At 35.6% G+C, this 57,671-nt stretch carries 50 protein-coding genes (1 of these 50 running past the window's edge); 28 read left to right on the top strand and 22 right to left on the bottom strand.

All coding sequences use genetic code 11. The annotated features are described in order from the left end of the window. The 5 genes in view from GX311_08075 to GX311_08055 are tightly spaced (at most 47 nt apart) and all read right to left on the bottom strand, a layout consistent with a single transcriptional unit that may run on beyond the window. On the bottom strand, nt 1–1,927 hold the 5' portion of the coding sequence (locus GX311_08075) for a PAS domain S-box protein (GenBank protein ID NLK16338.1). It extends 698 nt beyond the left edge of the window; only the first 1,927 of its 2,625 coding nucleotides appear in the window; its start codon is at nt 1,925–1,927; its stop codon lies beyond the left edge, outside the window. A 47-nt stretch (nt 1,928–1,974) separates the two neighbouring features. After that, the gene (locus GX311_08070) at nt 1,975–2,730 is read right to left on the bottom strand and encodes a GAF domain-containing protein (protein ID NLK16337.1); all 756 of its coding nucleotides are present in this window, start codon (nt 2,728–2,730) and stop codon (nt 1,975–1,977) included. Nucleotides 2,731–2,743: 13 nt separating this feature from the next. Next, complete coding sequence (locus GX311_08065) at nt 2,744–3,310, bottom strand: chemotaxis protein CheB (GenBank protein ID NLK16336.1); 567 nt, start codon at nt 3,308–3,310, stop codon at nt 2,744–2,746. Then, the gene (locus tag GX311_08060) at nt 3,307–4,137 is read right to left on the bottom strand and encodes a hypothetical protein (GenBank protein NLK16335.1); all 831 of its coding nucleotides are present in this window, start codon (nt 4,135–4,137) and stop codon (nt 3,307–3,309) included. Before GX311_08060 ends, GX311_08065 begins: the two co-directional genes overlap by 4 nt. A gap of 3 nt (nt 4,138–4,140) precedes the next feature. Then, nucleotides 4,141–4,983: a protein-glutamate O-methyltransferase CheR gene (locus GX311_08055; protein ID NLK16334.1), complete on the bottom strand. Its 843-nt coding sequence runs from the start codon at nt 4,981–4,983 to the stop codon at nt 4,141–4,143. 435 nt (nt 4,984–5,418) lie between these two features. On the opposite strand from GX311_08055, the gene tgt reads away from it, so the two are divergent. From tgt to pyrF, 7 genes are all read left to right on the top strand, one after another. Next, nucleotides 5,419–6,549, top strand: a complete 1,131-nt coding sequence (gene tgt / locus GX311_08050) for a tRNA guanosine(34) transglycosylase Tgt (GenBank protein NLK16333.1) — start codon at nt 5,419–5,421, stop codon at nt 6,547–6,549. Nucleotides 6,550–6,575: 26 nt separating this feature from the next. After that, nucleotides 6,576–7,661: a YjgP/YjgQ family permease gene (locus tag GX311_08045; protein NLK16332.1), complete on the top strand. Its 1,086-nt coding sequence runs from the start codon at nt 6,576–6,578 to the stop codon at nt 7,659–7,661. 155 nt (nt 7,662–7,816) lie between these two features. Further along, nucleotides 7,817–9,361 (top strand): acyl-CoA carboxylase subunit beta, encoded by a 1,545-nt coding sequence (locus GX311_08040; protein ID NLK16331.1) that lies wholly within the window; start codon nt 7,817–7,819, stop codon nt 9,359–9,361. Nucleotides 9,362–9,372: 11 nt separating this feature from the next. After that, the gene (locus GX311_08035; GenBank protein NLK16330.1) at nt 9,373–9,729 is read left to right on the top strand and encodes an acetyl-CoA carboxylase biotin carboxyl carrier protein subunit; all 357 of its coding nucleotides are present in this window, start codon (nt 9,373–9,375) and stop codon (nt 9,727–9,729) included. Nucleotides 9,730–9,917: 188 nt separating this feature from the next. Then, nucleotides 9,918–11,090, top strand: a complete 1,173-nt coding sequence (locus tag GX311_08030) for a phosphoribosylformylglycinamidine cyclo-ligase (protein NLK16329.1) — start codon at nt 9,918–9,920, stop codon at nt 11,088–11,090. 10 nt (nt 11,091–11,100) lie between these two features. Beyond that, nucleotides 11,101–12,177 carry a peptide chain release factor 1 gene (gene prfA, locus GX311_08025; protein NLK16328.1) on the top strand — a complete coding sequence of 359 codons (1,077 nt, stop codon included), beginning with the start codon at nt 11,101–11,103 and terminating at the stop codon, nt 12,175–12,177. Nucleotides 12,178–12,294: 117 nt separating this feature from the next. Further along, nucleotides 12,295–13,113: an orotidine-5'-phosphate decarboxylase gene (gene pyrF, locus GX311_08020; protein NLK16327.1), complete on the top strand. Its 819-nt coding sequence runs from the start codon at nt 12,295–12,297 to the stop codon at nt 13,111–13,113. Between the two features lie 80 nt (nt 13,114–13,193). On the opposite strand, the gene GX311_08015 is transcribed toward pyrF, so the two are convergent. From GX311_08015 to GX311_07995, 5 genes are all read right to left on the bottom strand, one after another. After that, a complete protein-coding gene (locus GX311_08015) occupies nt 13,194–15,710 on the bottom strand; it encodes a T9SS type A sorting domain-containing protein (protein NLK16326.1) in 2,517 nt (838 codons plus the stop codon). A 135-nt stretch (nt 15,711–15,845) separates the two neighbouring features. Then, the gene (locus GX311_08010) at nt 15,846–17,075 is read right to left on the bottom strand and encodes a tetratricopeptide repeat protein (GenBank protein NLK16325.1); all 1,230 of its coding nucleotides are present in this window, start codon (nt 17,073–17,075) and stop codon (nt 15,846–15,848) included. Nucleotides 17,076–17,143: 68 nt separating this feature from the next. Then, nucleotides 17,144–19,828, bottom strand: a complete 2,685-nt coding sequence (locus GX311_08005) for a DUF2225 domain-containing protein (protein NLK16324.1) — start codon at nt 19,826–19,828, stop codon at nt 17,144–17,146. A gap of 3 nt (nt 19,829–19,831) precedes the next feature. After that, nucleotides 19,832–20,587, bottom strand: coding sequence for a hypothetical protein (locus GX311_08000; GenBank protein ID NLK16323.1), 756 nt, complete (start codon nt 20,585–20,587; stop codon nt 19,832–19,834). A gap of 31 nt (nt 20,588–20,618) precedes the next feature. Beyond that, nucleotides 20,619–23,201 carry a tetratricopeptide repeat protein gene (locus GX311_07995; protein NLK16322.1) on the bottom strand — a complete coding sequence of 861 codons (2,583 nt, stop codon included), beginning with the start codon at nt 23,199–23,201 and terminating at the stop codon, nt 20,619–20,621. Between the two features lie 202 nt (nt 23,202–23,403). On the opposite strand from GX311_07995, the gene GX311_07990 reads away from it, so the two are divergent. The 4 genes from GX311_07990 (at nt 23,404) to GX311_07975 (ending at nt 27,854) form a co-directional block, all read left to right on the top strand. Then, nucleotides 23,404–23,940 (top strand): cupin domain-containing protein, encoded by a 537-nt coding sequence (locus tag GX311_07990; protein ID NLK16321.1) that lies wholly within the window; start codon nt 23,404–23,406, stop codon nt 23,938–23,940. A gap of 464 nt (nt 23,941–24,404) precedes the next feature. Then, nucleotides 24,405–25,100: a succinate dehydrogenase cytochrome b subunit gene (locus GX311_07985; protein ID NLK16320.1), complete on the top strand. Its 696-nt coding sequence runs from the start codon at nt 24,405–24,407 to the stop codon at nt 25,098–25,100. A 37-nt stretch (nt 25,101–25,137) separates the two neighbouring features. Then, on the top strand, nt 25,138–27,057 hold the full coding sequence (locus GX311_07980) for a fumarate reductase/succinate dehydrogenase flavoprotein subunit (GenBank protein ID NLK16319.1): 1,920 nt from the start codon (nt 25,138–25,140) through the stop codon (nt 27,055–27,057). Between the two features lie 53 nt (nt 27,058–27,110). Then, nucleotides 27,111–27,854 (top strand): succinate dehydrogenase/fumarate reductase iron-sulfur subunit, encoded by a 744-nt coding sequence (locus GX311_07975; protein NLK16318.1) that lies wholly within the window; start codon nt 27,111–27,113, stop codon nt 27,852–27,854. A gap of 166 nt (nt 27,855–28,020) precedes the next feature. Here GX311_07975 and GX311_07970 read toward each other — a convergent pair whose 3' ends face one another. From GX311_07970 to GX311_07960, 3 genes are all read right to left on the bottom strand, one after another. Then, nucleotides 28,021–28,509, bottom strand: a complete 489-nt coding sequence (locus tag GX311_07970) for a hypothetical protein (protein NLK16317.1) — start codon at nt 28,507–28,509, stop codon at nt 28,021–28,023. A gap of 180 nt (nt 28,510–28,689) precedes the next feature. Beyond that, on the bottom strand, nt 28,690–29,445 hold the full coding sequence (locus GX311_07965; GenBank protein NLK16316.1) for a UDP-2,3-diacylglucosamine diphosphatase: 756 nt from the start codon (nt 29,443–29,445) through the stop codon (nt 28,690–28,692). A gap of 13 nt (nt 29,446–29,458) precedes the next feature. Then, nucleotides 29,459–30,667, bottom strand: coding sequence for an AhpC/TSA family protein (locus GX311_07960; GenBank protein NLK16315.1), 1,209 nt, complete (start codon nt 30,665–30,667; stop codon nt 29,459–29,461). 171 nt (nt 30,668–30,838) lie between these two features. On the opposite strand from GX311_07960, the gene GX311_07955 reads away from it, so the two are divergent. Further along, nucleotides 30,839–31,219, top strand: a complete 381-nt coding sequence (locus tag GX311_07955) for an MmcQ/YjbR family DNA-binding protein (GenBank protein NLK16314.1) — start codon at nt 30,839–30,841, stop codon at nt 31,217–31,219. Here GX311_07955 and GX311_07950 read toward each other — a convergent pair. Then, on the bottom strand, nt 31,211–31,540 hold the full coding sequence (locus GX311_07950) for a DUF454 domain-containing protein (GenBank protein NLK16313.1): 330 nt from the start codon (nt 31,538–31,540) through the stop codon (nt 31,211–31,213). The two genes, GX311_07955 and GX311_07950, sit on opposite strands and share 9 nt — an antisense overlap. Before the next feature lie 101 nt (nt 31,541–31,641). Here GX311_07950 and GX311_07945 point away from each other — a divergent pair, with 101 nt between their 5' ends. The 5 genes from GX311_07945 (at nt 31,642) to GX311_07925 (ending at nt 36,334) form a co-directional block, all read left to right on the top strand. Continuing rightward, nucleotides 31,642–32,859: an L-serine ammonia-lyase gene (locus GX311_07945; GenBank protein NLK16312.1), complete on the top strand. Its 1,218-nt coding sequence runs from the start codon at nt 31,642–31,644 to the stop codon at nt 32,857–32,859. Nucleotides 32,860–32,907: 48 nt separating this feature from the next. Beyond that, the gene (locus GX311_07940; GenBank protein ID NLK16311.1) at nt 32,908–33,366 is read left to right on the top strand and encodes an arsenate reductase ArsC; all 459 of its coding nucleotides are present in this window, start codon (nt 32,908–32,910) and stop codon (nt 33,364–33,366) included. 114 nt (nt 33,367–33,480) lie between these two features. After that, on the top strand, nt 33,481–33,966 hold the full coding sequence (locus GX311_07935; protein NLK16310.1) for an RNA polymerase sigma factor: 486 nt from the start codon (nt 33,481–33,483) through the stop codon (nt 33,964–33,966). A gap of 6 nt (nt 33,967–33,972) precedes the next feature. After that, on the top strand, nt 33,973–35,184 hold the full coding sequence (locus tag GX311_07930; GenBank protein ID NLK16309.1) for a hypothetical protein: 1,212 nt from the start codon (nt 33,973–33,975) through the stop codon (nt 35,182–35,184). Nucleotides 35,185–35,341: 157 nt separating this feature from the next. Next, complete coding sequence (locus GX311_07925) at nt 35,342–36,334, top strand: PorT family protein (protein NLK16308.1); 993 nt, start codon at nt 35,342–35,344, stop codon at nt 36,332–36,334. Between the two features lie 234 nt (nt 36,335–36,568). Here GX311_07925 and GX311_07920 read toward each other — a convergent pair whose 3' ends face one another. From GX311_07920 to GX311_07910, 3 genes are all read right to left on the bottom strand, one after another. Beyond that, nucleotides 36,569–37,006, bottom strand: coding sequence for a hypothetical protein (locus tag GX311_07920; GenBank protein ID NLK16307.1), 438 nt, complete (start codon nt 37,004–37,006; stop codon nt 36,569–36,571). Nucleotides 37,007–37,288: 282 nt separating this feature from the next. Further along, on the bottom strand, nt 37,289–39,394 hold the full coding sequence (locus GX311_07915; GenBank protein ID NLK16306.1) for an HDIG domain-containing protein: 2,106 nt from the start codon (nt 39,392–39,394) through the stop codon (nt 37,289–37,291). A gap of 58 nt (nt 39,395–39,452) precedes the next feature. Next, nucleotides 39,453–40,325 (bottom strand): nucleoside phosphorylase, encoded by an 873-nt coding sequence (locus tag GX311_07910; protein ID NLK16305.1) that lies wholly within the window; start codon nt 40,323–40,325, stop codon nt 39,453–39,455. Between the two features lie 44 nt (nt 40,326–40,369). On the opposite strand from GX311_07910, the gene GX311_07905 reads away from it, so the two are divergent. The 9 genes from GX311_07905 (at nt 40,370) to GX311_07865 (ending at nt 48,311) form a co-directional block, all read left to right on the top strand. After that, nucleotides 40,370–41,245, top strand: coding sequence for a universal stress protein (locus GX311_07905; protein NLK16304.1), 876 nt, complete (start codon nt 40,370–40,372; stop codon nt 41,243–41,245). A 35-nt stretch (nt 41,246–41,280) separates the two neighbouring features. Then, nucleotides 41,281–41,694 carry a hypothetical protein gene (locus GX311_07900; GenBank protein ID NLK16303.1) on the top strand — a complete coding sequence of 138 codons (414 nt, stop codon included), beginning with the start codon at nt 41,281–41,283 and terminating at the stop codon, nt 41,692–41,694. A 96-nt stretch (nt 41,695–41,790) separates the two neighbouring features. Then, complete coding sequence (locus tag GX311_07895) at nt 41,791–42,315, top strand: hypothetical protein (GenBank protein NLK16302.1); 525 nt, start codon at nt 41,791–41,793, stop codon at nt 42,313–42,315. 130 nt (nt 42,316–42,445) lie between these two features. After that, nucleotides 42,446–43,375 (top strand): hypothetical protein, encoded by a 930-nt coding sequence (locus GX311_07890; protein ID NLK16301.1) that lies wholly within the window; start codon nt 42,446–42,448, stop codon nt 43,373–43,375. A 40-nt stretch (nt 43,376–43,415) separates the two neighbouring features. Further along, nucleotides 43,416–44,516 carry a hypothetical protein gene (locus GX311_07885; GenBank protein ID NLK16300.1) on the top strand — a complete coding sequence of 367 codons (1,101 nt, stop codon included), beginning with the start codon at nt 43,416–43,418 and terminating at the stop codon, nt 44,514–44,516. Nucleotides 44,517–45,055: 539 nt separating this feature from the next. Then, nucleotides 45,056–45,328: a hypothetical protein gene (locus GX311_07880; GenBank protein NLK16299.1), complete on the top strand. Its 273-nt coding sequence runs from the start codon at nt 45,056–45,058 to the stop codon at nt 45,326–45,328. 101 nt (nt 45,329–45,429) lie between these two features. Continuing rightward, nucleotides 45,430–46,593: a TPM domain-containing protein gene (locus tag GX311_07875; GenBank protein ID NLK16298.1), complete on the top strand. Its 1,164-nt coding sequence runs from the start codon at nt 45,430–45,432 to the stop codon at nt 46,591–46,593. A gap of 63 nt (nt 46,594–46,656) precedes the next feature. Further along, nucleotides 46,657–46,854 carry a hypothetical protein gene (locus tag GX311_07870; protein ID NLK16297.1) on the top strand — a complete coding sequence of 66 codons (198 nt, stop codon included), beginning with the start codon at nt 46,657–46,659 and terminating at the stop codon, nt 46,852–46,854. A 50-nt stretch (nt 46,855–46,904) separates the two neighbouring features. Next, nucleotides 46,905–48,311 (top strand): bifunctional metallophosphatase/5'-nucleotidase, encoded by a 1,407-nt coding sequence (locus tag GX311_07865; protein ID NLK16296.1) that lies wholly within the window; start codon nt 46,905–46,907, stop codon nt 48,309–48,311. A gap of 88 nt (nt 48,312–48,399) precedes the next feature. Here GX311_07865 and GX311_07860 read toward each other — a convergent pair whose 3' ends face one another. After that, nucleotides 48,400–48,903: a hypothetical protein gene (locus GX311_07860; protein NLK16295.1), complete on the bottom strand. Its 504-nt coding sequence runs from the start codon at nt 48,901–48,903 to the stop codon at nt 48,400–48,402. Nucleotides 48,904–49,462: 559 nt separating this feature from the next. Next, nucleotides 49,463–49,831 carry a thioredoxin gene (gene trxA, locus GX311_07855; protein NLK16294.1) on the bottom strand — a complete coding sequence of 123 codons (369 nt, stop codon included), beginning with the start codon at nt 49,829–49,831 and terminating at the stop codon, nt 49,463–49,465. A 206-nt stretch (nt 49,832–50,037) separates the two neighbouring features. Between trxA and GX311_07850 the strand changes: the two genes are divergently transcribed. Next, nucleotides 50,038–51,447 carry an HD domain-containing protein gene (locus tag GX311_07850; protein ID NLK16293.1) on the top strand — a complete coding sequence of 470 codons (1,410 nt, stop codon included), beginning with the start codon at nt 50,038–50,040 and terminating at the stop codon, nt 51,445–51,447. 162 nt (nt 51,448–51,609) lie between these two features. Here the strand turns inward: GX311_07850 and GX311_07845 are convergent, their stop codons facing one another. Together GX311_07845 and glmM are read right to left on the bottom strand one after the other, a co-directional pair. Continuing rightward, nucleotides 51,610–51,906, bottom strand: coding sequence for a hypothetical protein (locus tag GX311_07845; protein NLK16292.1), 297 nt, complete (start codon nt 51,904–51,906; stop codon nt 51,610–51,612). Nucleotides 51,907–51,931: 25 nt separating this feature from the next. After that, a complete protein-coding gene (gene glmM, locus GX311_07840; GenBank protein NLK16291.1) occupies nt 51,932–53,317 on the bottom strand; it encodes a phosphoglucosamine mutase in 1,386 nt (461 codons plus the stop codon). A gap of 73 nt (nt 53,318–53,390) precedes the next feature. Between glmM and GX311_07835 the strand changes: the two genes are divergently transcribed. Continuing rightward, a complete protein-coding gene (locus GX311_07835; GenBank protein ID NLK16290.1) occupies nt 53,391–54,842 on the top strand; it encodes a pseudouridine synthase in 1,452 nt (483 codons plus the stop codon). A gap of 130 nt (nt 54,843–54,972) precedes the next feature. On the opposite strand, the gene GX311_07830 is transcribed toward GX311_07835, so the two are convergent. Continuing rightward, the coding region (locus GX311_07830) for a hypothetical protein (GenBank protein NLK16289.1) at nt 54,973–57,671 on the bottom strand (2,699 nt) is incomplete at its 5' end.

The raw sequence follows: 57,671 nt of genomic DNA, 5'->3' as shown, positions 1-57,671 counted from the left end.
ATTTAGTATCGGGAAGTAGTGCTTTTTGTATTCGTTCAGCGTAATTTATGCTTTCTGTAATATTTTTATTTTTCTCTTTAATCTCGTTCTCATTTTTCTTTTGCTCGGTAATGTCGTGAGCTACAATGAGAACTGTTTCTAACTCTTTTTCTTCGCTGAACTCTGGTATGGCACTTACTTGCTGAATTCTGTCTCCAAAATTGGTTGGGAAAGTAGTTTCGTAGTTCTGTTTTTGAGATGTTTTTCCAACTTCAGCTAATGCTTTTATAAAAAACTCTTTTATTTGACTATTAAAATCAACTTCCTCTATATTTTTGCCAAGTATTGTTTTATTGTCGACACCAGTAAATATTTTAACTATTGGGTTGGCATAGAAGAACTGACCTGACAGGTTTAATCGCATAATCATATCGGGCGAATTTTCTGATAAAGCCTGCATTTTGCTCTTCATTCGCTCCTCTTTTTCAGCTCGTCTGCGTTCTGTTATATCCTGTGAATTAAGGATAATCCCTTGTATTGCAGGGTCGTGTAAAAGATTTCTTCCAACTGATTCGATATAGACTTTTTTACCGTCTTTGCGCATGTACGTAAATTGTACGACTACTGGTTTTTCTGGCTCTTTAAGTAATGTTTGAAACATGTTTTTTATGTCGGTGTACCCCTTTGATGTGAGCCTGTCAAAGTCCTTGCCTTCTATCATTTCCTCGGGTGTAAAACCATAGATATTTATTACTGACGGCGAAACGTATGTTAATTGTTGAGAATCGTTGTAAATGGATATTACTTCCGAAGCGTTCTCTAATAGTGAATGTATCCTCTTTTGTGAGTTTTCTACTTCTTGTATTTGTTGTTCAAGTTTGGTATTTGTTCGTTCAAGCTCTTCATGTGTAGCTCGCATCTCTTCTGCATTCTGACGAAGTTCTTCTTCATTTTCCTTAAGTTCTTCGGTCATTTGTTGTGAGTCATGAAGCAGCCGTTCTGTTTTAGCATTTACTTTTAAATTAAATAAAGTTCGTGCTATTATCTCACTCAGTTCTTGTAAAAAGCGAATCGAAAGGCGTGTAAAATCGTTAGATAGTGAGGCAAACTCTAATACACCTTGAAGCTTTTCATCGGTTATAAGTGGTACTATAAGGATGCTGTTTGGTTTTTGATCTTTAAGTAGTCCGCTTGTTATTGTTACATAGTTGTTAGGAATCTCTTTCAGGTAAATGGTGTCCATTTCATAAGCAGCCTGACCAATAATACCTTCTCCAATTTTAAACTTCTGATTAATTTGTCTCTTTCTGTTATAAGCGTACGTAGCTATATTTGTAAGGGTTTGGTGCTCTTCGTCATAGATATAAAATGCACCTTGTGTGACTTTTATGTATTCAATTAATGAAACTAATGTTCGATAGGCTAGGTTTTCAATATCATTGTACTTTCTAAGTATTTCAGATACTTGGTCTTTCCCAGCTGCTATCCATCCTTGATCAGCTTCTTTTCTTGCAGTAGAGAGTAAATTGTCTCTCATTCGTATCAAAGAGTGTCCAAGTATGTCTTTTTCATCAATAATTACATCATCTATTTGAAAATTGCCTTCACCTATGTTTTTTGCAATTTGAATATTACGATTTATTGTATTTTCCTTTTGTTGAATGTCGTTTTTGTAGTAGTTTTCACTTGCTTGAAGTACCTTTTCAATACGATATCCTATGAAACCGAGAACTAAAGGTGCTAGATCTATTATTATCAAAGAAGGATTGTAAATATGTATTTGAACCAAACCATAAATTGATATTTCTTGGTCGTGAATAATAAATTCTATAATCCATGCTATGATGGGAAAAGCCATGCCAAGAAGAACAATGCCAATTGGAAATCCTGTTTCAGATCCACTACCAAGAAGCATTTTTCGCACTTGTTTTGACCGCTTGAAATTCATATGATTATGTTACTTAAAAATGTTTTAACGTTTTTTACAAAGCTACTTTATTTTTCGAAATGTTCACAAAGGTTGTTAAGAATTTTCTCTAATATTGTTATTTGTTTAGAGTTTAAATGATTGAATAAAGCTAATTCCACAACAGCAACACTTTTATCATTTGATACTACTGGAATGATAATAATGTATTTTGGTTCGCCTTTGCCTAACCCTGACATGATTTGTCGATAATTATCAGGTAGTTCGCTTAAATATAGTGTTTTACAATCTCTAGCAACCTGACCATTTAGTCCTTCACTAAAACCAAAAGGAGCAGGTTGTTCTTCTCCATAAAAAGCGTAGTCAGCTATTGGTTCAAAAAGTTCTGTGTCGTTATTGTATTGGTAAAACAGCCCTTGAACTATATCAAACTCTTTAGCCATACGTGATAGGAATGTTTTGGCTATTTCAATAGGATCGTTTAGTTTGTTAAACTGTTCGATTAAACTGTCGAAATCGCTTTGTTTCTGTTCAATTTGTTCCTTATTTTTGTATTCTTCAGTGTTTACAACTTGTTTTATTGTTACATTTTCAGGTAAAAGACTGTTTGTATATTTAATATGCTCTGTTTTTATTACTTCGAACATACGTTTGACTTTAAAGTACATTATCGCAATTAAGATTATAAGCAAAACAAGAGATGCTGTTGCGAATTTATAATAATGTTTAAAGTAGTCAAAAACAATGATATTGCACAGTATCAATATTACTGATAATAAAAACAGATATGATAGCTGTCGTTTATATTTTTTTATCTTTTCCATAATGTTTACAAAGTTATCCTATTTTATTTAAAAAACGGATTATTTCCGTTGTTGAGTACTTATAATCAACGCTCATAATTTGCAAACAAGCATTTGGCATAGTTGGAACCTGGCTTTCTACAGGGTCTTGAACAATGGTTAGTCCACCGTTTTCTTTTACTTTTTTTAATCCAACTGCTCCGTCTCGGTTTGCCCCTGATAAAATTATCCCCACAAGCTTTCTTTTATAGTTATATGCTGCCGACATAAAAGACAAATCAATTGAAGGGCGACTATGATTAACAGGCTCCTCAGTTGATAATGAAAACCTGTTTCCTAACTCTATGTGCATATGGTAGTTAGCAGGAGCCAAATATATTATGCCAGGTTTGATAGCATCTTTATCATCTGGTTCTACAACAGGCAGTTTTGACTTTATACTCAGAGCTTCCACAAATCCAGATCTAACATGCTTCAACCTGTGTAAACACAGGAAAACAGGCAAAGAATAGTTCATAGGTAATGATGATAATATTCGTGTTATTACCTGAAAACTTCCAGCACTTCCACCAATTATAACTGCTCTATAATTTGACATCATACGCTACGTTTTTTGTAAATTTTTTCTATTTGATTTAAGCATGTTAACTTTCGAGAAATTGGCGAACTATCAATATTTTCTTTTGATCCTATGCAAAAAATGCCACCTATAACCAAACTATCAAAAAGTGTTTGACAAACTGTATCTTGGGTAGTTGCATTTAAGTATATCATTCTGTTTCTGTACAATATAAGGTGATGTCCTGGAATAGGATCATCTTGAACGAAGTTGTGTTTTTTTGTTTCGACACCTTCAAGTAAAGTTCTGTCCATTATTACCCTATTACCTTCAGTAGTACAATAATTTGAAATTTCATTACTATCTGTAAATCTTTTATAATTGCCCTCAGAATTTTCCATTTTACGTATGTCATATGACACGTTGTTGTTCAGGTCGTCTAATCTTAATTGACTTAAACTGGTTGCAAGTACTTTTACTTTGTCTTGAAGGTTTGATTCTTTTATTAATATCATTAAGCTGTAGACGTCATCTGCAGATGAAATGCCAGGCATTAAAACTTTAATGTTTGAATGTGCTTTTAAAAGTTCAGGCAAATAAACATCTCTTAAATCTCTCCAAAATGAAGGATCTCTGAACATTTCGGTTGTGTCAACTAAGCCTTCAGAGAGATACTTTTCAAACAGTCTGGGGTCGGTCTCCAAACGATTAATAAAGTCAACTACTGATGAGTAATTATTGTCATTCATTACTTTCAATATACGACGCTTAAACGAAGTAAGTGCATAACCACTAAAATCGATATCATATTTATCGTTTATTGCAGCTATAATTTTTTTTGTGTCAACTATGCCAATGTCGTGTATCATAAATTAGAATGACTTTTTCTTATATATGCCTTTTGTTCTTTCAAAATTGTTAGCCATTGAACCTAATATACTTTCGTGTGCACCTAAAATTAAATAACCATCACGGTAAAGATTGTTAGAAAACATCTCAATAACCCTATTTTGCAGCTTGTTGTTAAAGTAAATAATAACATTTCTACAAAATATAATATCGAATTTTGAATAAAAAATATTTTTGTCGTTAACTAAGTCGTGTTTTCTATATATAGCCTTATTTCTTAAAAAAGGCTTCATAGTTATAGAGTCTTTACTGTTATCAATATCAAAGTATTTTTCATACGGAACGTCACGTACATCCTCGTAGTTATATGGGTTTTCTCTAATAACTTTGTCAAAGTTGTCTAAATAATTAAGGTTAAATCTGTATCTGTATTCTCCCTTTTTAGCTTTTTCAAGCATCTCGGTATTTAGGTCAGTGGCAAAAACTTTGGCCCTATCAAACATGTCAAGTTCGTTTAGAAGAATAAGCATGGAGTATATTTCCTGTCCACTCGAACACCCAGCATGCCAAATAAAAATTGATTTGTTTTGTTTAAAATCTGGAAGCACTCTGTATTTCAATGTAGTCCACAATTCAGGGTCACGAAATAGTTCAGTAGTATTTACTGTTATTCCCTGAATGACTTTCTCTAAAAAGTTACTATCTTTTGATACTTTGAGAATAAGTTCGTCAATAGACATCCTGTTATCAATGAGAATTTTATCGATACGGCGACGGAATGACATTTCGGAATAATCCGTAAAGTCATATGTCGAAACGTTCTTGATTGCTGAAATAAATCTATTGCTCTCCTCAATTGAAACCATACAGAACCTTAACTCAAATACAACTTAATCGTTGGATACAATTTAATTTTTATTAATAATAGAGTATTTGTTATTTATAGTTTATATTTCAAACTTTTGACTACATATATAACCTCAAATTACAAATATGGCATAACTACCTTTTATTATAATTTTCTAATCAAATCTCAAAAATATAAAAAAAATCATGAAACATAGCTTTTAATTCAAATTTATGTCAAATCATTGATTTTTGATTTTTTAATATCTAATATAGTACAAATAGGCAATACAATTTGCTATTTTCATTGATATAGTACACTATTTGGTGAGAATTGTAAAGAGAAATCAACATTCGAAAAATTTAGTAAAAAAATATACCTTTGTGGACTTTATCTAAATCAAGCAAAATTAATTGATATTACAAGCAGTTAAAGGTACAATACACTGTAAATCATGTTTTTTGAATTAGTAACAGAAAAGAAAACAGTAGGCGCAAGAGCAGGTATTATACGCACACATCATGGAGAGATCCCAACTCCAATTTTTATGCCTGTTGGCACTTTAGGTACCGTAAAAGCTGTTTTGCAAAAGGATTTAGAGCACGATATTGATGCCAAAATAATATTGGGGAATACATATCATCTCTATTTACGTCCGGGAATGACTGTTCTCAATCAGGCAGGAGGTTTATCCAAATTTATGAATTGGGAAAGACCTATACTTACAGATAGCGGGGGGTTTCAGGTTTTTTCGCTTTCTGATATGAGAAAAATTAGTGAAGAGGGTGTCGAGTTTCGTTCGCATATTGACGGATCTAAGCACTTTTTCACACCTGAGAATGTTGTTGAAAAGCAGCGTATTATCGGCTCTGATATTATGATGGCTTTAGATGAATGTCCTCCAGGAGGTTGCGACAGAGAGTATGCAAAAAAGTCGTTAATGTTGACACAAAGATGGTTGGAAAGAGGCTTTTCTCACTTTAAAAGTACTGAATCTTTATATGGTTATCAGCAACACATTTTCCCAATTGTACAGGGTGCAGCGTTTGCAGATTTGCGCAGAGATGCAGCAAAGTTTGTGTCAGATATGGGTGCAGTTGGTAATGCTATAGGAGGACTTTCTGTTGGAGAACCAACCGAAATAATGTATGAAATGATAGAGGTTGTTAACGATATTCTACCTGCTGAAAAGCCTCGTTACCTAATGGGAGTGGGGACTCCTGCAAATATAATAGAAGGTATCGCACGAGGTGTTGATATGTTTGATTGTGTAATGCCAACTCGAAATGGTAGAAATGGAATGTTGTTTACTTGGGACGGCATCATCAATATTAAAAATAAAAAGTGGGAGAATGATTTTTCTCCTATTGATGCGAGTGGCAAATCTTATGTTGATCAAAACTTTTCTCGTGCATATTTAAGACATCTTTTTCAAGCAAGAGAAATTCTAGGTCTTCAAATAGCAACTATTCATAATCTTAGGTTTTACTTAGATTTAGTAAGAGAGGCTAGAGAACAAATAATTAATGGTACATTTGAGGAGTGGAAAAAAGAGACAATTGTTCGCGTTAGTGCACGTTTGTAATATATTTGTATAATATTGACAAGTAAATGTTCAACAAGTTAGATAGATATATACTAAAAAAATTTATGGCAACCTATTTTTATGCAATAGGTCTCATTGTCATATTAGTTGTTGTATTTGATCTTTCTGAAAAACTTGACGATTTCATAGAAAACAAAGCACCTCTTAACGCCATTATATTCGATTATTACGTTAACTTTATTCCATATTTTGTAAATCTTTTTAGCGGACTTTTCACTTTTATTGCAGTCATATTTTTTACTTCAAAAATGGCTACTCATAGTGAGATTATTGCCATTTTGAGTGGGGGTGTAAGCTATCGGCGATTTCTCAGACCATATTTCGTTGGTGGAATAATTCTTACACTTCTATCCTTTACATTAATTAACTGGGTTATACCGCATGCAAACATAAAAAGAATGGACTTCGATGAGAAGTATTGCAGAAGCAGTCCATATCAGAATAGAGACAACGACATACATCGTCAGATTTCACCCGGGATATTTATTTATATGCAGTCGTACAATACAACGATGGATATTGGATACAGATTTTCGTTAGAGCGATTTGAAGGTAGGAAGCTTAAAGAAAAAATTAATTCCGATTATATTAAATGGGATTCTACCAAAAACAAATGGGCAATACACAATTATAACATACGAGTAATTGATTCAACATCAGAATACGTTGAATGGGGAGATTACCTCGATACAACGTTTGTTAATTTCGACAAAAGCGATTTTTCTTCAAGAGACGAGATTGTTGAGACAATGAATTATCGTGAACTCAATGAATTTATTGAAAAACAAAAACTTAGTGGTACAGCTAATGTGGCTGTTTATGAGATCGAAAAACATAAGCGTTTTGCGCTTCCTTTCTCTACCATTATTTTAGCTATAATGGGGGTATGTATATCTTCAGAAAAGAAACGCGGAGGCATAGGTATCAATATTGGATTGGGTCTTGCGTTAGCATTTTCGTATATTTTGATGCAGGAAATAACAATGGTTTTTGCTGTAAATGCTGGTTTTAACCCGTTTTTATCTCTATGGATACCAAACATTGTCTACGCGATCATTACATTCTTTTTATACAAATATGCATCGCGTTGAGTATCTGGTGCATAAACTTCGAACTTGTCAAATAAGTATTAAAAAATTTCACAGGCAGGTAAAAGTTTTATAATATTGCAATGAAAATGTTAATAAATTGTTAACGTTTTTCACATGATATTCTATATTTTTTTTTTAACCTAAAAAACAAATATATGTCATTAAAACAGAAAACAAATGAACTGCTAAAACGCAAAGCGATAGCAGAAGCCGGCGGTGGAGAAGAGGCAAGTCTCAAACAGCAGGCACGCGGGAAGATGACTGCTCGTGAGCGGATATTCGCACTCCTTGATAAAGACTCATTCCAAGAGTACGACCTATTTGTACAGCACGATGCACGCGATTTTGATATGCAAAACAAAGTTTTGGCAGGTGACGGCGTTATAACCGGAACAGGAACAATATACGGACAACCCGTATGTATATATGCGCAAGACTTTACTGTTGAAGGAGGTTCTCTTGGCTTTGCACACGCAAGAAAAATTACTAAAATTATGGACCACTCGCTAAAAATGCGAATGCCACTTATTGGGATTAATGATTCGGGCGGTGCACGTATTCAAGAGGGAGTTAACTCACTGGCAGGATATGGCGAAATATTTTTCCGTAATACTCTTGCATCAGGTGTTATCCCACAAATTAGCGTAATTTTAGGACCATGTGCAGGAGGAGCAGTATACTCTCCAGCATTAACAGATTTTGTCTTTGTAGTTGAAAACATCTCGAAAATGTTTATAACAGGACCAGAGGTAATTAAAACTGTTCTTGGAGAAGAGATATCAATGGAAGAGCTTGGTGGAGCAAAGGTTCATGCCGAAATATCAGGGAATGCCCACTTTTATGCAATGTCTGAATTAGAGTGTTTTGAACAAATTAAAAAGCTATTAACATTCATTCCTTGGAATAATGGCCAAAAAGCGCGATCATTCCCTCCAAAAGAGCCCAGAAAAGATATCAAAATTGAGAAAATAGTACCATCGGACACCAGACAACCATACGATGTTCGTGAGGTTATTATGGCAATTGTCGACGATAGCGACTTTTTTGAAATAGCCGAACATTTTGCACCAAATATAGTAATTGGATTTGGACGTATTAATGGTGAAACAGTAGGATTTGTTGCAAATCAGCCACTCTATCTTGCAGGCGTTCTCGATTGTGACTCATCTGACAAGGCAGCACGCTTTATTACCTATTGCGACTCATTTAATATTCCAATAGTTACAATTGAAGATATGCCGGGATTTTTACCTGGTATTGATCAAGAGCACGCTGGTATTATCAGACACGGAGCAAAAATGTTGTACGCTTATAGTGAGGCAACTGTGCCAAAAATAACTGTTATTTTGCGTAAAGCATACGGTGGAGGTTATATAGCAATGAACTCGCGACACCTAAGAGCAGACTTTGTATTTGCTTGGCCTACAGCCGAAATTGCAGTTATGGGTCCTGAGGGTGCAGCTAATATTATATTTAGAAAAGAGATTGCAGCTGCTGAATCGCCTGAAGAGATGCGTAAATTGAAAATTAAAGAGTATAAAGATAAGTTTGCTAATCCATACGCAGCAGCCTCAAAAGGGTATATTGATGCAGTTATAGAACCACAACGCACAAGAGAGATATTGCTTCATGCTATTGAGGTTTCTGCTAACAAAACAGACGGACGACCACGTAAAAAACATGGAACTCCTCCGTTATAATAGTCACGATTATGGAACAAGAAAAAGTAAAATATAAAACGTTAGTGATTGATGATGTGGCTTATAAAACCCTTTATCACACTAAGTATGAAAAACGTAAGAAGTATGAGTTGCCAAATCCAAGAGTTTTAAGATCGTTCTTACCCGGAAATATTTTGAAAGTTTTGGTAAAAGAGGGCGATGTTATTAAAAAAGGAACAGGACTTTGTGTTCTTGAGGCAATGAAAACGGAAAGTGTTATAAGAAGCACTGTAAATGGAACTGTCACTAAAATACATGTGCAGAAAGGAAGTGTTGTTCCGAACAATGCACTGTTAATGGAGTTTGACTTAGATAAAGACCCCGAAGCTCAGTCAGATGTAGATTAAGAATCAGGTGCTTCAGAATTATAGTACGTTAAATTTTTTAAGTATTAACCATATAATCAAGAGTCCAGAAAATGGACTCTTTTTTATTTTAATCATCAGAGGTTCCATACGATCTTAAACGAAAAAACTATAAACGTATGAAAAAAAAGAAAAATCGGTTACCTTTGTAAACTTAAAATAGTTGAAAAATGCAAAATAAATCACGCTATGGACAACGTGGTGTCTCTGCGTCTAAGAGCGAAGTTCATAATGCTATAAAGAATATCGATAAAGGTTTATATCCGAAAGCATTTTGTAAGATTATACCCGATTTTTTAGGGGGAGATCCTGAATACTGCAACATAATGCATGCTGATGGAGCAGGGACAAAATCATCACTTGCGTATATTTATTGGAAAGAGACAGGCGATTTGTCTGTTTGGGAGGGGATTGCTCAGGATGCCCTGATTATGAATATTGATGATTTACTATGTGTTGGCGCAACTGACAATATTTTGGTATCATCGACCATTGGAAGGAACAAAAATCTTATACCTGGAGAGGTCATAAAAGCAGTTATTGAAGGCACCAGTAATGTAATTGAAAAACTCGGGCAGCATGGTGTTACGTGTCACTTTACAGGTGGAGAAACGGCTGATGTTGGTGATCTTGTAAGAACAATAATTGTTGACAGCACCGTTACAGCAAGGATTAGAAGAGACCAGGTAATCGACAATGCAAATATTCAAGATGGCGACTTAATTGTAGGATTATCATCATCGGGGCAAACAACTTATGAGACACAATACAACTCGGGAATGGGTAGTAACGGACTTACAAGTGCTCGACACGATGTTTTTGATAAATACTTAGCTAAAAAATACCCGGAAAGTTTCGCCCCACAAGTACCTAATGAATTGGTATATAGCGGAAATCTTAAACTTACGCAAATGATTGAAGAGGTTGGGTTAGATGTTGGAAAGTTGGTACTTAGTCCTACACGAACATATGCACCAGTTGTTAAAAAAATTCTCGAAGTAATGAGAACCGATATCCACGGCATGATACATTGCTCGGGTGGTGCGCAAACAAAAGTTATGAAGTTTGTTGAGAATATGCATGTTGTAAAGGATAATATGTTTGAAATACCTGTTCTGTTTAAAATAATCAAAGAACAATCAGATGCTTCTTGGCATGAAATGTATCAGGTTTTTAATATGGGACATCGTTTTGAACTATATGTAAATCCTAAATCAGCTCAACAAGTTATTGATATTGCAGATAGTTACAATCTTGAAGCAAAGGTTATAGGACACTGTTCAAAGTCAGAAGGTAACAAACTAACAATAGAAACAGAGTTTGGAAAATTAGAATATATTTAATAGACCATATATGGCACTTATTGAAAAATTAGAATCGCTTCGATTAAAGTATGAGGAGATAGGTCAGCAGCTTGCTGATCCTTCGGTAATAAGCGATGTGCAAAGATTTGTAAAATTAAATAAAGAGTACAAAAACCTCGAACCCATTGTTGAAACAGGGAAAGAGTACAAAAATGCTTTGGCAAATCTCAAGTCTTCGAAAGAGCTTTTGGCAACGGAAAAAGATGAAGACCTGTGTCAAATGGCAAAAGATGAGATAGATTTGTTAGAAGAGCAGATACCGCAAATTGAGGATAAAATCAGAATATTGATGATACCCAAAGATCCCGAAGATGACAAAAATGCCATTCTTGAAATCAGGGCAGGGACAGGGGGCGATGAGGCTAGTATATTTGCGGGTGACCTATTTAGAATGTACAGCAAGTTTATTGAACAAAAAGGTTGGAAACTTGAAGTAACCAGCACAACTGAAGGGACATCAGGAGGTTACAAGGAAATAGTAGCAAGTGTTACAGGCAACGGAGTATATGGAATTTTAAAATATGAGTCTGGAGTACACCGTGTACAACGAGTTCCGCAAACGGAAACCCAGGGTAGGGTACACACTTCGGCTGCTACAGTTGCAGTTTTACCAGAAGCCGATGATTTTGATATTGAGATTAGAAATGAAGACATACGCAAAGATACCTATTGCAGTTCTGGACCTGGTGGACAGTCAGTCAACACAACATACTCGGCTATACGTTTAACGCATATTCCAACGGGGCTTGTAGTGACTTGTCAAGACGAAAAATCGCAATTAAAAAATTTAGACAAGGCAATGCGCGAGCTAAAAACAAGACTCTACAATATTGAATATCAGAAACGTATGGATGAATTGGCTTCAAAGCGCAAAACAATGGTTTCAACTGGCGACCGTTCGGCTAAAATTAGAACATACAACTATCCACAAGGAAGAATTACTGACCACCGTATTGGCTTGACACTATATAATTTGTCGGCTGTTATGGACGGGGATATTGATGAGATAATAGAGAAGCTGCAAGTAGCGGAAAATGCGGAGAAACTTAACGAGAGTACGATATAGTTAAAAGTTGTAGAGACGGAGCATGCTCCGTCTCTACGTTATGAACGTTGCATACGTTAATCAATTAGCAATTGATTAATAGAATGTTATTTATAAAACATCAAACCATAAGGATTTATGAATTACAGCGATATAGTTAATCAGATAAAAGCCAAAAAGTCGTTTTTGTGTGTCGGATTGGACAGTGATTTAGAGAAAATTCCGCAATCGCTGAAAAGGCATGACGACCCAATTTTTGAGTTTAATAAAGCTATTATTGATGCAACTCATAAATATACAGTTGCTTATAAACCAAATATTGCCTTCTATGAATGTAACGGAATTAACGGCTGGATAAGTTTAGAAAAAACTGTTGATTATATTCGTAATAACTATCCTTCAATGTTTCTGATAGCGGATGCTAAGCGCGGTGATATTGGAAACACATCGAAAATGTATGCTAAGACATTTTTTGAAACATTTGATTTTGACGCTGTTACAGTTAATTCGTATATGGGTTCTGATTCTGTTTTACCGTTTCTTGAGTATAGTAACAAATGGGTAATAGTGTTGGCACTAACATCAAACAAAGGTGCCGATGATTTTCAGAAGAAAAATATGAAAAATGATAACCCGTTGTACATTCAAGTTGTGCAAGAGAGTTTAAAATGGGGAACTAAAGATAACTTAATGTATGTTGTAGGTGCTACTCAAGCTCAGATGTTATCAGATATAAGAAAGATAGTCCCCGATAATTTTATTTTAGTTCCGGGCGTTGGAGTGCAAGGTGGCGATTTACATCAAGTTGCACAGCACGGTATGAATAGCAACTGCGGATTGCTCGTCAACAGCTCGAGACAAATTATTTATGCCTCTCAATCAGATGACTTTGCTGAAGCCGCTCAAAAGGAAGCTGCGAAAATGCAAGTAACAATGAGTAATTTGCTATTGTGTTAAAAATCAAAAGCAATTTTTAAAAAAAAAGGAGTCGTCTTTTTTAAAGACGACTCCTTTTTCTTTATTCTCAATGTTTTAGCTTATCTCTTAATAAACCTATGTACTATAGTTTTGTTAGCTCCAATTATTCTTACAAAGTAAGAACCTGAGTTTAACGTTCCAACATTAATAGTGGTTGTTGCATTATCGGTTTTTGTTGTACCGATTAGTGTACCATCTATGTTATATAGCTCAATAATAACTTCGTCGCTACTGTTACGTTCTATTGTTAATATGCTTTCAACTGGATTAGGATATAGTCGTAAAAAATTCTCTGTCAACCCTTCAATTCCAATCATATTTAGAGTAATTGTTTGTTCAGCATCGTTAACTACAAACGAACCATTTAAATCGTTATATCCTTCTTTTGTAGCGGTATAAGTGTAGTCTCCATTAACTAATTCTATTGTAGCATTACCCTGTTCGTCAGTTGTTAACTCTCCGCTCTCAAGATCACCGTCAACACTAACTGCTACTCCTTCAAGTGGTACTCCACCACATTCTGCATGGAAAGTAATTGCAAAATGTTGCGCTGGAGCCTCAATAAATATCTCAACATCTTGATTGTTAACTGTAATCGAGCCTTCTGTATCAGATAACCCTGATATGGATAATATCCAATAATACTCTCCATTAGGTAAGTTAATAGTAGCTATTCCTAAGGAATCGGTTGTTAATGTCTCTCCGTTAACTACGATAGTTGCACCTTCGATTGGACCACCTAACTCATAATAAACTTTAAATGTTACAGTATATGTAACTTCAAAATTAGCAGTTAAAGTAACATTTTCGCTTGGCATTGTATATACAAATTCTGCATCAGTACTAACTTCAACTCCGTCCTTTGTCCAGTTAATGAAGCAGTATCCATCAGCAGGTGTGGCTACCACTGTGATATTTTCGCCTTGTTGGTAGTTGCCGTTTACGTTATCGTTTACGGTACCTCCATTGGCTGGATTTGCAACTAATGTTAAAGTATATTCTTGATGAGTTATTGTTACGTTGACAATAGCAGTGGTGTCATCATTAGGATTTTGATCTTCGGCATATAGGATAACACCTTTAATGCCAATAGTTCCTGCTGTTGTTGGTGTCCACGTTATGTCAATAGAAGCTTGTGCTTCTGAAGCTATATCTACTCCGCTTGCAGTTGCCAATACGGTATTTGCTGTATCTTGTAGCTGAACTGTATATTGTGTCCCTGCAACAAGATAAGATCCTTGGTTAAAAATAATGAAAGAAGAGGTGTGTGGAACGTTAACTAATGCATTGGGAGAAGCATTTAGTTGAACTGCCGTCAAGTTTTTTAGCTCCACTTCTCCAACCATGATATTGTTTATTACAGTTTCCTTAATACATGTTGAGCTATCACTCGTCACTGTGACGTTGTACGTGCCCGCGACCAAGCCTTCAAACACTCCATCCTGATTAGTTTCACCCACTATTGAATATTTTACTGGAGCAGCTCCATTCTTGTTCATATATATAGCACCATTAGGTTTCCCAATTGTAGCTGGAACTATGCTGTCACAATATGCTGTATATACACTGTTTTCAGATAAATAGTGGCGATTACCTGTACCTTCTATATCATAGGTAGCAGGGGGCAAGTCTATGGCATTTGCGCTATCATGATAAGATACTTGCCAATAAGAATATATTATGGTGTCTGGAGTATGAGAATGAGTAGATTGCACAATTATAGAGTCAACTGCCTCTAGACCACTTGTAGGGCGTATTTCTGTGAATGTGCCTCGTTCAACAAGATTTTGATCAAACCAAATCACAAAAAATTTAACATAGGGTAGAGGAACATTTGGTTCTTTTGCTGCTTTTAAGACTAATTGGGCATTTGTATTATCGCAAAAGTGATAGACTTCTCCTTTTGCCAGCTCACCTTCTCTTGTTACATCTCTTGGGGTTACTCTTTCAAGATTTATTCCGTTAATTTTTAGCTTACGATTTGGATTATCCCGAATAACTAAATGGTCTTTACGAATAGTGGCATTGTTTATTAAGATGTTATATGCTTCATTTTCCTCTAAAATTAAAACATTACATTCAACTAAACTGCTGATAGTAACCTTTCCTTTCTTAATCACAAAATCAGAATATGTTTTTATTGGAGTGTTCAAAACAACTTCTCCGATAGCCTCTATATGAACTGAGCCTTTTAGTTTGATATCAGATCTTATAGTGCTTCTTTTTTCCGATTTTAAAACCCATACACCTTCAAAATTATCAACAACGGATGTCCCAATTTCAATTATTCCGTATGATGAAATTTTAGTTTCTGGTTTTCCGGTTATTTTTCCGGATTCCCAGTATAGGTTTCCAACCTCAATATTGTTGTCAATAAAGATATGACTGTTAGACTTATCGATAAATACATTGTCAGTTTTTGATGGAATTACTTCTTCATTAGATTTTGCTGTTAGAAGTTCCCACATAGTTGGATCATTCCATTTTCCTGTTCCTCCTTTCCAGTAAAAGTCAAGTGCAAACAATCCTGTTGTAGGAATTAAGGCAAATGTCAGGATAATTAATAAGCGTCTCATTCTATTTGGATTAAAGTTTATCATTTGAGTTTGTAATAATACGTATAAAATTGTAAATATGTTTGCTCATTTATCAATGATTTATTGACCTATATCAAAGTATATTGAGTAAAAACGGATCATGTTCCGTCTTTACTAATCGTTACTAACATCAATATTATGCTTGCGGAGAATTTCCAAAGCTTTATCGCGTTGATTTTTAATTCTAATAATAACAATAGTTAGCCATATGATAATTGCAGTTAGCACAATAAAAATTGCAACATAAACATCCCCATATTTGTCATCATATTCAGTTTTAATTCTTGTTTGAATTATCGGAGTTTCAATTGCAGTTGAGTCCTTTAATGTTACGAATTTCTGATAACTCTCCAGTGCTCTGCGGCTGTCATTAGTTTCAATATGAAGAAGATATAAGTTGTGGTAAATATCACTTAATAGTGTGTTGTTTTTAATGCTGTCAGCTAAAACTAAAGCTTTATTATACTCATTTTCTGCTGCTTTGTAATCTCTCTTTAGGAATTTGACCTTTCCGATATTAAGCAAAATTTTTGAATAAAGCTCTGTGTAATTCTTATTGCAATACTTAAGGGCTTCCTCCAAAGTTTCGTTCGATTTTTCTAGTTGCTTCAGCTTGAAATAAATTTGTCCTATGTTGTTCAAGTTAAATGCTATTTGATCTTTGTTGTGGAAAAGCTGTTGTATTTGAAGTGCTTGCTGAAAATGCGACAGCGCCTCTTTAAGATTTCCAGTTTCTTCGTATGTTGTTCCCAACTGACTGTGAGTTCGTGCTATACCTCGTTGATTGTCTAATTTTGCGTAGAACTTTAAAGCTGAGTTCAACGCATTTATCGAGTTTGAATATTCGCGAGCAAGAAAGTAGACTACTCCAAGATCAAAATATGTTTCTGCCACATGGTCATCTTGTTCCAATTGTTCAAAAATCCGTACTGTTTGCTGATAGTAAAAAATTGCTTTCGGATAATCTTTCAAAAGAATGTATGACATTCCAATTTTTTGAAAAATATTACCAGCTTTATCTCGTGCCCCAAGCCTTAATGATACTCGCGAAGCCTGTTGAAAAAAGCTAATTGCCTCGTTGTATTGTTTTTGATTATAGTATGATAATCCAATGTAGTTCAGTGCGTTAGACAGTTCGTGATACTCTTCCAAAGCATTTGCCAAATCCCTTGCTTTTATTGAATATTCACGGCTTTTATCAGGGTCAGAATCAAGAAATTCTTTTGCTAAGTCATTTAATGCGATTACACGCTCTATGCCTTCTTCAGGAATGCTGTCTTTTAGCTCCGCATAACCCGATTGTAGCGATATTGTGAAAATTATAAATAAAAGCAGGTGTCTCATAATCAATTTATACGTTAATTCGTTGTATCCGTCATTTTATAACTGCATGAGATTTATATGTCTTATAATTAGGTTGTTATATTTGTTTCACTTGGAATTAAAAAATCAATTTTTGATTCATTGTTATATGAGACCTCAAAATTAAGTTTTCCTCCCCATAGTTTTACAAAATCTAAACAAAAAAATAGATGTTTTTCTGTTTCCGACAACTCATCGCGGTCTTCTATGTCCAGATCGCCATCAATATTTATTAACCGTGCAATTTTTTTATTTTCGTTCGGGTCTCCATTGTCAAATATAGAAATTATTATTGAATCGTCGCTGTTAGTGCATTTTATTGTTATTTTACCATGTTCAATTGCTGATTGCATTCTGTACCACATCAAGTTACTGAACACGATTGAAACTGCTACCGGATCGCAATTGAAACAGAAAGTTTTGGAAATCAAGTTTTTTATCTCTACTTGTTTTAAGTCAGATAAATATTTGTAAAGGCTTGTGATATCGTCAATTAACTGATAAATATTTGTTCTTTCGGGATATAGTTCAATTGAATGTTTTTGAAGTTTTGCCCAATTCAATGTGTTTTCTATTTGATTGTAAATGCTTGATGTTGACTGGATAAATGCTGGTATTGTATTGTCTGATTTGTTCTCAGAGCTTTTAGCTGACTGTATTTCGGCGTTGTGAAGCATTGCAAAAAAAGGAAGCTTAATATTTTGTATTATAATGTTAACTAGTTTATCCTTAGTGTTTTGTACTTTTTCGATATTTTTTTTACTCTCTTCCAATTGGGCGTTTAGGGTGTTAAGATTTTTGTTTGTACTTTCCAGATTCAGATTTATCTTATTTTTAACTCTATAACGTGAAAAAAGCAATATAGCTATAACAATTGCTGCAACAGTAAGTAAAATAAAGAGATTTCTGATAGATTTTTCTAATCGGTTTTCTTTAATAAGTGCAGTTTCGCGCATTTTTTGTTCTTTTACTATTGCTTTTATTTCGGCTTCTTTCTTTTCTGTCTCTAACTGACGTGCAAAGTTCAATTTTTCAGCTTCATATTGGGTTTTTACTTCAGTAAGTTTCAGAACAAGATCCTGATTTATAAGACTATCATTATACGCTTCATATTCATAACGATAAAGCAATGCACTTTTAAAATTCGATCTTCTTTCGTATAATTCTGAGAGCTTTAGCGCAATATTACGTCTCATTTCGTGACTCAAATCAACTCTCTTTTCATTCCAAGCTGATTGTAAATAAGTTATCGCTTGAGTTATGTTGTGATTTTCTGCTTCGGCAATAGCTAAATCGTAATTGGTTTGTGCTACTCCTTTATAGTCTTTTATCTCTTTTCTTATTCGTAGTGACTGTAAAAAATATGATTTTGCCTCCTTGTATAGTTTTTGTGTAAGATACAGATTACCAATATTATTGATAATATCCGATGTTCTTTTATGATCTGAAATTTGGCGATATAGCTCAAGCGATTTTTTGTAATATTCCAATGACATGTTGTAGTTGCCTAAGTTTTTATACATCATTGCAATGTTGTTTAAAATGCGTGCATTTTCAATTTTATCGCCAATTATTTCGCAGTATCCCAATGCGCTAAGGTAGTAATCTAAGGCATGGTCGTATTGTCCTTTTTTATAATAAACACCGCCTATGTAGTTGAGACTGAGAGCAATTAAAGCATCGTTCGATAAGTTTTGATGTATTGTAAGTGCCTCTTCGTAATACTCAAGAGCTGTTTCGGGCATATTAATATCTTTATAAATAGTTCCGATATTATTTAATGTTGCTGCAATCTGCTGAATATCAGCAATATTACGTCTTATTTGCAACGCATGCTGAAAATTTTCAAGTGCACGTGTGTAGTTGTTTATATTTCTGTAGGTTGAACCTAATTCGTTGTATATTACTGCTATATTAGCGTCATTGCCTAACGATTTCCAAATGTTTAGAGCCTGATTTAGGTTTGATATAGCTTTCTCGGTATTTCCACTTCTTGTTTGCGCTTTGGCTAAATTGCTCAAACTGCGGGCAATACCAGCAGAGTCGCCAGCCTGAGCCGCATATTTATTTGATTCGTAGTAATTATTTATTGCCTCATCGTATTTGTTAAGTCGCAGACAGGCGTTTCCCATCAAATTATATGTTGATGATACGTTTTTATATGACTTTAAGTCCATATAAATCAAAAGTGATTGATGATGATAACTCAACGCAGAATCTAAATTGCCCGTTTCGCTAAAAATCAAACCTATATTGTTAATTGCAACGGCTTCGGTCTCTTTGTCTGATATCTTTCTTGCAAGATTCCTAAGTCGTTGGAATTCAAGTTTAGCTTTTGTCCAATCTCTGTTTTTCCAATATAGTCGTCCTTTAGTCTTTGTAAATTCAATTATTGATGAGTTTAACTTTGTTGTATTCAAATAATTATTAACGCTTTCGGCGCATTGTAGAGCATCAGCATATTTGCCAAACTCTTCTAAATATTTTATTTCTACTAAACTGGTGTTGATAATGGTATTGGTGTCTGCCGATACTTTTGCCAATTCGGTTGCTTTGTTAAAGTAGTATAGAGCCGAATCATTTTTTTTGTCAGCAAACGTTAATCCCATTTTGAGATATTGATTTACTGATTTATACTTATCGGGTTCTGTAATGCTATATTGAAGAGTATCAGTGTCTTCAGCTCTACATAAATTTGCAATTATCAATAAAATATATAGCAGATAACGGGCCATTTGTTACAGTATTAATTCATCAATTTCGGCACTTATATTCGACCAAAATTTGAGTAGGTTTTGATATTCGGCCGATACATTTTCCATATGATTGTTTTCTAAATGCCCTATGATTTTATCAATGCTTGATATTGTATCTGGTTTTGCGAAATATAGAAATGATGATCGAATTGACATAAACTCCTGAATTAGCAAAGCTGCTCTTCTTTTTCTTATAAGTGTATCTATTTTTGCAAATTGAGGATTAATGCTTTCTGGAAACAGTTTCAAAATTTTTATAACCTTTTCTCTTTCGTTTGAGTAAGTTTCGAACATTATTTTTAGGTCAATATGTTCAAAGTCAGCCCATACAGGAGTTGTAAATTCTTTAGAAGCAATACCATCAGAATTAATATTATCCACATACTTATCTATTATCAGAAATAGTGTTGCAGGCTTAAAAGGTTTATCTATGGTATCGGCGATTGTTACAGCACTTGTATTTTTGGCTGAGTTTTTTGTCGATAATAATATAATGGGAACATTGTTCCTGTTATTATTGATTAACGTTTGCGTAATGCTGTTCTTAGATTGTTTAGCTATTTTATGATCAATAAATATTAGGCATAACGGTTCGTCTGTCAATATTTTTTCGATTTGAACTGTGTCGTTTGAGCAAACGGCACGTACATTTCTGTAACGTATTCTAACTAAGTCTAAAATGATGTTGCCGACCGAATACTCTTGATCGATTACCAGTATCGTGTTTTTTTCTTGCATGTTTCTTTTTGTCACTTAATATTTTTTCCGACTAAATTTTTACGCCTAACACAATAATATCATCAATTTGTCTTGTGTCTTTTTTCCACTCTTGTAAGTTTTTCTCAAGCAGTGTGGCTTGCTTTTCAATATCAGTTTCAGCTATAGACTCGATTATTTTTTTAAACCCCGAAACTAGTAATTTTCTATTTCTTGTACCACCAAATTGATCGGGGAAACCGTCTGAAAACATGAAAATTGTATCCCCTTTTTGAAGCTGAACAAAATTATTTGTAAAAGACATTTCTTCTCCGATATGTATTCCAATTGGCATTCTATCAGCATTGTATGTTGTTAGGGTTTTGTCTCTATATACCCAAAGTGGAATATTACCTCCTGCGTAGCATGCTTTGTTGGTAGAATTTTCAATTATTATCATCCCCATGTCTATGCTGTCGTTGCTACTGCCGTCGGTGTATGTGGTTTGATGTAAGTTGATACGGACTTTTTCTCTAAGGCTTCCCAATAGTTTTGCGGCATCGAAACTTGAATATTGACCTGTAAGCTCATTTAGTAGAGATACGCCCATCATACTCATAAAAGCACCTGGAACGCCGTGTCCAGTGCAATCAGCTACGACAATAACACGATAATTATTTTCGCTGTGCACCCAGTAAAAATCGCCACTAACTACATCGCGTGGCTTGAAAAACACGAAATGATCCGGGAAAAGATTGTTTATAACCGATTCAGGTGGAAGCATAGCCTTTTGTATTCTGCTTGCATAAACAATGCTGTCGGTTATTTTTTCGTTTTGACTGCTTATCTGATCCCGTTGAGCCTCTATCTCTTGCTTTTGTAGGTTTAATATTTTGTTTGTACGAATTTTTTGTCGCCAAGCAATAAAAACTGTGACAACCAAGCCCATTAGTAGAACCAGTGCCCCCAACATATAGTAGTAGCGTTGGTTTTTTTGTTTAATTTCCGAGTCTTTTAACTCTATCTCAAACTGTTTTCTTTCAAGTGCCTGAACTCGTTTTTCGTGTTCGAAACGAATCTCCATATCGGCGATCCGTTTAATAGTCTCATCTCGGTTCAGTGCCTCTTGCGATTCGTTGTACAGTTTAAAATAGCTGTGTGCTTGTTTGTAATTTCCGACAGTTTCAAAATATTTACTAAGCAGTAGACTTGCATCTTTTTTAAGTGTCCAGTCATTTATTTGTTGGGATATATTAAATGCTCCTATAGCCATATCGTAGGCACGCTTGTTCTTTTTGTTTTCCATTAGGAACTGTCCAAACTGCAACATAGTGTAGCCCTCTCCCTGTACGTCCATTATCAATTGGCGAGATGCTAAAGCCATTTTAAAATAGTACATTGTGGAATCGACATCGTTAATTTTCCATTTCAAATTGGCAATATTGTTCAGCGTTGCTGCCTGATTTCTCAAATCTCCTAAATCGGTATATAAATCGTAGGCTTTGAAATAGTAGAAGTGGGAGCTGTCAGATATATCTAAGTTTTTATACACCATACCTAAACTGTTACATGTTGCAGCCATTAACTGCTTGTTGTTCAGTTGTTCGCGAATAGTGTACGATGCTTTGTAATAATCAAGAGCTTTTGTATAATTTTTTGCAGTTAAATAGTCTCCGGCGATAAAATTTAGTGCAATAGATTCGCGCAGAGGGTTTCCGATTGATTTGTATATCTCAAGGACTGAGTTGTGATATTCAAGCGAACGGTCAATGTTGCCTAAATCGCGATAAATAAGCCCGATGTTTTCTAGCACCAAAGCTGTTTGTATTTTGTCAGAGCCTTTTTCGTATATCCTCAGGCTTTCAATATAGTTGTCTATGGCGTTGTGATAATCCTTCATTTCCCAGTACAAGCCGCCAAGACTTAGGTAGGTAAAAGCGATATTTGACTTGTTCCCCAATCGCTTTTGTAGGGATAGAGCCTCATTGAAATAAAAAACCGAGCTGTCAAAATCGCCTTTGGTTTTATATAGCGTGGCTAAATTAGTAAAACTTGATGCTATTGAAGATGAGTCAGACATGAAGTGTCTGATTGATAGGGCATTGTGAAAATTGCTTGAGGCACTGTCGTAATTGTTCAGTCTAAGGAAAACACCGCCCGAAAGTGTTAAAACATCTGCTAATCCGCTACTGTCATTCAGTTCCTGATACAGTTCCTTTGCAGTTCTGAGTGTCCGCAGCGAAGCATCATAATTACTTATATCGCGTTGAACTAATGCAAGGTTGATATATGAAGAGGCTGCGCCGGAATCGTCTGAGAGTTCTTGTCTTATACTAATGCTTTTTTGATAACTTATTCGTGCATCTTCGTACTGTCCCATGCGCCAGTTTACGCCACCTTGATGATAATATACCAATCCTACTGAAGCCGAATCGGATTTCTCCTTAGCACGCGTCATAGCCTGATTTAAAACAGCCTGAGCACTGTCAAACGAACCTTTATCGCGCCACCACACAGCAGCTTCGCACATAAGATTTACTTGTTCGTAGGTGTTTTTACCTTTCAATGACAATCTTAAAAGACTATCAGGTGGATGAATCGCAAAAGCCGAGGTTATTGACACTAAAGCAAATACTGCAGAAAAAAGTGCTTTCATATATCTCAAAATCTTTGTGCCAAGATACGAAAAGTAATGTGCTTGTCAAAAGATTAATTAAAAAAATAAATCGAGCATACTCAATTAGCAATTAATAATTTACTATCTTTACAAATCAGGATAAACCTGGACATTAAGACCTTGTTCTCATTTTTAATACATAAATAGATAGTAGCAATCAAATTTATAAATCTTTATTAGCATGAAAAAAAGTACTTTATTTTTAATTTCCGTTGCAATTTTTATTGCCAGCTGTGGTAATCCAAAAACTGAAACAATAGAGGTTGATATCAATGAATTAACTGAACAGATAGAGTTAGTGGATTATGGTGCAGAACCTATCGTTTTTGACATCGAGGATGTAACGAGCAGAAATGTAAACTTCCGTACGGCTTTCTGGACAGGCAATTTTATTCAAATGACCTTAATGACTTTACAACCAGGCGAGGATATTGGTTTAGAACTTCATACCCAGACCGACCAGTTTATTCGAGTGGAAGAAGGAAAAGGAATTGTGTATATGGGAGATACAGAAGATAATCTAGATTTTGAGCGTGAGGTAAAAGATGATTTTGCACTCTTTATCCCTGCTGGAAAATGGCACAACTTAAAAAACACTGGTGACAAGCCGCTGAAACTTTATTCGATCTATGCACCTGCTGAGCATGCACGTGGAACAGTTCATCAAACCCGAGCAGAAGGAATTGAACATGACCATGACCATGATCATGATCATTAGTCATTGGTAGTTAGTATTTACTAAGATTGTTGTTAAACTCAAGTTTAAGAGCAAGAGTGACAAATATGTCACTCTTGCTCTTTTGCTTTTGAGCGATTGGTTTATCGGAAGAAAGAAATTTGTCTGTATTATAATTAGGTCTAGCAATGTTTTTGTATATGAAGTATGACTTTTGCGGAGAATTATTTGTTTTTCTAAGCAAAAATGCGAAGAAAATTAATTTTTCTTTAGCTGTTTAGAATGCTGTAATAAGCATTTATTGTATATGTTTGCAAACAGATTATAAAAGCAATTTTGTTTGCGCTTTTTGTATATATTTGCGCCAAACCAAAACACCAAAATTTAATTAAGAAATAGATTTTTGACATTATATAATAATACCACATAAAAAGGCATAGTTCTTGGGTATATGTGATAATGTGAAATAAAGAATTAATAAACTATAAATCGTAAAATTGAAATTTATGAAGAACTTTCTGCTAACTTCATCGATAGGGAAAAAGTTTGTGGTTTCGCTATCGGGTCTTTTTTTGATGGCATTTATTACGGTTCATTTAACCGTAAATTTAATGCTTGTGATAGACGATACGGGTGATATGTATAATATCGCTGCTAATTTTATGGGAACAAACCCGATAATAAAAGTTGTTGAGCCGGTGTTGGCAATTGGTTTTTTAATACACATTGCATACACAATTACCCTTACAATTCAGAATTTGTTAGCCCGACCTAAAGGGTATGCAAAATCGCGAACTGCTGCTGGTGTTTCGTGGGCATCACGTAATATGTTCATTTTGGGTGGATTAATAGCTGTGTTTTTAGTGCTACACCTAATGAATTTCTTTATTAAAATGAAATTTACAGGAGATCCACTTTATAGTGATATTGTTGTAAATGGCGAGACAATGAAAAACAGTTATCTTTTGGTATCATCGTTATTTAAAGGCAGTCTGGTATACAGCTTATTGTATATTGCGGGTGCTATTCTGCTAGGACTTCATTTAACACATGGGTTTTGGTCGGCTTTCCAAAGTATAGGATTTAACAATGATATTTGGTTGCCACGTCTAAAAACCATCGCATTGATATTTGCAGTTGTTGTTGCAACAGGATTTGCAATAATACCAATTTACTTCAGACTATTTCAACAATGTGTGTAAGCATTATGTTAATTAAAAGATTTAAAAACATTAAGTTATGTCAAAATTAGATTCAAAAATACCTGAAGGTCCATTAGCCGAGAAGTGGACAAAACATAAAGCATCATTAAAACTTGTTAACCCTGCAAACCGAAAAAGATTAGACATTATTGTTGTCGGAACAGGTTTAGCCGGCTCGGGCGCTGCCTCAACGCTTGGTGAAATGGGATACAACGTAAAAGTATTCTGTTATCAAGACTCGCCACGTAGGGCGCACTCTGTTGCGGCACAAGGAGGTATCAACGCTGCAAAAAACTATAAAAACGATGGTGATAGTGTATTCCGTCTCTTTTTCGATATGATAAAAGGTGGAGACTATCGTGCACGTGAAGCCAATGTTTACAGGGCTGCTGAGGTTAGCAATGATGTTATCGACCACTACACCGCTATCGGAGTGCCATTTACTCGCGATTATGGCGGATTGTTAGATAATCGTTCGTTTGGTGGGGTACAAGTAAGTCGCACATTTTATGCTAAAGGGTTAACCGGACAACACTGTCTTTTAGGTGGATATGGGGCTTTAGCACGACAAATACAAGCTGGAACTGTTACGATGTATCCACGTCAAGAGATGTTAGATTTAGTTGTGGTTGATGGGAGAGCGCGTGGAATTATCACACGAAATCTTGTAACAGGCGAAATAGAGAGACACTCAGCACATGCAGTTGTTTTGGCAACAGGTGGTTACGGAACAATCTACTATCTGTCGACATTAGCGATAAATAGCAACGGTTCAGCAGCATGGAGCGCATTCAAGCGCGGTGCTTATTTCGCAAACCCAAGTTTTATACAAATACACCCGACATCAATACCTGTTCTTAACGATTATCAGGCAAAACTAACTCTGATGAGTGAGTCGCTAAGAAACGATGGTAGAGTTTGGGTTCCCAAAACAAAAGGCGATAAACGTAATCCAAACGATATCCCTGAAGATGAGCGCGATTACTATCTCGAGAGACGTTATCCATCTTACGGAAACCTTGTTCCACGCGACGTAGCTTCACGTGCCGCCAAAGAGCGTTGTGATGCAGGCTATGGAGTAGGAGAGTCAGGCTTATCGGTTTATTTAGATTTCCGTGATGCAATAAAAGAGCAAGGAAAATCAGCTATCGAAGGGAAATATGGCAACTTGTTCGAGATGTACGAAAAAATTATAGGCGAATCACCGTACAATACCCCAATGCGTATCTATCCAGCGGGACACTACACCATGGGCGGATTATGGGTTGACTATAACCTTATGACAACAATTCCTGGTCTATTTGCAATTGGAGAGTCCAACTTCTCTGACCACGGAGCTAACCGTCTGGGAGCAAGCTCGTTAATGCAATGTGCAGGAGATGGATATTTTATTTTACCATACACAATTGCCGACTATTTATCAGATCAGATACGTGTGCCCAGAATATCAAATGAGTTGCCCGAGTTTAAAGAGGCAGAAAAACAGGTCAAAGATAAAGTAGAACGTTTAATGAATGTCAAAGGAACCAAAACGGCAACATCATTCCATAAGCGTTTGGGAAAAATCATGTGGGATTACTGTGGTATGTATCGTAACGAGGAGGGCTTAAAAAAGGCTTTAGTTTTGATAAAAGAACTTGAGCAAGAGTTCTGGAAAGACCTGAGAATTACTGGCACGGCTGAAGGAGTTAACCAAGATTTGGAAAAAGCTGGTCGCGTTGCTGATTACTTCGAGTTGTCGCAACTACTTTGTCATGATGCTCTTAACAGAAAAGAGAGCTGCGGTGCGCACTTCCGCGAGGAGAGCCAAACTGATTCAGGAGAAACCAAACGCGATGACGAAAATTTTGCATACGTTGCTGCATGGGAATATAAGGGCAAGGAACAAGAGCCTGTGATGCATAAAGAAGAACTTAAGTTTGAATATGTTCAGTTGCAAGAGAGAAGTTATAAATAATTGTATAATTAGTTTTATTGGATATTTCTAAAAAATATAAAAACAGTTAAAAAATGAATATCACACTTAAAATATGGCGACAACAAAATGCTAAAGCCAAAGGTAGATTTGAAACCTATAATCTAGACAACGTTTCTGTAGAAATGTCTTTCCTTGAAATGTTAGACTATCTTAATAGTACTTTGGTTGAAGCAGGCAAGGAGCCTGTTGCATTTGAAAGCGATTGTCGCGAAGGTATTTGCGGTTGTTGTGGCCTGTATATAAACGGACACCCACACGGCAAATTAGGAAAAATCACAACTTGTGAACTTTACATGCGTGAGTTTAAAGATGGCGACACCATTACTGTAGAACCATGGCGTTCAGGAGCTTTTCCTGTAATCAAGGACTTAATAGTTGATCGTAAAGCTTTTGAAAAAATCATGTATGCAGGTGGATTTATATCTGTAAATGCTGGTGCAGCCCAAGACGCAAACGCCATTCCTGTAAATAAGCACCATTTCGAACTTGCTTTTGATCCCGCTTCATGTATTGGTTGTGGTGCGTGTGTTGCAGCATGTAAAAATGCTTCGGCAATGTTGTTTGTGTCGGCAAAAGTATCGCACTTGGCACTACTTCCTCAAGGAAAACCTGAAGCTGCAAGGCGCGCCAAAGCAATGGTTGCAAAAATGGACGAACTTGGATTTGGAAACTGTACAAACACTGGAGCCTGCGAGGCTGAATGTCCCAAAGGTATTACTATTGCTAACATCGCACGTTTAAATAGAGAGTTTTTGTCAGCGAAGTTCAAAGATTGATAAAGGGTTAAAATTTTATAAATTTATAAGTAAAAAGCGGTTACTAAGTTTATCGAAGTGACCGCTTTTTTGACTTTTAACTTAATTTTGTTTCGCTGCTTTTTCTTATTGCAGCTATGTTAAAAACGTGAAATGTAACTTTCTCCGACCCCGAAATTTTCTTTTCTTACGTCAGAAAGTGCATAGAGGCATAAAGTCTATCTGCAATTTTATCGTGAGGAGATGCAAGGGGATTCTCTTCCAGATATAACTCCTTCAAACTCGGCAATTCGTTGTATGACACAGGAAGAGTGCGAATAGAACAGTAGCTTGCATCTAATGTTTTAAGTTCTGTTAAAGAGCCCATTGTTTGTGGGAGTTCTGTAATACGGTTATGACTAACATCTAAAAGTTTTAATTTTTTGAGGTTGCCAACTTCTGGTGGTAAAACGTCTATTTCGTTTTTCATCAACAGTAAACTCTTTAAGTTAGTGAGGTTCCCAATTTCAGGGGGTAAGTTTGATATTTTGTTGTAGCTAAAATCTAAATATTCAAGATCGGTAAGTTTGCCAATTTCGTGTGGTATTTCTGTTATATCCCTGTTTGACAGGTCAATACTTCGCAAATTGTTGATTTTAGCGTTATTAATAAATTCAAGTATATCGTCGTGTTCCATTGGAAAGTGTTCTCCTATTAATTGAGCATAACAAAGATACATTAAAAATCAGTTCGAAAGGTAAGGTTTACGTATGATTTGGTCTATTTTATCAAAAAAGTATGATTGAGACAAACCTATTTTGATTTTTTGTATCTAATAATGGCAATATAATTAATTGTTTAATGCAACAATGCAAGTTTATTGTTTTTCGTAAAATTTTAGGTAAAACTCTTTACCATCAAAAACACCATAACTAAATAGTGTGAGCCAATCACCAAGGTTAATAAACCGTGCTCTATCGTTGCAAATAGTCATATCAATAGGTCGGTGGCGATGACCGAAAATGTAATAATCGTGGTGTTGTTCTTTTTCTATCGCCTTGGCGAAATTTAGTAAAATATCGTTTTCTTCGTCCAAGGTGTCGGCTACAACACCTTTAGCATAGCGACTTTTGTTGCTCCAGCTATGTGCCAACCAAAGTGCAAAGTTTGGATGTAGTCGTGAGAAAAGCCAATGTAGAACACGGTTTGTAAATATCCATTTAAGTACTTTGTAACCTCTGTCGCCTTTCCCTAATCCGTCTCCGTGTGCTAAATAGAATGTTTTGCCGGAAAACTCGGTAATAAATGGTTCGCGATGTAAAATAATCCCAGCCTCCGTGGTCAAATAGTCGCGTATCCATAGATCGTGATTTCCTGTAAAAAAATGTACTTTTATGCCTCTGTCAGTAAAATCGGCTAAGCGTCCAATAGTTCTCGTGTAGCCACGAGGAACCACACGTTTATATTCAAACCAAAAGTCGAAAATATCACCTAATAGAAACAGCTCTCTAACGTCATCTTTTATGGAATCGAGCCACGAAACAAAAATCATTTCGCGTTCTCTTCCTTCTTTGAGACTTGGAAAGCCTAAATGTGCATCAGAGGCAAAATATATTTTTTTCTCTTCTATCATTTAACGCTGCATTCTATTCTGACACTGTGCTTACTGTTGGTTCAACAACTTTACGAGGAATATATGGGAAAATTTCTCGGAGTTTTTTAGTCAACTCATCGCCGTATATATCGCGTGCAATTATTACTCCTTGTGGATCTATTAGAAAATTTGAAGGTATTCCCTCTATGTTGTAATCTTTTGCTGCTTGATTGTCCCAAAATTTTAGATCACTGACGTTTGCCCAGCTTAAATAATCTGCTCGTATTGCTTTCTGCCACTCCGATTTATCTTTGTCTAACGACACTTGATAAATAGCAAAATTTCGCCATCTGAATATGTTGTAATTTCTCAAGAGATTTTGATTTTCTAGCCGGCAAGGCTTACACCAAGATGCCCAAAAGTCGATAAGTACGTACTTGCCACGTAGTGACGAGAGTTTGAGAGTGTCGCCATTTACATTTGGTAATGATATTTCCGGAGCGACGCTACCTACTTCCAATCTTTGTTCAGCTGTAAGATTGTTTTTTATACGGGTTTCATTGGCTTCGACAAAGGTTCTTATGGTGTTTGCAATTGTTGTTTCAGGAAAGTCAGCATTTACCATAGAGTCCACCATTTTAAACCATTGTGAATCAGCAGTTGGGTTAAATAGCTTATTTACTCCAAGTTGCATTGATAGCGCAACATATGACACTAACGATGATTTATTCTCTTTTATAACTGATTCTAAATAAGCTCTTTGTTTATCTCTGATTACGATTGCTTCAGAGTTCAGCTGTTCCATTATTTGAAGCAGTCTGGGGCTATTCTCGTTGGTTTTATATACCATGTTAAGACTATCTATTATGATATTGTCGAGCCAATTGGCATACATAACTTCACGTAATATTTCTGAATGAGGACTTCCTTCAACTCTGTATGTTGCCAGTAAATCGGCGGCATCAGCTGTTATTATAGCTGTTTCGTCGGGTAAGAGTAGTAGTCTTAAATAATTCTCCTGGTCGAAATACAAAAGTAAATCTTTAGGCTCCTCAATATCCACAAAGAATTGAAAATCACCGTTAACTGATAGTTGTACGCTATCAGGTTTTGAGCCTTTTTTCGACAAATCGAGCAAATAAACTATTTTTTCCCCACCTTCATAAATCGACCCTTTTATTTGTGGTTCGGTCTCGCCTCCAATGCAGGAACTGACTAATAGCATTGTAGAGAGTATGGATATTGAAAAAAATGTTCTCATTGTTTTTGATATAAGTTTAATGTTAAATAAATTTTCTGTAATTTGCGTTGTTGATATATAATTATGCAAAAATAAATTTTTTTAATGGTATTACCGCAAAATGATTGTCTGTTTTGATTTATACCGTGAGTTTACTTTTAAACAATAGTATGTTTATTTAGATAAAAAGCTATGATAATCAACGAATTAAATGTAGAAACAATACGCGAGTACTGTATTCAAAAGCCCTTCACTACAGAAGAATTTCCATTTGACGATGTTACTTTAATCTTCAAAGTTGGCGGAAAAATGTTTGCTATGATACCGCTGGACGAACCTAGGCTGGTAATTTCTCTAAAATGCTCACCGGAACGTTCTGTAGAACTGCGCGAGAAATACGACTCCATTCAGCCTGCATATCACATGAATAAAAGGCACTGGAATATGATTTTCATAGACGGCTCAGTTCCTAAAAAATTGATTGTTGAATTAATCGACCACTCTTATGATTTGGTTTTCAATAAATTGCCACGTAAAAAGCAGTCAGAGTTAAAAAATGACCAGTTACTTTAATTTCGCAATGTGTGCTGTAACTCCAATTCCAACAGCAAGTAATATTAGCAGTAACCACCATTTGTGACAGACAAATATTGCACTTATTGACAAAGCCAACCATAGAAACATTATAGTGCGAATTTTTGTTGTTTTCGGAACAGGTTGGTTGTTAATATAGGGCTCTACATACTTTTTTAATATCCTGCAACTAAAAATTCTCTCTTTTAACTTTGGGGAGCTATGCGTAAAAAAGAATATTGCAGCCAATAGCAGAGGGGTTGTAGGCAGAAGCGGAACAAATATTCCAACAATACCTATTGCTGTGCATAATAATCCCATAAATATAAACACCCATTTTTTCATATGTGTTCTTAAACAGAAAAACGCAAGCATGCAAAATATCGAAAATTTTTGCCAAATTTGCAATAAATTTATAATATATGGAAAGTATCAAATCAATATATCGAATTGGCAATGGTCCGTCAAGTAGCCACACTATGGGACCACGCAAAGCATCGCTAATGTTTCTTGAAAGATGTGGAGATGCACATAAATATAGAGTTACTCTTTATGGAAGCCTTGCAGCTACAGGTGAGGGGCACTTAACAGATGTCGCCATTATTACAGTCTTTAAAGATGCTGGAAAAGAGATAGAAATAGTGTGGAAACCTGATGTTTTTCTTCCACGACATCCAAATGCAATGCTATTTGAAGCGTTGAACGAAGCCAATGAGGCAATCGACAGTTGGACAGCTTACAGCATAGGCGGTGGAGCAATTGTTGATGAAACATCGGAAGCGGAAAAAGGTAACGAGCGTTATCCGTTTAAGGATATGCATAACTTATTGGCATACTGTAACTCCAACGGTCTTACAATGTGGGAGGTTGTCAAAAAATATGACGAGAAAGATGTAATGGACTATTTGGGAAAAGTGTGGGAAATAATGCAAGATGCCATTCATCGGGGATTAGAGAATGAGGGTGTTTTACCTGGATCTCTGAAATTGCCACGTAAGGCAGCTAGATTACACGTAAAAGCTAATGCTTACAAGGGAACTTTGCAAAAACGTGCAATACTATTTGCATACACCTTAGCAGTTTCTGAAGAAAACGCTGCCGGGGGTTTAATTGTAACCGCTCCAACCTGTGGCAGTTGTGGAGTTTTGCCGGGCGTTCTTTATTATCTTAAAACGCAACATAATTTTACCGATCATAAGATTTTAAGAGCTTTAGCTACTGCGGGTTTAATAGGAACAATCGTAAAACAAAATGCAAGCATTTCAGGAGCGGAGGTGGGTTGTCAAGGAGAGATAGGTACGGCGTGTGCAATGGCTTCGGCAGCGACCACGCAACTTTTTGGAGGTACAATTTTTCAAATTGAATATAGTGCCGAAATGGGCTTGGAACACCATCTTGGATTAACATGTGACCCTGTCGGGGGATTGGTTCAAATACCTTGTATTGAGAGAAATGCATTTGCTGCAGCTCGTGCTTTGAATCATAATGCCTATGCAATATTAGGCGATGGGCGTCATAGGATAAGTTTCGATAAAGTGGTTGAGACAATGAAAAAAACAGGTCACGATTTACCAAAAATATATCGTGAAACCTCCGAAGGTGGATTGGCGCGTTACAGTGGATTAGCTGATGATTTTTAGTATAAACCTTTTTCGATAATTCCGAAATCCGAAATCCGAAATTTCAAAATGTCAACAAGAATCCTATTAATCTGCGATACCAACGATTGTTTAAGCCAAATAGCTGAGGCTTACCTTAAAAGTTTTGATAGTCGGTTAGAAGTGTTTTCGGCAGGAATTAAGCCGTCAAAAGAGGTCAACACACTTGCAATTCAAGTGATGAACGAAGTTGGAATTGATATAAGTAATAATACTGCAAAATCTGTAAATCAGTTTGTTACTGAGCAGTTTGATTATGTTATAACCTTATCAGATGGTGCCAACAAAAACTGTCCACAATTTGAGAATGGTGTTAAAAATCGTTGGCATTTGGCATACGAAGATCCTACAAAAACAGATGATGATAAAGAAAACCTATTAATGCTTTTCAGACAAACTCGCGATGATTTGCATACAGGTTTTCTCTCTTTTTACAGAACCCAGATACAAGGTCACCGAGAATGTAGTTGTGGAAATTGTAATTCATAATGTTTATTTTTCTGAAAATCAGTCGGTTAGTTTTTTTTGGTTATAAAAGATCTAAAAGTTTTGTAACTATTTCCTAATAAGAACGTCTATTGGTTGTTTGCAACTTAAATCGAAATGACAGTAGAAGAGTATAACCAAAGTGTAGATAAATATTCGGACGGAATATACAGGTTTATTCTCAAGAATTTACGAGACACCGAATATTCACGCGATATAGTTCAAGATGCCTATGAACGACTGTGGAAAAACTTGGCAAATGTATCGGGCGAAAAGGTGAAATCATATCTGTTTACAACAGCCTATCATATTATGATTGACCATATTAGAAAAAATAAACGTGTTGATCATGTTGATGAATTTTCCGGCAGGCACATAAAAGACTACACTCAATACTCTGATTTGCAAGAGATTTTACACCAAGCAGTTGATAAGTTGCCACAAGTGCAAAAATCGGTTGTTTTATTGCGCGACTACGAAGGATACTCATACGAGGAGATAGGAGAAATTACAGGACTTAATGAAAGTCAGGTAAAAGTATATATCTATAGGGCAAGAGTGTTTTTGAGAAATTATATAGGAAGTTTAGAAACTGTAATTTAACCGACCATGATAACACGAGATAATTACGAGTTGTTCATTGTTGAATATATTGACGGATGTCTAAACGAACAACAAATAGCAGAACTAAGAGCCTTTTTATTGAAAAATCCAGATATTAAGGCTGAGTTTAAAAATATATCAACAGTAATACTGAAACCACAAACAGAAGAGTTCGACAACTCTTTTCTGAAAAAACAGATTGGAGACCTTGAATTTACAAAGGATAATGCTGATGAGCTAATTATAAGCTTTATTGAAAACGACTATCCTAAAGATAAAGAGTCAGAACTTTTAGATTGGATTAATAGTTCCGATGATTTAAAAAATAATTTTCACTTATTCAATAAGTTACGTCTGTCGGACAACAATACTTCAATAGAAGAAAAATCCTTTTTATATAAGTTGCCTGATTTTGAAAATGATAAAATCAGCCACGAAAATGCTCAAATATTTGCCGTGGCAGGAGCAGAGGGGGATTTAAGTGTCTCAAAATCTGACGAATTGAATAGATGGATATCTGAAAATAAAGCAGGCGAAGTTAAAGAGTTTGACTTTGAAAAACTAAAAATCAAGCCCGACTACAATATCACTTTCGACTCGAAAAACAGACTATACAAAAAAGGCACTACTATTAGAAGAATTGTTTTATACAGTACTTCAATAGCAGCAGGGTTAGCACTTTTATTTGGTATTTGGAACAGTAATACAAATAGAAACGAAAACATATTTATAAATCAACCCGTTGCTACAACAGAGCCGGAGGAGATAAAAGAAGTTGTTGATACTGAAAATGTAGAGGAAAATGTTTTGGTTCTTGTGTCAGAGACTAAAAGTCAAGAGCCACAAAGAGAAACGAGTGAACGGTTCATTAATAGAGCAGATAAAATTGAAAAACTATCAGGTATAGAAATAGATTTAGCAGAAAATCTGTTAATAATTCCAGAAGAAGTAAATATGCAGCTTAGCGTTTATGAAACGGAGCTTGCCTCTGCGTATGAGCCTGAAACAGAGGAAAATATCACTGAAAGTGAAGATATTTATGATGATAACGAACCTAACAGAAGATTTAGTTTTAAAAATATTGTGCAATGGGGTGTTGAAAAAATAGCGAGCAGCCCAAGACGAGTGGATGTTGAACGTAGATATGATGAAGAAAGTGACTCATACTATTTTGCACTTCAAACGCCTCTTTTTGCCATAGAAACTACGAGAAGGTAAATTAATAGAAATAGAAACAAAAAAATTATAAACATATGAAACGAACATGCCAACCTTCTACGAAGGTAAAAGGTAAAAGTAGAAAGAAATTTTGTAAACTTTTAACTGTACCGCATGTAAGTTCCATATGATCATAAACTGATAAAATTATAAACTTATGAAAACAATTATTATTAGCACAATTCTAACATCTTTCGCCATTACCGCCATGGCACAGGATGTTACTGAAACAAAAAAAGCTACTGTTGCTGACACCGTAAAAGTTACTGTTACCGAAACTGCAAAAGTTTATGTCACCGACTCGGCTATTGTTACAAACATAACAAGTAACAGGGTCGAAACCAGCGGAGGTAAAGAAATCTCAGATAGCACAAAAAAATCTATAATTACAATACATCCAGACAATGCTTCTGACACTACCCGCTTGAAAATTGGTAGCACCGAAGTACTTATACTTGAAGACCGTGGTTCCAAATCAAAAGACAAATATGAGTGGAAAGAGTCTAGTCGTAAGAGAAAAAAATCAAGATTTGAGGGACATTTATCGTCTCTTAATTTCGGAGTAAATCTCTTTTCAACCAAATCGTTAAGTCTTACTTTGCCTGATGAGGCTAGTTTTCTAGAGCTTGACGAAGGGCGTTCATTTGAGTTCGGTATAAATGCGTTTCAAATCAATATGCCACTTGTTTCGAGACACTTAGGCTTTGTTACTGGAATTGGAACAAAATGGAATAACTTCCGTTTTGAAAATAGCAATACAAAACTCGATAATACTAAGCCTGTATTAGACTATACGCTTGATTCGGCTGGAAATTGGTATAAAAGCAAATTAAATATTTGGACAGTCAATGTCCCGGTGATGCTGGAATTTCAAACTCGATTAGGAGGAGACTCTTTTTGGATTGCGGGTGGTGCTTATGGTTCGTTAAAAATCAGTTCGAAAAATAAGCTAAAAAGCAACGAAAGAAGAAAAAAATATGTTGAAAAAAGAGATTACCACATCAACCCGCTACAATATGGTTTGATGGCGTATGCAGGCTATTCTAACTTTGGAATTTACGCGACATATTCGCTCTCGCAACTATTTAAAAAAGGCGAGGGTCCTGAAATTTACCCTTTATCAGTTGGGATTACTCTAACTTTTAATTAAGACAAAAGCTGCAGTAACAGTAGAATTTTCTAACTTAATCGCATAAACATAGCACTTAAGAGTGCTTGAGGTAGAGCTTGTTGTAAAATTATTTTACGGCAAGCTCTACTAGATTAGTAGTGTTATGTAAAAACGGTCGCTGATTTTATCGAAGCGACCATCATGAAGAGCTTAAGTTGACTTCGACAAGTTCAACAACAGTCGAAGCAACAACTTTTTTCTTTTAACTAACAGCTATCTGTCAATTTTACTTTTCTTTCCGTCGTGGGAGATTTTTAAATCAATATCGTTATTGAGTTCTACGTCATAACCCCGTCTCTCTTTTTCCCACTTTACTACAAAATTGTTGGGATAATTTGCTTTTACATGGTCTTGAACTACTTTGGGGATAACACTTTCGGGCAAAGCTTTACTGTCTGAATTAGAGTCGATTTTAATTACATCCATCTTATTATTAAACTCCAAATCTGTGTCATCACTAAGTTCTACTTCGTAGATAACTCGCCCATCGTCAAAATCTTTTTCAAATTTAGCAATGGGATTATCAGGGAAATGCTTTGTTACATACTCAGTAATTTTTTGAGGTATATTTTGTTTGTTTTGTGCAAAAATTGTGTTTCCTGATGCAATCATAACCAAAGTTAAGAAAAGAGTGAATGTTGTTTTTTTCATTTTTTGTAATATTTAATTTTAATTTAATATGAAATATTAAAAATTTAAAACTATACCTTAATCAGATTTTATAAGGTTTTTATTTATTAAGTGAACAGATTTGTTTGCAGCTATCGCAGCGAGATTCCGAAGTAGAGTTTGATTTTTTAAAAAAACTCCAAATCGAGCGTACCACCACAAAAGCTGTCAAGCCAAGAATTATGAAGACTAAAATATTTTGCCACATAATTTCCTCTCTATTTAGTTACATACAATTGTTAACGACAAAAGGCACGCCAAAGTCTAATTGTTATGTTGTTCCTGTACCTCTTCGGGGTATTCTATTCTGGCATGGTAAATATTAAACAGTTTACTTTTAAAAATTTCTTTGGCTAAAGTGATGTCGTTAAACGTAATATCTGCGTGTCGTAGCTGTTTTGCGTTGATTATACCGTTTACAGTTTTTTCAATCAACTCGTTTAACGACTCTTCGGTAACAACTTTAAGGCTTCTACTTGCAGCTTCAACCGAATCGGCTAACATTACTACCGCCATCTCCTTAGATGAAGGTGTTGGACCTTGGTATTGAAATTTTTTAACATCTGTTTTTTCGTCAGGCTTAAGGTTTAGTTGTGAACGATAAAAGTACTGTACAATTCCATCGCCATGGTGGGTTTTAATGAAATCAATAATTGGTTTTGGTAGATTATATTTTTTTGCAATTTCAACGCCTTTTTCAACATGTGAAATAATGATTTTTGCACTCTCTTCAAATGAAAGTTGAGAGTGAGGATTGTACCCACTTAACTGATTTTCAATAAAATACTGTGGCATATGCATTTTGCCAATATCATGGTACATTGCTCCTGTTCTTGCAAGCAAAGGATTTCCTCCAATTTTCAGGATAACATTTTCTGCCAGATTAGCAACTTGCAATGAGTGTTGGAAAGATCCGGGAGCCAGCTCGTTAAATTTTCTAAGTAAAGGATTGTTCGATTCTGACAGCTCAACTAAAGTAACATCTGACAAAAACCCAAACATTTTTTCAAACAGGTATATCAGGGGATAACTCCACAAAACTAAAAGGGAATTTCCTCCAAACCATGCAAACTTCATCCAATCAATTTTTGACACATCGCCGTCTTGCATTAGCGATATTGATATGTAAACCAATGCATAAGCTGAAAAAACGCTAAGTGCAGCAGAAAAAATTTGGCTTCGTTTATAAATTGAAGTAAGGGAAAAAACAGCAACAATCCCAACAATAAACTGTGTGAACACAAACTCGTATGGATTTGGTAAAAACAAGCCCATTATTACAGTTAGTGCTGAGTAAATGAGTATTGCAAAGCGGGCATCAAAAAATACTCTTATTAAAATAGGAACAATAGCAAATGGAATAAGGTAGATGTCAATGCTGTCACCCTTTGCAACAAAGTGCGCGACGGTAAGTGAAATAAGTGATAAGAAGATAACAAAAACCAATTTTGAATTATACTGCAAAAGCTCTTTCCTAAAATAGACCATAAAAGATATTAACAGTATTGCAGAAATTAGTGATGTTAAAAAACGACCAACAAAAAGCCATATCTGAGTGGCATCTTGCCTACCACGACTTTTATATTCAGCTTTTAGCGACTCTAAAACAATATACTCTTTTTGAGTAATAACGTCTCCCTTACTAACAATACGCTGTCCTTTTTGAACCATGCCGCGAGAGAGAGACATTTCGTCTTGCATTCGTTGTAGGTTCATTTTAGTTAGGACAGAATCGAAATCAACCGAAGAGACTTGGGTCAATGATTGAGGAATCAGCCTTGTCATTGTTTCTACCCAGGGTTGAGTACCGCAAATATTTTGAGCCATTTTTCTAAATTGGAATGTTCCAAGCCTCTTCTGAGGTATCTCTTTGCCTAAATATTCACTCGCAAGGTTGTTATTCATAATTATAACACTCCTGTTTAGGTTGTCTCCCGTGAAAGCGGTGTCGGTTACTCCATTTGCTAGGTACGACTTATAATTTGTTACCAAATTTAAAATTACGGAATCGATATTTTCAGGGACATCGGCAAGTCTCTGATTTTTGATTAAACGCAGCGCCTTGTGAATTTGATTATGTAAAACCCTAATCGAGCTGGTGATTTTTATAGTATCGATACTAAAAAATAGTGGATAGTGTTTATCTAAACTATCTCTCTCCCTTTTTAATTCGGCTTCGGTTTTATATATCGGAAAATTAAATGGTGCAATTAAATCTTCGTCAAACCAAGGAGCACCTTCTCTGAACTCATATCTAAATGAGCGCTCACTGGGAAGTAAAGCAAAAATTATAACTGTTGTAATTGCAATAAGTACAAATTGGAGAATTGTCGATTTATATTTTCTATACCATGCTTTATGTGATGCCATACTCTTAATTTTTACTTTATTAATAACAGCAAAAATTTGTCATTAGCTATACGATACACTATGCTGTAAATCTATCAAGTACTGTTTTTATCAATTTAACGATATGTTGTTTATAATCAGAGCTATACTCACCTCTTTGTCGATTCGCAATTATGTTACAAATTGTTAATGCATTATGATTCAGCAATTTGGACAGTCCGTAAATAGCACTGCACTCCATTTCATAATTTGTAATTTTATTAGAATCGCACGCAAAAGAGGCTATTTTGTCATTAATGTTGCTATCTGCAATCGGGAGTCGCAAAACACGTCCTTGTGGTCCATAGAAGCCCGGAGCTGATATGGTTATGCCTTGAACCATATCGAAGGCAACTTTGTTAAGAAGAAAATCAGACCCTTCAACAAAATATGGTGTTGCTAGTAGCTTATTCCATTTCATGTGTTCTAAGAAAGCATTTTCTAATTTAAGCAAACTTACTTTGTTTCTATCGGCATAAAAATTTAACAAACCGTCAAAACCACACCCTATGGTAGCAGCAACAGGAGTGTTTACAGGTATATCAGCCTGAAGTGCACCCGAAGTGCCAATTCTGATAAAATTAAGAGTCTTGTGTTCGGATTTTGCCTCTCTTGTTTTTAGGTCAATATTTACCAAAGCATCTAGCTCGTTGATTACTATGTCAATATTATCGGTGCCTATCCCTGTTGAAATTACAGATATTCGGCGTTCTTTGTATGTCCCTGTATGTGTTCTGAATTCACGATTTTGTTTTTTTACTTCAATTGTATCGAAAAAATGGGAAACTACAGGTACCCTATCTTGGTCGCCTACAAGGATTATTAGATCTGAAATATCTTCGGGTAAAAGATTTAAATGATAGATACTTCCGTCAGGATTTAAAATTAATTCAGATTGTTGTATTTGTCTCATAATTTTGTAGATTTGTAGAAATAAATCTCAAAATTACTAAAAAAATGAATCAATCCACTATTAAAATATTAGTTCCGATCGATTTTTCCGATCAATCCTTTTCAGGATTAAGACAGGCAAAATATATTGCACAAGGCAGAGATGTTAAGATTATCGCACTGCACGTTGTTAGGGAAAATATGCCCCCATGGAATATTTTTGATGAGAGTGATAAAAAAATGTATGTCGGGAAAATTCACGAAAAACTTAGAATACTTTCTGAAGCAGAAAAAATTAAAGCAGAGCAATTTTCTACACTCGTGCTGTTTGGGAAACTTTGCGACACCATTTTATTAACATCTAAAGAGACGGAAGCAGACTGTATAGTTATGGGAACGACAGCTGCAACTAATATAAAGAAGAAAATTATCGGTAGTAATGCTCTTAGAATCGTTGCGGAATCTGATATCCCTGTAATTACAGTCAAAATAGGCTGTGAAACAAAAAATTTCAACAACTTAATTCTTCCATTAGACTTGGCAAAAGAGACACGCGAGAAAGTTCCACTTGCTATTAGATTTGCAAAACTTTTAGGTTCAACTATAAAAGCTGTTTCCTTTGTCTCAACCTCAGATGAGAAAGTGATTACAAATCTGAAAAACCAAATGGCATTAGTAGTAGATTTTATTGCCTCAAGAGAAACACCATGCACGGGAGAGGTTATCCAATACAGTGGAAAATCAAGAAAACAGAAAATGTTGAATTACTCTAAAGAAAATCCTGGTATTATATTGATAACCACACATCAGCAACCTGAAATAATAGGGGTTCTATTAGGTTCATTTGCAGCTGATATTGTTAATGGTGCCAAATTTCCTGTAATGAGTATTATTCCAAGTGGTATAATACAATATGCTTCTAAAATGCCCGGAATCCAATAATAATTTGTTTTAATAATAACCAAAACCAAAAATAGATGACACCAGAAGAATTAGGAACTAAAATGGGTGATATTGCCGCACAAGCATTTAATTTCCTCTATGACAACCTTGTTAAATCGCCTAAAATAACGGCTAATTTGAAAAAGAAAGTGAAGCTCGAACGTGAAAAAACGTTTGCTCAACTCATCCCGTTGATAAAGCAGTATCGCACATTTGGCGAGGAGGATGCAACTGAGATAAGACGAATTATGGCTCTTCAATATTTGGAAGGAATGAATGGTAGTGAAACTGAGATATATGAATTAAATAGTGTTGTGGGTACCATTTTTGAAGGAGATGATAAAGATTTTATGATGGATACAGTAAGTCTTTTTATGATACTTGAATTTTTAGATGAGCATGATGATGAGGATTCACAAACATTGTATAAACATGTTGGATTGCTATAAGATGAGTGATGCTAAGCTATTGAGTTTTTGTTTGAGTTGAAACAACTCATAAACTTAACATCTAACCTAAATACTAATCAATAAAAAATGTGCAAAATGAAAAAGATTCTGACAACAATGGTTATAGCGGTAACAGCAACTGCTATCTCATGTTCAGGTGAAAATTCAGGTACAAAAGAGAGAACCCCTGAAGAAATTGCCAAATTAAGCCCAAAAGAGTTTGCTAATGATTTCAATGAAATTTGGGTAGAAGGAATTGAACAGTTAAGTGCTTTATTGGATAAGTATCCGCAGCTCAATGCTGATTTTGACAAGGAAAGCAGCGAAATAGTTGATGCCACCATTTACAAAGTTGTTAAATACGGTGCATTCCTTGATGGAATAACGGAAGAGGAAAAGTTCAATTATCTCCTTGCTTGTCAAACATTTCCCACAGTAGATGGAGCTGATGTGCTCACTCCATTTATTGAAAAACTTAACAGCCGATTCGAGGAGTTTATGGAATATAACCGCGATGTGTACTACAATACTGCCGAGATAAATGTATTGCCTATGTACTTGAAGTTTGATGATTTAAGAGAAAATCATCCATACAGAGCGGAGAAATACGGTATTAAATAAGTAAAAAGGCAGAATTTGAAAGTAGAAGTCCGAAGAGCAGTTTTTGGGCTTCTATCTTATGTTTATTGTTATTTTAAAAACCAAAAAAATGCTTTGAGCTCCTTTTATTAATTTAATTAATTCCAACAATATGAAAAATTATTTTAAACTACTGCTACTTTTCCTGTTTTTTGCTCTATTGAGTTGCGTAGGAGGACAAACAAAAAGCAATGAACAGACAGCAGAACAAGTGACTGAACAGATCGAGACTGAAACAGAATCGGCACAACCTGCACTTTACCAATTTGCTATCAGCAACAAAGTTGGAAGTAAGTTTCTTGTCAGGTTAGATGAAGAATCGAGCGAAATCGATTCCCTCAACGAGCTTAAATTTGCCATACACAATGGCAAAATCTATCGCGTAAAACTTATAGGCAAACAACCCAGAGATGAGGAAAACGACATCTACAGAGACAGTTACGAAAACTTCGACAATCTTCGTGGTGCCATATTTGAGAATTTAGACGGCAAAATATTGCCACCCGATGCAAGTGAGTACGCAACAGTGTGGGAAACGATATTACTTGTTAATCAGAGCTATTTAGATGAAAACCAACTTATTTCGTTTACACAACCCGAAGATATTGAAGAGGCAAATGAAAGCACTCTTATGGCATTGGAAAAACAGTTTGGACGAAAAGTAATGAATGCACAGAAGGTAATCTCCTACGGGGGAAATGGTCAAAATTGTTTCTTTTCAGCTCAATTTGAAAACGTAGGTAACCAAGCTTTAGGTGTATATATGACTGAAACAGCAGATGAAAAACGCGCCTACATTGAATTTCCCTCAACATTTGAAGAAAGCGAAGATGGATATGCTATGAGTGTATGGCATGTTGACGACGACGGGCAGTTTATGCCACCAGACATTTCTGCTGTGTTCCAACATGGGGATTCGTACATATTCTTAATAAATGATTTAGCAGCTGAATCAACCACTACATTTTTCGTTCGACAGTCGGGTGATAAACTTATCGTGGACGAAGAAAGCAAATATAGCAGATACACATCGCCATTTTAGATGTAGTTGAGATATTTTAAAATTTATAAATACAGACAATATGAAAACATTTGTATTTACCATATTTCTTGCATTCGTGATTGCAAACAACGGAGGGGGACAAATAAACAGTGATGCTAAAACTCAAAAAGCTCAGCAAACAACATGTGAATATGCCATTAGCGACACAACTGTAAATTTAACAGACGTAATTGGTGAAGTAATGGTTGCGTTTGGGGATGCGATGATTGCTTTTGGTAATGTAATGTGTGCGTTTGGCAATATGGTAGAGATACTTGTTGATGACGTGGCATCCATGGCTGATGAGGTGAACGTAAAAACACTCTTTGATTTGCTTCCTCCTGATGCCTTTCTGCTTCTGCCTTCGGATAAGCCTGTCGAGTTGGAAAAATATATTAGTGTATGTGATTTCAGAAATGGATACCTCCGGTTGGAATTTGAAGACCAGAGCAGTTGGGAAATGTGCTATTGGAATTTAAAAGATGGCAATAAGTTGATTGCAACCAGTCGCATCGGAGGTTACTCTTTTTATCTCTATAGTGACGGGAAAGTAGAACCTACAATAAAGTTTGGAATAGAAGAAATGCAACGTTCGTTGGAAGAAAGTATTGCCATTAACTATAGCGACAATTGGATTACATGTCATGTCCCTCGTCGAGGAACATCTGTTTTTCTGGATATAAACGGATTGGAAATGCAAATTTATAAATGGCAAAACGAGCAATTTGTGCGTCTGAACGAATATCCTACCCAGAACAGTACACACCAGCAGTTAGTTAAAGGCTTTACTGCTGCACTAAACGCTGCCGATGTTGACAGATGTATGCAGTACATTTTGCCGAGCTACGTGTCGGAACAATGTATGGGCATATTCGAAGGAGATAAAGAACAATTTTTGTGCGATTTAATTGCAGGCGAAGACGAACAGGGGTTTATTAAACCAAGCAAACTAAGCGACATCAAAAAAGCAACATACCGTTACACACCCGATGACGGATTTGCCAATCATATTATATTAATAGAGCTAAAAAACGGGCGTTCTTATACCGTCTATCCAAGTTTGGAGACAGTTGAAATTTTGAATGGCGAAACAGGTGAATCAATAAGAGCAACACCTTACATTACGGGAGGAGTAGGTTGATTAAATGAGTTAAATAAAAGTTGCTATGCCATGTGTGGCAGGGAAATTTGAAAAGGCTGATTATCAAAAATTTAATTTGTCATTAGGTGAGTATATGGATAGTTTAGAGTTGGCGATGTATCGTTGATTTATAATTGTGTTTTTAAAGAAAAAGAATTATGGAACTTATACTTGAAGATGAATCTACATCCGCCAACAGCATGAAAAATTGCCATAAAATCATGTTGGATATTTTTGGTAGCGATGTTCAACTTGTTGAATATTGGGGACCTGTTCAAATGTGCGTTTTTTATCTGGAATACCATTATTCGCCCTGCGATTACAAGATAATCATGGAATGTGAACGCGGTTTTATTGTTATAGAAGTACAGAATAAAGCCGGTGATGTTTTCTGGCCCTTAATGATATTTCCCAAAGCTAATTATTTTCATTATGCAGACGTAGAAAAGGATGTTCGGCAACTTGTAGAGTTGACTCACAAAGCGATAAAAGAAAATCTGATTATTTTTGAACCGGTTGGTACAACAAAATATTCGGATTTGACATGTTTACATTGTTTTGATATCAAAGAAGTTCATAACTTTATTTCACCGGAATTGTATGAAGAAACCATAGAATATATTAAAGAACTGATTGAAAAAGAAAACTTTATCTTCGTCGAAGGCAACTGCGCTATAGGAGAACATAAGAAAGACGGATATTGGATTGAAGATATTATTTATCATGTTATAAAATGTCCGAAATGCGGCTGGGAATTCACCTGTATTGTAAACACCTACAAAGGTAGCGGTTCATTTACAAGAGGAAGATAAATTTGCAATAAAAGATGAAAGTTCATAAAAATTCGAGGTTGAATGTAATATGAATGAGATAAAATTGTATGAAAATAAAGAGGTTGCTCTTTATGAAAAAAATGAAAAGCGCAACTAATTATATAGTTAAAAAAAGTTTTGTATCTCTTTTTCTAATCTTAGGATTAGTTTGTTCAATCGTAGGTCAAAAATCATTTGCCAGTAAGGATGTTGTGCGTAGATATCGTGTAGAAGATGTGCCAAATGTACAACTTCAAAATGCTACTCGTTACTTAAGTGCCCATAAGAGTTTTATTGCAGAAGCTCATCGTGTTGCAATAGACAGTATTGCTGCTGCAATACGTGATACATTAGACGTAGAAGTGTCGTTAGTGGTGTTGCCAAATTTCGACAATAGTAAGTACTCTTCTGCTCGCGACTTTGCAAATCAGTTATTCAACACTTGGGGCATAGGTAACAAAGAAACAAACCGAGGATTGCTCATTTTGCTTATTTTGGAAGAGGACGATAGAGAGATAGTTTTTGAAACGGGCTATGGACTTGAAGGAATATTGACAGACGCAATTTGCAAACGAATTCAAACACAAATAATGCTACCCTACTTAACCGAAGCCAAGTACGGCGAGGCACTCGAAGAGGGGCTTAAAGCAGTGCAAAAGCTTCTTGTTGACCCCAACAATAAGGAAGTTTTTAGAAATAGTGATGAAGAGTATCTTCTGCCCGTGTTCATTTTTTTAACGTTATTGGGGGTGGTATTAATAACTTTTAGGCATTTTAGAAGACGGAGAGAAGTGAATAGTGGAAAAAATGCTTTTCAAAGGCGCATCAATTATGAACCATTTGATAGAGATGCGTTAGCTGCATATTTTTTCTTTTTTCCACACGTAATTATTCCTTATCTTTTATTTGTCATTATTCCGTGGCGTATTAGCTTGCGTAGGGGGCTGATTTGCGAATCTTGCCAATCGAGGGGCAAGATGAAGCGTGATAAGGGTTTGAAAGTAATATCATCGGAGCCAACAACGGAAAAATATATCTTTATACGCACTGAACGCTATACTTTTACCTGTAAAAAGTGTGGGTATCAACACTTTGAAGATATAACATATCGTATCCTGCAATATCCGGAAAGAGTTATAGATTGGGGCGATAGTTCATCTAGCGATAGTTCGTCAAGTAGTGATTCATCATGGAGTTCTTCGAGCGACAGTGGCTCTTGGGGAGGCGGTAGCAGTGGTGGCGGAGGTGCAAGCACTAAGTTTTAAATCAATTAAAAACGATGGATGTGTCTAAAAAATCAGAAGATTTAAACATAAAATAGAATATCAATGAAAGTAACAGTAAATAAAACCGAACTAACTATATTTCAAGGTGCTACCGTTGCCGACGCCTTACGTGCCTATTACACCCAACAAAAGCAAAAAGCACCTTCACCCTTGCCTGAAGTTGAAGACATTTACGGTAATAGCGTGGCACATGACGGAGCACTTACTGAAGGAAATCAATTAATAATTAAAGAGAAATGAACAAATTTTTATCAATTTTAATTTTATTCCTAGTATTCACAGGCTGCGGAATGAACAAGAGAAAAAGTCAAAAAACAGATACAGAGAGAGAAGTCGTTATTCTGGCGGTAAACGATATACACGCCAATATAGACAATTTCCCACGATTCGCATTTATGGTTGATAGCCTGCGTGCTATATATCCCGATATGCTGTTAGTATCAGCGGGCGATTACCAGACAGGAAATCCCGTTAACGACCAGTATCACGAAAAAGGGCGACCTATGATCGAACTTATGAATTCTGTGGGATTTAATCTTTCTGCAGTAGGTAACCACGAGTTTGATGTGGGGGTAAAAACCTTTGAAACACATACTAAAAGTGCATATTTCGACCATATATGCGCAAATTTGATTTTACCTGAAGGTATGGAGTTTAATATAAAACCATACAAAATCATTACTTTGCCCAATGGCTTAAAGGTTGGTTTCATTTCGGTATTAGCCCTAGGTTCAAACAATCTGCCAGAGTGTCATCCTGATAATTTAGTAGGTTTCAGTTTTACCAATCCGTTTGAAACTGCACAAAAATATCTGTATCTGAAAGATAGTACCGATTTGCTGATTTATATAAATCATTTTGGATTTGAAAACGATGTTAAATTAGCAAACACTTTTCCGAAAGAGGCAGTAGATCTTATTATCGGTGGTCACTCGCACACTAAAGTTGAAAAAGAGCAAATTCATAACGATATCATGATCACCCAAGCTGGAAGAAGATTGGACTACGCTACGCTTATTCGCTTTACTGTTTATCCTGATGGACAACTAAATCGTTCCATGCAATTGCTTACGATAGGACAATCAGGCAATGAGAAAGCTGATGTTCGTACCATGGTTGATAAGTATAACAGCAACCCAGAAATGATGGAGGTAATTGCAAAAGCTCCATTTGACTTTCGCACTACCGATGAGCTCGGCTATTGGATGGCAGATGCATTGAAAGCTACCGCCAAAACCGAAATAGCGGTAGTTAACAAAGGAGGTGTACGTATTGATTACCTTCCCGCGGGTGAAATTACCCGTAAGACAATTTTTACCATCGACCCATTTGGTAACCAAATTGTGACGGTAACCCTTACGGGGTATGAGTTAAAGGCGTTTATTAGCAATATGTTCGGGCAAAATGAATATAGCTTGATGTATCCGTCAGGAATACATTTGAACTATGTCGTTGGAAAAGAGGACAATAAATTGATAGATTTAGAACTCTTAAACGAAGATGGAACACCGTTAAACATGGATAAAACCTATAGTGTGGCTACAAGCTCATACGTTATAACTACTGCAGACTTCCAGAGGAAAGACTCCGGGAAAACTCTATCCGTCACTACATCTGAGGGATGGATAAAGTGGCTGTTAGAAGAAAAAACAGTAAAGAATTATCAGGAAGTAAAGCGAGTATTTATCAACGAATAAGCAATTTTTGCATTAGTCAAACCATTAAGAAATTAAGAACATTTAAAATTTAATGTTTCTTAATGCCTTAATGGTAAAAAAAATAAAATCAGCGGTTGCGAGCTTTTTTTCTATCAGCTTCGATTTGAGCCTTTGTTCTTCTATTTCTTCTTGCAGTTATTCTCGGAGGTAAGAATGTTAAACGCTCCCTATGATGAGTGTAAACGTGCTGTTTTACCATATTCCAACTGCCAAATGTTTTAAGAAATGGAGAAAGTGAAATATCATAATAGTTTTTAAATTCTCTGTAAGTAGGCATTTTTTTTACCTTGTTAGCAACATCAATAAAAGCATTAACAATCTCATTTTTATCTACTTCACTATAATAATCTGATGGCAAGAGACTTTTGTTGGGTTTTAAGCCAGCATCTTTTATGGCACTATTCCATTTCTTGTACAGATAAATTATTTGGCCATAAGTGATTTTTGCGTCCTTAATTTTTTTGTAATCTTTCTTGGTTGGGGTCTTACCTATCAGTTCACTAATCCTTATAAGCTCTGATTTGGCAAGAGCTTTCTTCTCCTCTGTTGACATTGATATGTACTTTTTCATTCTATCTGGTACTTTTTGTGTTTTTAATAATATTAGAACTCTAGTTTTGTGGTTCCCAATATATCAACGATTTCTATAGAGTCAATAATAATTACCGTTAATTGGCTCGCACAAATAAGATTTTATTTTAGTATGCTTATATTTTTTGGCTTAAGGTTATGCAACCATCAGCTTTACAATCTCTCAAATATGTGTCAAATTCGGGACGACACGTTTTTATATCTTGCTAACTGTTTCAAGTAGACAGCGAACAACAAGCAGTTATGTTCGTTTTATGAAAGTTGGAAACTGTAATATCTAACAGTTTCCTACTCAACGCAAATATAAGAAATTCATTTGAAAAATGCAATTTCTTGTTAAAAATCTGATTTTCAAATATTTGTGTTTATTGATGATTTTTTCTTCCGGTTCTTTTTTATCAACTGTATTTAATAAAAAAGCAGCAATTTGATTTTCGATATAGTAATCAAATCGCTGCACAGAAATTAGTTGTCCGCAATTATGCGAAAAAGACAATTACTCTATTGTTTAAAAAAATTACTTATTGTTGTTTTCGTATTTATTTTTCAGGCTCCTTAACTTCCAATATATCAGCAAAAGCCCTTTTTAACGTCTCTTTTGGAAGTGCACCTGCTGCCATTTGTGGCTGTCCTTCTAATGGAACAAAAAGTAGTGAAGGAATACTTTGTATACCAAAAATTGCAGAAAGTTCCCGTTCTTTTTCAGTATCCACTTTGTATATATTGAGTTTACCATTATACTCTTTCGACAACTCTTCCAACACGGGAGCAATCATTTTGCACGGACCACACCAGTCGGCATAAAAATCAATTAAACAAGGTTTTGAGCCTTCAAATTTCCAATCTTTATTCTTTTCAAAATCAAAAACTTTTGTTTTGAAACTTTCTAATGTCAAATGTTCAATCATGGTTTTATATATTTACATATTTAGATATATGGTTTTGTCAAAAAATGTGCCAATTTAATTTTCGAGATATAAAACTAAATTTTAGCACTATCTTATGATTGAAAAAAAGCAAATTTTAAGTAAATTATGTTTTAAGTGCAGTTCTTTGTAACTTTGCACTCTCTTTGTATAAATATTGTGACAGTTTGTCATTAATTTGATTTAAAATGCAATTCGATTTATCTCACAAATTATTTGAAATTATAAAAAATGTATCTGCTCAGCAAAATGTTGAAATATATGTTGTTGGGGGATATGTTCGTGATTTAATCTTGAAGCGCGAAAACAAAGACATTGATTTTGTAGTTGTTGGTAATGGTGTTGACACAGCAGTTGAAGTTGCCAAGGCTATAAGTCCGAACATAGAGGTAACTCAATATAAAAACTACGGCACAGCCATGTTTCGTTACGGCGATATTGACGTAGAATTTGTCGGTGCCCGAAAAGAGTCATATAATCGTAATAGCCGTAATCCAATAGTAGAGAGTGGCACACTCGCAGATGACCAAAACAGACGCGATTTTACAATTAACGCAATGGCTATTAGTATGAATTCTAATGACTTTGGAGAGTTAATTGACCCTTTCGATGGTGTTGGAGATTTGGAGAGAAAAATCATAAGAACGCCACTTGACCCCGATATTACATTTAACGACGATCCATTGCGAATGCTGCGTGCCGTTAGGTTTTCGACTCAATTGCGATTTATGATAGAGGAAAAATCGCTCGAGGCAATTAAAAAGAATGCAGAGAGGTTAAATATACTTTCTAAAGAGCGTATTAGCGACGAGTTAAACAAAATAATAATGGCTGAGCGCCCCTCAGTAGGTTTTAAAATATTGTCGTTGTCGGGGTTGCTAATACATATTTTACCAGAATTGGAAAAGCTACGTGGTGCAGAATCTAAGAATGGGAAAAAGCATAAAGACAATTTTTATCATACTCTGGAAGTCCTTGATAATATTGCCCGCACCTCCGATAATCTCTGGTTAAGGTGGGCTGCCTTACTACACGATATTGCCAAACCAAACACAAAACGATTTGACAATAACCTTGGGTGGACTTTTCACGGACACGAACATGTTGGAGCACAATTAGTTCCGACAATATTTAAACGCCTGAAGCTACCAACAACACAAAAAATGAAGTATGTTCAAAAGATGGTAGCTCTGCATATGCGTCCTATTGTTTTGGCGCAGGACATTGTAACAGATTCAGCCGTCAGGCGGTTGCTTTTTGAAGCTGGCGATGATATTGACGACTTGATGTTGCTTTGCGATGCGGATATCACATCTAAAAATCCCGAAAAAATATCGAAGTATCTCGAGAATTACAGATTAGTAAGGCGTAAGTTAGTTGAGATCGAAGAGAAAGACAAAATAAGAAATTTCCAACCTCCAGTAACGGGCGAAATGATAATGGAAGCGTTTTCACTTCCTCCATGTAAAACCGTTGGCGATATTAAAGATGCCATTAAAGATGCCATTATAGAGGGCAAGATAGAGAACACTTACGAAGCTGCGTGGGAGTTTGCTATTCAAAAGGCTGGGGAGCTTGGGCTTAAACCTCAGGAATAGTGAGTGGTTGTTGGAGGAAATAAGCAGACCGCTTAAGAAATGTTATTTCGCACTATTTACCGATTCAACTAATCCATCGGGATTTTCACAACTAATTATGTATCTCTTTTCCTGAGTGGCAATTTGAGCTATTTTAGATATTTAACTGTATATATTAATTGGCTACTCCAATTCGTTATATTCTTTATTTATTTTGGCTTGTTTTTTCATCCACCATTTCATAATAAGCCCCCAAGCAAGTCCACAAATCAGCCATATTGGTACTCCAATCAAAATTCTTTTCTGAGAAATTTCCTTATTTTCAATCAACGGGAAGATAATTTCCATTGAGATAAGCATAAATAGACCATAGAAAAGTCCTGACCTTATCCATTTTTTTGTTGTGTTATTTTTCTCAATTTTTTCGAGATTTAAGTTTTTATCTCCTTCCTGTTGTTTGTCTTTAATAGTATTGTCCATAATATTTAAATTAAGTAGTAAAGCCTTAATGTTTTAACCCCACAGAATCAAGCACTTTGCCTATTAAGTTTTTAACCGTCTCTTCGCTTTTGGCTTCGGCGTATATTCTAATTATTGGCTCTGTATTCGATTTTCGTAGATGTACCCAACCGTCTTTAAAATCAATTTTAACGCCATCGACAGAGTTAATGTTTTCACTTTTAAAGTTTTGGGCAGCGGTTTTTAAAATATTATCAACGTCTGTCTCGGGGTTTAGGTCAACTTTCGTCTTCTCCATAAAATAGAGAGGTAGCTCCTGTTTTATTTGACTAACGGTTTTGCCAGATTTTGAAAGGTGCGACAGAAATAGAGCTATTCCCACTAAAGCATCGCGCCCATAGTGTAGCGGTGGATAAATAATTCCTCCGTTGCCCTCGCCACCGATAACAGCATTGGTTTTTTTCATCATCTCTACCACATTAACTTCTCCAACCGCCGCAGCTGTATATTTTTGTCCATGTTTTGCCGTAATATCGCTCAAAGCCCGCGATGAAGAGAGATTTGAAACGGTATTGCCCGGTGTATGTTGTAAAACGTAATCGGCAATTGCAACCAACGTGTACTCTTCGCCAAACATCACGCCATGCTCGTCTATAAAAGCTAAGCGGTCAACATCGGGGTCAACCACAATGCCCATATCGGCTTTTTTTGCCTTAACAGTTGCTAAAGTTTCGCCTAAATGCTTTTCCAAAGGTTCTGGATTGTGTGCGAAAATTCCATTTGGCTCGCCATTCAGTACAACACACTCAACACCAAGCTGTTCTAATAGTGGAGGAATAGCAATTGAACCAACGCTGTTTATTGCATCAAAAACAACTTTATATTTTTTTGATTTTATCGACTCAACATCTACAAGAGGCAGTTTTAAAATAGAGTCGATATGGTGTTGTGTAAAATCAAAAGTCGAGTATTTACCTAATTTATCGTATGTTGCATACTCAAAGTCGGAGTTTTCGATTAGCCTTAAAAGAAGATTTCCCTCCGCACCACTTATAAATTCGCCTTTTGAGTTCAGAAGTTTCAGTGCGTTCCATTGAGCAGGATTGTGCGATGCCGTAATAATTATGCCTCCCTGCGCTTTGAAATGCGTTACAGCCATCTCTACGGTGGGAGTGGTTGCAAGCCCTAAGTCAATTATATCAACGCCACAAGCCATTAGCGTATTGGAAACTAACTGTGAAACTATTGGACCAGAGACTCTTGCATCGCGTCCGATGACCACTTTTCTTGTTTGAGTTTGGTGCGGTTCTTGCTCCGATAACCAGCGAGAATAAGCTGAACTAAAATTAACTATTTCTATGGGAGTTAGTGAGTTGCCGGGTTTTCCGCCTATAGTTCCCCGAATTCCTGAAATTGATACAATTAATGCCATTGTTTTGATTATTTTTGTAGCCGCAATTTACGAAAAAAGTTTGTCTAAACGACATAGAAAAAATATATAACATATGAAGTACCAAAAAGGCGACCGTTCGGGTCAAAGCAGAAGATCATCGAATGAGAAAGGTCGGGGTTCTGAAGAGAGAAAAAGAAGTAATAGTAGTCAACAACAGTTTAATTTTGATGATCCTGATTTTTGGGATAATATCGAAAAAGAGTTGGATTTTGAAGAGAGTGGCGATTTCAGTAAACCTGATAGACGAGATTTCGGTTCAGAGAGAAGAAGGGATAAAAAAAGAGACTTTTCTGACCGAAAGTCTGAAAGGAGTGACTCTGGAAGGAAAAGAACAGATGGCAGGTCAGAGAAAAACGTAACAAAAGATAGACGCTCTGATGAATTTAGACGAGATAACAAAGAAAGACGAGATAATTCAGACAGACGATTTGATAGGAGAGAGAGACATGGTAATTGGGAAAGATATTCAGAAGGCTCTGATAATGACCGATATAGCAAGTTTGAAACACACAGAAACAGAGGATATAAGGACAGAAAATTTGATAGGGAGGATAGGAGAGAGGGTAGTCCCAAATTTACAAGACGAAGAGATGAGGATTACAACGAGAAAAGAAAATTTGAAAAGAGAGAGGGTTACGAAAAGTCGCGCAGATACTCTGACAGAGAAAAATCCTCTGATTATAAATCAGATAGAGGCAAACGAAGTGGCAGAGATGACAGAAGAGGTTACTCAAAACCCGACTTTAACGAAGAAAAGCCGTTCCAAAGCAAAGAAAAAGAGATAAGATTAAACAGATTTATTTCCAATGCGGGAGTCTGTTCAAGGCGTGATGCAGATGACTTAATCCTAAATGGAGAAATTAAAGTTAATGGTGCAGTTGTAACAGAGCTTGGATTTAAAGTTAAACTTAGTGATAAAGTTGAATATCGCGGTAAAGTGCTTGATCCTCAAAAGAAAGTGTATCTACTACTAAATAAACCCAAAGACACATTAACAACCTTTGATGACCCCGAAGGACGCAGAACTGTTTATGATATTATAAAAGGCGCAACCAAAGAACGAATTTATTCGGTTGGTCGCCTTGACAGAAATACTACAGGATTACTACTGTTCACAAACAATGGCGATATGGCAACAGCGTTAACACACCCTTCAAGCAATATAAAGAAGCTGTACCATGTAGTTTTAAATAAAGATGTTACGCTCGAAGACTTCGAGAAACTTAAAAACGGTATTGAGCTTGAAGACGGATTTATTGTCGCTGACGATATCAGCTACGCTAACGATGCAAACAACGAAATAGGCATTGAAATTCATAGCGGTAGAAACAGAATTGTCAGACGAATGTTCGAAAGCTTGGGCTATGAAGTAGTAAAGTTAGACAGAGTGGTCTTTGCAGGTCTTACCAAGAAAAACTTACCACGCGGAGAGTGGAGAATGTTAACTCCCAATGAAGTAACACATCTGCTAATGTTAGTAGGAAATACGCGTAAAGGCAATTAACAATTAACGACGAGTGGTTAAATGACTGATTGTTAAATTAATAGCAACAACATTTAAATCGTTGATTGCTTCCCAGACACACGAGTTTTGGGCTTTAGCCCAAAAAGTAATTGCACATTGTTCATTGCTTTTATAGTAAAGTTCTACGTTCTAATGATAATAGCCAATTCGTAAATTTATCGTAGTTTTTCGACATTATTTGAAGCAAAAACAGACTTTGGTCTTTGTTGTAATTGCTGATAACAAATTTTGTTAACTTGTTATAATTATCTTTTTCTAAAAAATGTTGTTTTACAGAAAAAAATATATCTTTTGGTTTAGAAGTACTTCTTTTCCCTTTTAAGAAATTCAGTGCTCTTTGTTTGAACTTTTCACGTTCAAAAGATTGTTTATAAAAAGAAGTTTTAACATTATTGCTCTCATCAACCAAATATAGTAAATCGAGAGTTGCAAGATTGACAGTTTCTTCGTTGTCGCTTTTAAAGTCAGGTATTAGTTTTGAAACAATTTTACTTTTCAGTTTTAAAACATTGTTGTATTTAGTTGTTCCTTCGATAAGTGCGGCAACGAAATCAGACCAGAATTTTGCCTGAACAATACTCGGTATTCCCAACGCATTGCCAATAGGGGAGAAAGCTGTAGCAAATGGCCACGCTATAATGCTACGGAACAAGTTACCTCGTATAGTGGCTTTGTCGAATCCTCTTAGATAGTTGTGTGATGCCAAGTAGAGTCCGTTCGTCATATTAATAAAGAAGAACTTAACGCCTTCGTATACTGCTCCACTATGTTCGAATACCCATATCAGGTCGAATTGATCTTTTACAAATCCAAGTATTGGAACTGAAAATCCTGTCCAAAAAAGTGAATGTGCAAGGTTAGCCCAGTTGATATTTTGAGATTGCCATGATGTAGGTATTAATCCGTTGCCGGAAATAACATCTACAAATATGTTGCGAGTTCCTGTAATAAAAAACCAAAGGCATGCATAACTAGCACCAAAGTACATATATGCCGGAATAAATCCCAATATGGCAAAAATTAGATTTTTGATAGTTGGATTTAGGTAAGTCCATGCATCTGTCAGTTTTATAGGCTTTTCTGTTTTTTCCTCGCCAATTTGATGTTTTGCCTCAGTGTCAACTTTACCTAAACATATTATGTTAGCCTTCTCTTTTGGTTTTAAAGTTGATTTTGGAATAGGAGAATATTTATGAACCAATTGTGAAACATCTTGAGGTAAATTGTAATGTTGTTTCTTAAAATATTTACGTTGTTTTTTTTGCAACTGGTTTTCTGTAACAAAGCCCATTCCTGGCGCAAGCGTTGAACGCCCTGTTGCATCACTACCAATGGCAGGAATTAAGTTCTTTTCTTTCAGGTGTAGTAATGCTTTATCAATCTTTTTATCACTGTATGTTAAATTGTTCTTATTGAGGAATTCTGTAATTTCATTTTTGTCGCATTTGTTCATCAAACCAATAAAATTGGTAAGAGTTATAAAATCGGACTCTTTAGCTCCAATAGTGTCGTAAATATTAAAAACTTCAGTGTGTGAAAAGTACTGACAATACTCTATAATAATGTCAATAGCTGCTTGTAATCCATGTTCAACGGGCTGAATAAACTTAATACTTCCACCTGTTTTATTAATAATCGAATGAACAGCTTTTAGATCATCTACTGCTGTTTCAGTATCGAGGCGGTCAAATTCAGAAAAATATTTAATTCTAATCAGTTCAGGGTCTAGTTCGTCATAATATTTTTTGTTTTCGTTGTACTCAGCTTCTATCCCTATAATTTGTTGCTTTGTAAATTGTTCGGGAGCCAATTTGATACGCCTTCTTAATGCCATTAAACGCAATGCACGATTTTCTATTACCTTTCTTAACTGAGGATAAACGAGTTCGCCGAGTTGTCTTGAGGAGAAAATTTTGTTGACGTCAGATTCAGAATTATTTGTCAGTTGAATAGGCTCTAAATAATATATTGAATCTGGCTGATAGTTTTTGTTTATTACCGGTAAATATGTAATGTTGAAGTGATCTATAAGACGTTGTACTATTTTTCTTCTACGCTTATCATTTTTACTTAACTGTTCGCTAAAATCAGCTAAATCACCGGAACAGGTTTTAATAAAATGTTTGAATTTTTTCTTGTCGCTCGCAAACTCCGGTAATATGTATATAAAATGAAATTTCTTATCGAAAACAACGGAAGAGAACTCAATACCAATATTAATTTTGATACCAAGAATTTTCCCTGCTTCGAGCACCTCTTCAACTGTTTTTTCGTGCTTAAAGTTTGTATAAACAACAGTTAATTCCGAAATACCTTTTATAAAAGCATCTATTATTAGTTGCATTGGCGATTTTCTACCATAAGAAGTGTGATCGTGCACGTGGAAATCCCACCCCATTTTAAGATCTTTGAGTTCTTCTCCGGTTTCGGGTACTTCAATGATATCGAATCTTTTGAGTAGTTTCCTAATTACTCTTGGATGCCCGAATGTTGACGTTGTAAAATCGCGCATAAGTTCAAGCTGGACTCTTTTATTGTTGCGGGTCTTAGTAACCTCTTTCATTAGTGCCAACTGAACACGTGCAGTATTTAACGGCATTTTTAACGAACCGGAATAGTTGATATTCTCCTCAAGAAGCTTTAATGCGTTAATTCGTCTGTTGTAACTTGCTGAATCTAAGTCTTTCGTTATTTTCAAGTAGGACTCTACAATTGTTGTGCGTCTTTTCTTAAACTCTTTTACAAATCCCTTAGGATTGGAATCAGGATAAAATGTTATGCTTTCGGGTAGGTCAATCCTGAAGTTTA

The sequence above is a fragment of the Bacteroidales bacterium genome, from assembly GCA_012519055.1.
Lineage (GTDB): Bacteria > Bacteroidota > Bacteroidia > Bacteroidales > Salinivirgaceae > JAAYQU01.
Note: the sequence above shows the minus strand (reverse complement) of the source record. Positions and strands in the feature narration are given on the sequence as shown.

Excerpts from the sequence above, each read along its gene's own strand:
- GX311_08070 (NLK16337.1), bottom strand. The coding sequence starts at position 2,730 with ATGGAAAAGATAAAAAAATATAAACGACAGCTATCATATCTGTTTTTA.
- GX311_08065 (NLK16336.1), bottom strand. The coding sequence starts at position 3,310 with ATGATGTCAAATTATAGAGCAGTTATAATTGGTGGAAGTGCTGGAAGT.
- GX311_08060 (NLK16335.1), bottom strand. The coding sequence starts at position 4,137 with ATGATACACGACATTGGCATAGTTGACACAAAAAAAATTATAGCTGCA.
- GX311_08055 (NLK16334.1), bottom strand. The coding sequence starts at position 4,983 with ATGGTTTCAATTGAGGAGAGCAATAGATTTATTTCAGCAATCAAGAAC.
- tgt (NLK16333.1), top strand. The coding sequence starts at position 5,419 with ATGTTTTTTGAATTAGTAACAGAAAAGAAAACAGTAGGCGCAAGAGCA.
- GX311_08045 (NLK16332.1), top strand. The coding sequence starts at position 6,576 with ATGTTCAACAAGTTAGATAGATATATACTAAAAAAATTTATGGCAACC.
- GX311_08040 (NLK16331.1), top strand. The coding sequence starts at position 7,817 with ATGTCATTAAAACAGAAAACAAATGAACTGCTAAAACGCAAAGCGATA.
- GX311_08035 (NLK16330.1), top strand. The coding sequence starts at position 9,373 with ATGGAACAAGAAAAAGTAAAATATAAAACGTTAGTGATTGATGATGTG.
- GX311_08030 (NLK16329.1), top strand. The coding sequence starts at position 9,918 with ATGCAAAATAAATCACGCTATGGACAACGTGGTGTCTCTGCGTCTAAG.
- prfA (NLK16328.1), top strand. The coding sequence starts at position 11,101 with ATGGCACTTATTGAAAAATTAGAATCGCTTCGATTAAAGTATGAGGAG.
- pyrF (NLK16327.1), top strand. The coding sequence starts at position 12,295 with ATGAATTACAGCGATATAGTTAATCAGATAAAAGCCAAAAAGTCGTTT.
- GX311_08015 (NLK16326.1), bottom strand. The coding sequence starts at position 15,710 with ATGAGACGCTTATTAATTATCCTGACATTTGCCTTAATTCCTACAACA.
- GX311_08010 (NLK16325.1), bottom strand. The coding sequence starts at position 17,075 with ATGAGACACCTGCTTTTATTTATAATTTTCACAATATCGCTACAATCG.
- GX311_08005 (NLK16324.1), bottom strand. The coding sequence starts at position 19,828 with ATGGCCCGTTATCTGCTATATATTTTATTGATAATTGCAAATTTATGT.
- GX311_08000 (NLK16323.1), bottom strand. The coding sequence starts at position 20,587 with ATGCAAGAAAAAAACACGATACTGGTAATCGATCAAGAGTATTCGGTC.
- GX311_07995 (NLK16322.1), bottom strand. The coding sequence starts at position 23,201 with ATGAAAGCACTTTTTTCTGCAGTATTTGCTTTAGTGTCAATAACCTCG.
- GX311_07990 (NLK16321.1), top strand. The coding sequence starts at position 23,404 with ATGAAAAAAAGTACTTTATTTTTAATTTCCGTTGCAATTTTTATTGCC.
- GX311_07985 (NLK16320.1), top strand. The coding sequence starts at position 24,405 with ATGAAGAACTTTCTGCTAACTTCATCGATAGGGAAAAAGTTTGTGGTT.
- GX311_07980 (NLK16319.1), top strand. The coding sequence starts at position 25,138 with ATGTCAAAATTAGATTCAAAAATACCTGAAGGTCCATTAGCCGAGAAG.
- GX311_07975 (NLK16318.1), top strand. The coding sequence starts at position 27,111 with ATGAATATCACACTTAAAATATGGCGACAACAAAATGCTAAAGCCAAA.
- GX311_07970 (NLK16317.1), bottom strand. The coding sequence starts at position 28,509 with ATGGAACACGACGATATACTTGAATTTATTAATAACGCTAAAATCAAC.
- GX311_07965 (NLK16316.1), bottom strand. The coding sequence starts at position 29,445 with ATGATAGAAGAGAAAAAAATATATTTTGCCTCTGATGCACATTTAGGC.
- GX311_07960 (NLK16315.1), bottom strand. The coding sequence starts at position 30,667 with ATGAGAACATTTTTTTCAATATCCATACTCTCTACAATGCTATTAGTC.
- GX311_07955 (NLK16314.1), top strand. The coding sequence starts at position 30,839 with ATGATAATCAACGAATTAAATGTAGAAACAATACGCGAGTACTGTATT.
- GX311_07950 (NLK16313.1), bottom strand. The coding sequence starts at position 31,540 with ATGGGATTATTATGCACAGCAATAGGTATTGTTGGAATATTTGTTCCG.
- GX311_07945 (NLK16312.1), top strand. The coding sequence starts at position 31,642 with ATGGAAAGTATCAAATCAATATATCGAATTGGCAATGGTCCGTCAAGT.
- GX311_07940 (NLK16311.1), top strand. The coding sequence starts at position 32,908 with ATGTCAACAAGAATCCTATTAATCTGCGATACCAACGATTGTTTAAGC.
- GX311_07935 (NLK16310.1), top strand. The coding sequence starts at position 33,481 with ATGACAGTAGAAGAGTATAACCAAAGTGTAGATAAATATTCGGACGGA.
- GX311_07930 (NLK16309.1), top strand. The coding sequence starts at position 33,973 with ATGATAACACGAGATAATTACGAGTTGTTCATTGTTGAATATATTGAC.
- GX311_07925 (NLK16308.1), top strand. The coding sequence starts at position 35,342 with ATGAAAACAATTATTATTAGCACAATTCTAACATCTTTCGCCATTACC.
- GX311_07920 (NLK16307.1), bottom strand. The coding sequence starts at position 37,006 with ATGAAAAAAACAACATTCACTCTTTTCTTAACTTTGGTTATGATTGCA.
- GX311_07915 (NLK16306.1), bottom strand. The coding sequence starts at position 39,394 with ATGGCATCACATAAAGCATGGTATAGAAAATATAAATCGACAATTCTC.
- GX311_07910 (NLK16305.1), bottom strand. The coding sequence starts at position 40,325 with ATGAGACAAATACAACAATCTGAATTAATTTTAAATCCTGACGGAAGT.
- GX311_07905 (NLK16304.1), top strand. The coding sequence starts at position 40,370 with ATGAATCAATCCACTATTAAAATATTAGTTCCGATCGATTTTTCCGAT.
- GX311_07900 (NLK16303.1), top strand. The coding sequence starts at position 41,281 with ATGACACCAGAAGAATTAGGAACTAAAATGGGTGATATTGCCGCACAA.
- GX311_07895 (NLK16302.1), top strand. The coding sequence starts at position 41,791 with ATGAAAAAGATTCTGACAACAATGGTTATAGCGGTAACAGCAACTGCT.
- GX311_07890 (NLK16301.1), top strand. The coding sequence starts at position 42,446 with ATGAAAAATTATTTTAAACTACTGCTACTTTTCCTGTTTTTTGCTCTA.
- GX311_07885 (NLK16300.1), top strand. The coding sequence starts at position 43,416 with ATGAAAACATTTGTATTTACCATATTTCTTGCATTCGTGATTGCAAAC.
- GX311_07875 (NLK16298.1), top strand. The coding sequence starts at position 45,430 with ATGAAAAGCGCAACTAATTATATAGTTAAAAAAAGTTTTGTATCTCTT.
- GX311_07870 (NLK16297.1), top strand. The coding sequence starts at position 46,657 with ATGAAAGTAACAGTAAATAAAACCGAACTAACTATATTTCAAGGTGCT.
- GX311_07865 (NLK16296.1), top strand. The coding sequence starts at position 46,905 with ATGAACAAGAGAAAAAGTCAAAAAACAGATACAGAGAGAGAAGTCGTT.
- GX311_07860 (NLK16295.1), bottom strand. The coding sequence starts at position 48,903 with ATGAAAAAGTACATATCAATGTCAACAGAGGAGAAGAAAGCTCTTGCC.
- trxA (NLK16294.1), bottom strand. The coding sequence starts at position 49,831 with ATGATTGAACATTTGACATTAGAAAGTTTCAAAACAAAAGTTTTTGAT.
- GX311_07850 (NLK16293.1), top strand. The coding sequence starts at position 50,038 with ATGCAATTCGATTTATCTCACAAATTATTTGAAATTATAAAAAATGTA.
- GX311_07845 (NLK16292.1), bottom strand. The coding sequence starts at position 51,906 with ATGGACAATACTATTAAAGACAAACAACAGGAAGGAGATAAAAACTTA.
- glmM (NLK16291.1), bottom strand. The coding sequence starts at position 53,317 with ATGGCATTAATTGTATCAATTTCAGGAATTCGGGGAACTATAGGCGGA.
- GX311_07835 (NLK16290.1), top strand. The coding sequence starts at position 53,391 with ATGAAGTACCAAAAAGGCGACCGTTCGGGTCAAAGCAGAAGATCATCG.